Origin of the sequence: Saprospira grandis DSM 2844, from assembly GCF_000275825.1 — a bacterium.
In the GTDB taxonomy this organism is placed as follows: Bacteria; Bacteroidota; Bacteroidia; order Chitinophagales; family Saprospiraceae; genus Saprospira; species Saprospira grandis_A.
In genome coordinates, this window is record NZ_JH719942.1 from 12,578 (window position 1) to 70,248 (window position 57,671).

General features: G+C 43.9%; 38 protein-coding genes (1 of these 38 cut by a window edge). 14 read left to right on the forward strand and 24 right to left on the reverse strand.

The features are described from left to right. Positions 1 to 545: 545 nt before the first annotated feature. From SAPGRDRAFT_RS00345 to SAPGRDRAFT_RS00425, 17 genes are all read right to left on the reverse strand, one after another. A complete protein-coding gene (locus SAPGRDRAFT_RS00345) occupies positions 546 to 941 on the reverse strand; it encodes a hypothetical protein (RefSeq protein ID WP_037349583.1) in 396 nt (131 codons plus the stop codon). Between the two features lie 24 nt (positions 942 to 965). Further along, complete coding sequence (locus SAPGRDRAFT_RS20010; RefSeq protein ID WP_002656251.1) at positions 966 to 8,213, reverse strand: Rhs family protein; 7,248 nt, start codon at positions 8,211 to 8,213, stop codon at positions 966 to 968. A gap of 6 nt (positions 8,214 to 8,219) precedes the next feature. Further along, positions 8,220 to 8,909, reverse strand: a complete 690-nt coding sequence (locus tag SAPGRDRAFT_RS00355; protein ID WP_253271232.1) for a LolA family protein — start codon at positions 8,907 to 8,909, stop codon at positions 8,220 to 8,222. A 331-nt stretch (positions 8,910 to 9,240) separates the two neighbouring features. Then, a complete protein-coding gene (locus tag SAPGRDRAFT_RS00360; protein WP_002656255.1) occupies positions 9,241 to 16,443 on the reverse strand; it encodes a hypothetical protein in 7,203 nt (2,400 codons plus the stop codon). 2 nt (positions 16,444 to 16,445) lie between these two features. After that, on the reverse strand, positions 16,446 to 17,069 hold the full coding sequence (locus tag SAPGRDRAFT_RS00365; RefSeq protein ID WP_002656256.1) for a hypothetical protein: 624 nt from the start codon (positions 17,067 to 17,069) through the stop codon (positions 16,446 to 16,448). Next, on the reverse strand, positions 17,069 to 17,575 hold the full coding sequence (locus SAPGRDRAFT_RS00370; RefSeq protein WP_002656258.1) for an OmpH family outer membrane protein: 507 nt from the start codon (positions 17,573 to 17,575) through the stop codon (positions 17,069 to 17,071). Before SAPGRDRAFT_RS00370 ends, SAPGRDRAFT_RS00365 begins: the two co-directional genes overlap by 1 nt. 2 nt (positions 17,576 to 17,577) lie before the next feature. Further along, a complete protein-coding gene (locus SAPGRDRAFT_RS00375) occupies positions 17,578 to 19,152 on the reverse strand; it encodes a LamG domain-containing protein (protein WP_002656261.1) in 1,575 nt (524 codons plus the stop codon). A gap of 61 nt (positions 19,153 to 19,213) precedes the next feature. Then, entirely contained in the window at positions 19,214 to 19,711 is a 498-nt protein-coding gene (locus SAPGRDRAFT_RS00380) for a hypothetical protein (RefSeq protein WP_253271233.1), read from the reverse strand. Between the two features lie 291 nt (positions 19,712 to 20,002). Beyond that, positions 20,003 to 21,130 (reverse strand): type II secretion system F family protein, encoded by a 1,128-nt coding sequence (locus SAPGRDRAFT_RS00385; RefSeq protein WP_002656265.1) that lies wholly within the window; start codon positions 21,128 to 21,130, stop codon positions 20,003 to 20,005. Then, positions 21,115 to 21,585: a type II secretion system protein gene (locus tag SAPGRDRAFT_RS00390; RefSeq protein ID WP_002656267.1), complete on the reverse strand. Its 471-nt coding sequence runs from the start codon at positions 21,583 to 21,585 to the stop codon at positions 21,115 to 21,117. Before SAPGRDRAFT_RS00390 ends, SAPGRDRAFT_RS00385 begins: the two co-directional genes overlap by 16 nt. 410 nt (positions 21,586 to 21,995) lie before the next feature. After that, positions 21,996 to 22,349 carry a hypothetical protein gene (locus SAPGRDRAFT_RS00395; protein WP_037349589.1) on the reverse strand — a complete coding sequence of 118 codons (354 nt, stop codon included), beginning with the start codon at positions 22,347 to 22,349 and terminating at the stop codon, positions 21,996 to 21,998. Next, on the reverse strand, positions 22,337 to 23,572 hold the full coding sequence (locus SAPGRDRAFT_RS00400) for a hypothetical protein (RefSeq protein ID WP_002656271.1): 1,236 nt from the start codon (positions 23,570 to 23,572) through the stop codon (positions 22,337 to 22,339). The genes SAPGRDRAFT_RS00395 and SAPGRDRAFT_RS00400 overlap by 13 nt, the downstream gene beginning before the upstream one ends. Next, on the reverse strand, positions 23,569 to 24,786 hold the full coding sequence (locus tag SAPGRDRAFT_RS00405) for a hypothetical protein (RefSeq protein WP_002656273.1): 1,218 nt from the start codon (positions 24,784 to 24,786) through the stop codon (positions 23,569 to 23,571). Before SAPGRDRAFT_RS00405 ends, SAPGRDRAFT_RS00400 begins: the two co-directional genes overlap by 4 nt. Before the next feature lie 2 nt (positions 24,787 to 24,788). Beyond that, positions 24,789 to 26,783, reverse strand: a complete 1,995-nt coding sequence (locus tag SAPGRDRAFT_RS00410; protein ID WP_002656275.1) for a type II secretion system protein GspD — start codon at positions 26,781 to 26,783, stop codon at positions 24,789 to 24,791. Between the two features lie 198 nt (positions 26,784 to 26,981). Further along, positions 26,982 to 28,418, reverse strand: a complete 1,437-nt coding sequence (locus SAPGRDRAFT_RS00415; RefSeq protein ID WP_002656276.1) for a GspE/PulE family protein — start codon at positions 28,416 to 28,418, stop codon at positions 26,982 to 26,984. Between the two features lie 227 nt (positions 28,419 to 28,645). Continuing rightward, positions 28,646 to 29,158 (reverse strand): hypothetical protein, encoded by a 513-nt coding sequence (locus SAPGRDRAFT_RS00420; protein ID WP_002656277.1) that lies wholly within the window; start codon positions 29,156 to 29,158, stop codon positions 28,646 to 28,648. A 4-nt stretch (positions 29,159 to 29,162) separates the two neighbouring features. Further along, positions 29,163 to 29,642 (reverse strand): prepilin-type N-terminal cleavage/methylation domain-containing protein, encoded by a 480-nt coding sequence (locus SAPGRDRAFT_RS00425; protein WP_002656278.1) that lies wholly within the window; start codon positions 29,640 to 29,642, stop codon positions 29,163 to 29,165. An 83-nt stretch (positions 29,643 to 29,725) separates the two neighbouring features. Here SAPGRDRAFT_RS00425 and SAPGRDRAFT_RS00430 point away from each other — a divergent pair, with 83 nt between their 5' ends. From SAPGRDRAFT_RS00430 to SAPGRDRAFT_RS00440, 3 genes are read left to right on the forward strand one after another with little or no spacing between them, the layout of a single operon-like run. Continuing rightward, positions 29,726 to 30,256 carry a hypothetical protein gene (locus SAPGRDRAFT_RS00430; protein ID WP_002656280.1) on the forward strand — a complete coding sequence of 177 codons (531 nt, stop codon included), beginning with the start codon at positions 29,726 to 29,728 and terminating at the stop codon, positions 30,254 to 30,256. After that, positions 30,249 to 31,199 (forward strand): hypothetical protein, encoded by a 951-nt coding sequence (locus SAPGRDRAFT_RS00435; protein WP_002656282.1) that lies wholly within the window; start codon positions 30,249 to 30,251, stop codon positions 31,197 to 31,199. Before SAPGRDRAFT_RS00430 ends, SAPGRDRAFT_RS00435 begins: the two co-directional genes overlap by 8 nt. A gap of 5 nt (positions 31,200 to 31,204) precedes the next feature. Continuing rightward, entirely contained in the window at positions 31,205 to 31,729 is a 525-nt protein-coding gene (locus SAPGRDRAFT_RS00440) for a hypothetical protein (RefSeq protein ID WP_002656284.1), read from the forward strand. Here SAPGRDRAFT_RS00440 and SAPGRDRAFT_RS00445 read toward each other — a convergent pair. Next, the gene (locus SAPGRDRAFT_RS00445; RefSeq protein WP_002656286.1) at positions 31,713 to 32,351 is read right to left on the reverse strand and encodes a toxin-antitoxin system YwqK family antitoxin; all 639 of its coding nucleotides are present in this window, start codon (positions 32,349 to 32,351) and stop codon (positions 31,713 to 31,715) included. The two genes, SAPGRDRAFT_RS00440 and SAPGRDRAFT_RS00445, sit on opposite strands and share 17 nt — an antisense overlap. A gap of 42 nt (positions 32,352 to 32,393) precedes the next feature. Here SAPGRDRAFT_RS00445 and SAPGRDRAFT_RS23880 point away from each other — a divergent pair, with 42 nt between their 5' ends. The 4 genes from SAPGRDRAFT_RS23880 (at position 32,394) to SAPGRDRAFT_RS00460 (ending at position 39,049) form a co-directional block, all read left to right on the forward strand. Next, on the forward strand, positions 32,394 to 32,579 hold the full coding sequence (locus SAPGRDRAFT_RS23880; protein ID WP_081491905.1) for a hypothetical protein: 186 nt from the start codon (positions 32,394 to 32,396) through the stop codon (positions 32,577 to 32,579). A 497-nt stretch (positions 32,580 to 33,076) separates the two neighbouring features. Next, positions 33,077 to 34,171 carry a tetratricopeptide repeat protein gene (locus SAPGRDRAFT_RS00450; protein ID WP_002656288.1) on the forward strand — a complete coding sequence of 365 codons (1,095 nt, stop codon included), beginning with the start codon at positions 33,077 to 33,079 and terminating at the stop codon, positions 34,169 to 34,171. A 339-nt stretch (positions 34,172 to 34,510) separates the two neighbouring features. Continuing rightward, a complete protein-coding gene (locus tag SAPGRDRAFT_RS00455) occupies positions 34,511 to 35,632 on the forward strand; it encodes an efflux RND transporter periplasmic adaptor subunit (protein ID WP_002656289.1) in 1,122 nt (373 codons plus the stop codon). Positions 35,633 to 35,821: 189 nt separating this feature from the next. Continuing rightward, positions 35,822 to 39,049: an efflux RND transporter permease subunit gene (locus SAPGRDRAFT_RS00460; protein WP_002656291.1), complete on the forward strand. Its 3,228-nt coding sequence runs from the start codon at positions 35,822 to 35,824 to the stop codon at positions 39,047 to 39,049. A gap of 469 nt (positions 39,050 to 39,518) precedes the next feature. Here the strand turns inward: SAPGRDRAFT_RS00460 and SAPGRDRAFT_RS00465 are convergent, their stop codons facing one another. The 6 genes from SAPGRDRAFT_RS00465 to SAPGRDRAFT_RS00495 all read right to left on the reverse strand — a co-directional run bounded on the left by SAPGRDRAFT_RS00465 (position 39,519) and on the right by SAPGRDRAFT_RS00495 (position 51,142). Beyond that, positions 39,519 to 42,332 (reverse strand): gliding motility-associated C-terminal domain-containing protein, encoded by a 2,814-nt coding sequence (locus tag SAPGRDRAFT_RS00465; protein WP_002656293.1) that lies wholly within the window; start codon positions 42,330 to 42,332, stop codon positions 39,519 to 39,521. 236 nt (positions 42,333 to 42,568) lie between these two features. Continuing rightward, positions 42,569 to 43,540, reverse strand: a complete 972-nt coding sequence (locus SAPGRDRAFT_RS00470) for a DUF3137 domain-containing protein (RefSeq protein ID WP_037349595.1) — start codon at positions 43,538 to 43,540, stop codon at positions 42,569 to 42,571. A 326-nt stretch (positions 43,541 to 43,866) separates the two neighbouring features. Then, positions 43,867 to 46,146, reverse strand: coding sequence for an aconitate hydratase (locus SAPGRDRAFT_RS00480; RefSeq protein ID WP_002656297.1), 2,280 nt, complete (start codon positions 46,144 to 46,146; stop codon positions 43,867 to 43,869). A gap of 971 nt (positions 46,147 to 47,117) precedes the next feature. Next, complete coding sequence (locus SAPGRDRAFT_RS00485) at positions 47,118 to 49,379, reverse strand: patatin-like phospholipase family protein (protein ID WP_002656299.1); 2,262 nt, start codon at positions 49,377 to 49,379, stop codon at positions 47,118 to 47,120. Between the two features lie 100 nt (positions 49,380 to 49,479). Continuing rightward, complete coding sequence (locus SAPGRDRAFT_RS00490) at positions 49,480 to 50,304, reverse strand: YARHG domain-containing protein (protein WP_002656301.1); 825 nt, start codon at positions 50,302 to 50,304, stop codon at positions 49,480 to 49,482. A 19-nt stretch (positions 50,305 to 50,323) separates the two neighbouring features. Further along, entirely contained in the window at positions 50,324 to 51,142 is an 819-nt protein-coding gene (locus SAPGRDRAFT_RS00495) for a YARHG domain-containing protein (RefSeq protein ID WP_002656302.1), read from the reverse strand. Between the two features lie 343 nt (positions 51,143 to 51,485). On the opposite strand from SAPGRDRAFT_RS00495, the gene SAPGRDRAFT_RS00505 reads away from it, so the two are divergent. The 7 genes from SAPGRDRAFT_RS00505 to SAPGRDRAFT_RS00540 form a co-directional block, all read left to right on the forward strand. Continuing rightward, on the forward strand, positions 51,486 to 52,472 hold the full coding sequence (locus tag SAPGRDRAFT_RS00505) for a LemA family protein (RefSeq protein ID WP_002656305.1): 987 nt from the start codon (positions 51,486 to 51,488) through the stop codon (positions 52,470 to 52,472). A gap of 231 nt (positions 52,473 to 52,703) precedes the next feature. Then, on the forward strand, positions 52,704 to 53,456 hold the full coding sequence (yaaA, locus tag SAPGRDRAFT_RS00515; RefSeq protein WP_002656306.1) for a peroxide stress protein YaaA: 753 nt from the start codon (positions 52,704 to 52,706) through the stop codon (positions 53,454 to 53,456). 35 nt (positions 53,457 to 53,491) lie between these two features. Beyond that, complete coding sequence (locus SAPGRDRAFT_RS00520; RefSeq protein ID WP_002656308.1) at positions 53,492 to 54,709, forward strand: glycosyltransferase family 4 protein; 1,218 nt, start codon at positions 53,492 to 53,494, stop codon at positions 54,707 to 54,709. A gap of 81 nt (positions 54,710 to 54,790) precedes the next feature. Beyond that, a complete protein-coding gene (locus tag SAPGRDRAFT_RS00525) occupies positions 54,791 to 55,585 on the forward strand; it encodes a hypothetical protein (protein WP_002656310.1) in 795 nt (264 codons plus the stop codon). A gap of 229 nt (positions 55,586 to 55,814) precedes the next feature. Next, positions 55,815 to 56,951 carry a 5-(carboxyamino)imidazole ribonucleotide synthase gene (locus SAPGRDRAFT_RS00530; RefSeq protein WP_002656312.1) on the forward strand — a complete coding sequence of 379 codons (1,137 nt, stop codon included), beginning with the start codon at positions 55,815 to 55,817 and terminating at the stop codon, positions 56,949 to 56,951. Between the two features lie 12 nt (positions 56,952 to 56,963). Further along, positions 56,964 to 57,488 carry a 5-(carboxyamino)imidazole ribonucleotide mutase gene (gene purE, locus SAPGRDRAFT_RS00535; RefSeq protein WP_002656314.1) on the forward strand — a complete coding sequence of 175 codons (525 nt, stop codon included), beginning with the start codon at positions 56,964 to 56,966 and terminating at the stop codon, positions 57,486 to 57,488. Positions 57,489 to 57,664: 176 nt separating this feature from the next. Further along, positions 57,665 to 57,671 carry the beginning of a nuclear transport factor 2 family protein gene (locus SAPGRDRAFT_RS00540; protein ID WP_156001781.1) on the forward strand. It continues 578 nt past the right edge of the window, so only the first 7 of its 585 coding nucleotides appear in the window; its start codon is at positions 57,665 to 57,667; its stop codon lies off the right edge, out of view.

Consider the following 57,671-nt stretch of genomic DNA (forward strand, 5'->3'; position numbering starts at 1 on the left):
CCTATTCTCTATACTTATAAGGTCTTCTGCTAGTGGATCTAAATTTAATGTTGTCGTCATTTTTAACTGTATTTACGCTAAAAAACTGTATGTAGTCATAAAGATTTGTCTACCGTATATTCTACTACATTTTTTGGGGCCTGCCGCCTGCGGCGGCCGGGCCCTTACAGGGCTCGCAGGTCTGCTCGGCCCTGCGCCAGCAAGCTGGCTGGGTCTGCCGCTGCGCGGCCCCCTTGCAGGCCCCTAGGCCGAATGGAAGTTCTGCGCTTCGGCCATCCTTTGATAAAAATTTCAGGCTAGTCAAGGCATTTTTTAAAGGCATAGCCGTAGCTATGGCTGAGAAAAATAACGCAGAATAGCAAGAAATTTTTATCAAAGGATAGAAGTGGCAGGGCTTTCATTTGGCCTTTGCCTGCGGCGGCTTCGCCGCCTGCTAGCCGTGGCTGCAGGTTGAAACCAGCAGCCAATTTAAGTACAGCAGAGCCCGTTCCTCAGCAACAATTGGCCTGCAGCTTAAAAAGGAGTAATTGCTAGGTAACAGAGGGCTACTTAACATCTAATTTCATATATTCTTTCTTTTCAACCCCATATGGATAAGCAATATCTTCTAATATTGAATTAGGTTTGATAAAAAGGCAATTCTTAATAACTATGTCGTGTGTAAAATACGCATCAAAAAAGTTTAAATCTCCAGTAAAGACAGTGTTTTCAAAAACAATGGGTTCATCATTATGTCCTGCAGATTCAAAAATAACATCTCCCACAACACAGTTGGATACTAAAAGCCCTTTTTTAAAAAAACTTTCATAAAAATTAACCTTACCTATAACCATATTCCTAAAAACAACACGTTCTTTGAATATTAAACAAACGCCTAAAACTGAACTTAATACAGTATTCTCTCTACATATCACATCATTTTCCAGATGATCTAAATTCAACACTTTATTCATTTTTCATTATTACTATTCTAAATAATATGTACCTATAGAAATTTGTCCATCCTCTTTTTCAATAGCTCTATATCCAATTTTATTTCCATTTATTTCTACACTAAGGTTTATAGCTCCATTAAAACCCTTTTCTCCTTTTCGAGGCAAAGAGACACTTCCATTATTAATTTTGGACTCTAAATCCATAAGAATTCCACTTTCAACTTCATCCATTGTTAATCCAGTATCTCTTACATCTCCTGAGCGGTGAGAGCGATTATAACCATGCCCAGACTTAATTTGTACGCTTTTTCCATTATTTAATTTTGTGGTTCTTATCAAGTTTTTCCCTGATCCACTTTTTGTAAATGTAAATGGACAAGGCCCACTATTATGCACTAAAACTTCTAAATCACTAACATAGTAGGTATGAAAGCCTTCAACTGTAAAATTATAGACCTCAAAAGCCCCTTCCTCTACAACTATAGAGTCGATAACTTTTTGGCTATGCCCATAAAGATACAAACTATCCCCTGAATTTAGGTTACCTGCTCGCACCCATACAGAATTACTATAAAACGGGTGATCTGTTGTTGTTTCTATTTGTTCTCCTGCTATGTATATATGAAGCAGGCTATCTCTTTGATAGTTTGCTAGAGCCGTAACTTGTTTTAAGTTTTCTACCCTACTGCTATCATTAAAAGCCCATACATAATCCCCTACGGCTATTTCTGAGATATTTTTATACCCTTTTTCTGTTTTTATCAAGGTTGATCCAGTAAAACAACCACAGGGTATTACTTGTTTTGCCGTAACTACAACCTCATCTATCCAGTTCGCTTTCCGAATCGATTTAGCTGCCCGACCTACTTTGGACAAACCACTTACCCCCAATTTTGAAGCCCCTGCAGTTACACCCTCTATTACTAAATCTTTTCCTACTCGTTGTGCAGATTCCTCAAACCGTTTCCGATCAATTTCATAATTTGTTCCAAAAAACTGATTACTAAAGATCTCAGCTGCAGTTCCATAAATTGTGCCTGCATCCTTAATTGTTTGCATATTGCCATCCCAGACCCTAGATACTGTTCCCAAAGGATCTTTTACAGCCTCTTTAAGACCTTCAGCCGTTTCCTTCGCGAATTTAGTCGCTGCGTTACCTATACTTGCAAAATCTCGTTTTATCTCTGACCACTCTCTCCCCTCCAAATCAATCCCATCAATCACTCGATTCTCCGCAAAAGCATAACAACTATTCCAAGGATACTCCGGCGCAAGTGGGTCCACAGACAAAAACCTACCAACCCTCGCATCATGGATACGATACTTAAACACCACTCCCATATCAGGATCCTCCTCTTGCCCATTAAACCCAAAACGATACCCCTCCCCACTCACAAACTTACGCCCAGGCATTTCCCAACCGAATGGGTAGTATAAGTTTGCCGAAGAAACCTGCGCCAGATAATAATCTGCTTGTCCCGTTTGGCTGCTGTCTTGACCCAAGGATTTATCACTGACCGTAGCCAGTACGTTGCCTAAGTGGTTGGACAGCTCGTAGCGGCGGCGGCCCAGCTCTAGTTGATGGTAGCTGCTCGCCACTGGAGCAGCCGAACTTTTAAACAGAAGCAAATCGCCCAAATCATCACCAGGAAGCTCCAAACTTTTTTGAAACTCCTTTAAGGTCGCTCTTTTTTTCAAGATCCCCAAACAAGCCGATCCATATAAATGCAGCTCCTCCAAGTACAGGCTATCCCCTGCCTCATTCACCACATTAGCCAAGCGATCCCGATGCTCATAAACCGCCAGCACATTCCCCTGAGGGTCACGGACATAATACTGTCCCTCCGATCGAATATCCACAGGACCATCTACATACAATTTCTTTTTGGCCAAGCGGTTGCCCATGGGGTCGTACTCATATTGCAAGACCGAGGGACCCGCCTTACCCGCCTCAAAATGAACCTCCTGTACCTTGCCTTGTACGTTCCAAACAATCTCCTCAATCTGCTCCGAGCTATCTCGAACCAAATTGCCAATTTCGTCATAAACATAATTCTGTGAATACAAAGCTACGGCCCCATCTTGTCCCGGCTGACTAGTCAAATCGCCTACCGTTGCCGCCCCTGCGCCATCCGTTACATACTGCAATTGGTTGTTATACAACTGCCCGATAGCTTGGCTAGAAACCTCTGGCAATTGTGCAGGATCAACATCATAAGTATAATGATAGCTTAAATCATCTATCTGATTCCCTCCGGCATAACGCGATAAACTCAAGATATTGCCATTCGCATCATAACTATATGATGACTGTGCTTCACAATCTCCTATAGCGCATCTTTTTGTCCAATCTGCTCCACCATAAGAATACCCTTCTGAACTCACAATCCGATGCAACTGATCATACTTATACGCACTAGCATAACTACCTGAACCCATCCCTTCTCGGCCTAGTTGTGGCAAGGCCGTCTGCATATAAGCGATATTGCCATTAAACAAGCCAGAAACTCCATCTTTCGATAGAATATCTCCTGACATATTACTCCATGCCGCTCCATCTATCAAAGATGAGCCCCCAATGGGCGTATAAGCCAACTCATTATAGCCCAAGCCATAAGCATACTCATCTCGACTAAACCAGCGATGACGGCCCGTCTCATGACCATCCGATCCAGGATCTGTCCAAACCGCATTCTTCACCAAGCCATTCACCCCAATTATCCAGCCCTGCAAGCTATAGCGATAATCAGAGCCCAAGAGCTCTTCCCCCAACTCCACTCTCGCCAATGGTCCATGCGCATAATAGTAATAACGCGCCTCCTTCTGCCACAAACGACCATCCTCTGAACTATAGGCCAAACGAAGACGATTGTCCGCATCATAACTGTACTTATGATAAAAAGCATCCGCTTCCCCGGCCTGATAGGCCACTTCCCGAACATTCCCCGACACTAAATCATAGGCATATTCTAGGCTAAAGCCTTTATCTAGATTTTTGACATACTGATAATAGTGAGATACATTCCCTAAAATATCATAGCTATAATAGTTCGCTTGGTATTGGTTCTCTACCTTTGATACTCGGCCTCGAAGATGCTCCTGATTGATCGGACTACTTGCCAACTCATCATAGCTCGTACGCACCCACTCATCTAAAGTATAACTACTTGCAGCAGGAAAACTCAAATCATTCAAATCTGCCGCTAAAAGCGAAGGATCTGTTGGCATTTGGTAATTTTCCAATTGTCCAACCTCAACCACTCTACTCAGCTCATCATAACGAGTATAGCTATAATCTACAGCTGCGGCCTGCTTCGCATTTTGAGATAAGCGCAAGCGCTGCTCATCATCATACCAAAAGTTCGTTTCCCCTCCATCAGGACTATCCTGCCATAGAATTTGGCCCATACTATTGTACTTGTACTTTGTATGTAACCCTCTGGCAGAATGCTCTGGCTCATCCCCTAACCATTCCCCATGAGAACCAAAGGAACTAGCCGATAAGGGACGCACCGAAGCGGGCGGTATCGTTTGCACTAAACTCCCCGCCTGATCGTAATAATATAAGGTATAATGATATTCCCCCGTCTCATAGCTCACCGAAAAGGACTCCTTAAAAGGATTGTCCCAACAACTGCCTACCTGTGCCCGATAGGCCGTGATCATCTCTGCGATCAACTCCTGCTGTGCTTCCCAGGCTTCCTCCATCGCATCTTCAAGCAAAGAGGCTATACAAGAATCTTGTAAATCAGAGAGACTTATCGTAAAATTACTTAAAGTCGTATCCTCCTTAGGCACAAACACTAAGGAATCAATTATAGTTATTACATCTCCTGGACCATAAAGCCTATTTTCCACTCTAAGTGTATCGTACAAGGCTCCATGAGCCGTTAAAACCAAATCTTCATAGCTCGCAATAGAACAACTATTTGGATCTACAGGATAAGGGTCTGCCCCTAACAAGCTCAAGACCGTATCTAAACGAATAAATACACTATCCAAATGTGGCGATTGACCCGACTGATAGTCCTCCAACAAAGCATAACCCAAGGGGTTCCCCGTTCCACAAGTCGATAAACAGTTCGCTTCCATATCCAAAGCAATACGATCTAAGATTGCCTGTATCGCTAGATAAGTTGCTCCTGTCGTATCTAAATCACCTAATCCACAAGAAAGCAACTCTGTTTCTATTTCCCAACGGCTATAGGCCGCATTTGTGAAACAACCATCAGCACAATTATTACTTATCGCAGCTATAATACTATCCTCGATTTCTGTAAAACTCGCAGCCGTATCATAAGGCGGAAAGGCCGTTACTGTAGCTAAACTATCACTATAGTAACTACATTGACTACACTTTTGCTCTATCTGAAACTTTGCCCCTTGATAATAGGATAAAAAGCTTGACCAGCGGAGTTCCTCTGTCGATCTTGTCTGTATACCAGTCCAACGCAAACTTGGATCTATTAGGCTATCCACATAGTTAACCATCAACTGTGGATACAAATAGACACTAGAAGTATAATAGTCCACTAACATCCGCTTCATCTCATCCTCCAAGTAGTTTGCATCACAACTACTATGGGCTGGAAACACAATCAAAAATGAATCATTCTGAGCAAACTCACTCATTGCTGCTGCTGCGTGATGTATCTTTACTGTAGCATTACTGTTCTCGCCTGCCTGCCAAGCATACCAGTCCTTATACAGACTCATTCGTGCATCATAACGCTTACTCGCTAACAAACCTACACAACTTTCATAATGACAATACTCCCGATGACGGCTTGTTAATTCTGATAAAATTGTCTCTTGGTACAAACTATCCTTTAGGAGTTGTACCAAAAGAACCACCAAAGAATCTGTATTATCTGCTTGACTAAAGTCGTAGTATACATCTGCTGTACTGCTTTCCAGACTCAAATTCCCACTATAGTTAATCGTTGTCGAATTGACGACCTCTATCGTTAAGGAATTACCCGATAAATCTGCTAAGGTAAAATTAGCTAAGCCTGTAAAATCGACCAAGTCTGCAGCCAACCATGCCGATGCACTCACTGTTGTCAATTGATCCTCTATTTGAGATAAAATCCCATTACAAACCTCTACTTGGGCCGCTAGTATAGGATTCGTATCTGCCGTATCTGCTGGATTTAGCTCTTCGATAAAGTTACACAAACTAGAATCTATCGCTGCTGGACTTACCGTTGGTATCATATTATTATCCTCAAAGAGCGAGGACAAACTATCTAAGGGCATTTCCGCAGATAACAATCGAAGGCGTTTGTTCACTGTATATTCCCCCATTTCTGTTAAACTCAGATCAAATGACACCCCATGACTGTGTACATTCCCTAGGCCACAATTTGTTAAATCTGAAGCCCGGATTGTATCTCGGATTTGATAGCGATTATAGTTCGAGTCTATTACTGTTGTATGTAGCAGCCCTCCTGTCAACGAACTGGGAATGGGACTAACATAATGTCCATCAGGATCTGTCACCTCTATCTCTAAAGCATAGACGCAGCTCTCACATAGGCTATTTTGGAAACCCGCTAACTCAAAATAGCTTGCATCCACCTGATAGTCAAAACTAAAGGTCTGTACCCCCATATCTGTCTTCAACAAAACATGCGTCATTGAGGACTGATTATTGGCCAAGATATTGCTCCCCATCATATCTAGTCGTTGGTCATAGCTCTCCTTATGGCTCAACTCTTCCACATTCGTCGGAGCCTCCCCGGCCAAAGCGGTTGCTACTGTTTGACCCGCCTGATCTACATAGGCTACGGATGCCTGTCCGTTTGCATCTACTGTTACATGCTTTTCATAATGTGTTGCATTCCCCACATTGGACCCAAACAATCGACGAAGCTCTGTCGTACTCGCTGATCCATAAAAATAGCGGGTCTCCCGTCCTAAGCCTAACTGATAAGGCCCGCCTACTCCAGACTGCTCTGCTACACGGCCCGTCCCATCTCGCTTATAGCGCAACTGACTCATCGGATAGCCCTCTGCATCGGCTATATAAGGAACATAAAGCCCATCAGCTGTCGACCCCAAATGAGCCGAAGAATAATAGTAAGAGGCTCCTGAATTCGTTGATAAGGAATCTGCGCCTGTATCTTTGTCGTAATCTGTATAGTTATACGGCTGTCCCTGACTGTTCTGATTAAAATTTGCCTTAAAAAATAGGTTATTTTCTGCTCCTTGAGTTGGAACAGGTAAGATATTAACCACCGCCTGACCTTCCAAGCTGTAGTCTGTTTCTCCAACCAAACTCAAATCCGCATCATTCAAATAGGTCACCACCTGACGGGCCCGCATGCTCTCATCAAAATAGGTAATCACCTTCTTTTGCTTACCCGATTCTGCATAAACAGTACTATACTGCCAGTTCTCTTCTGGCTCAAAGGCCTCTGAGGGACTCACAGTCTCTTGCCCAACAACTGACCATGCCCCTTCTTTTCGCCAACTGTAATTGCTGCCCGTATTTCGAATATAACGACCTATCGGGCGAATCCGATAATAGATCTCGCCAGCAGGATAGCTCAACTCAAAATGATAATGCTGTGCTGAAGTCTCTACTCGAATCGCATCTGCAAAAAATTCTGGATCAGTCGGATCTGCGGCTTTTGATATCTCCGCATCCCAAAATACAAGTTCTACCTCTGCAGACTCCATCCCCGGAAGATAGTCCCAATACAGCTCCAAATAGCTTTCTTTCGCTCCCTGACTCGCATCTGCATTAAAAACATGCTCTCCTCCTACCGTCAAAGCGGTCGTAGGATCCAAATAATAATAATGCTTCCGTTTCAAGCGCAATTGTAGCTCAATATCCTCTGGGCCAATCCCGCTAATATCACTAAGACTGCTCCCATTATAGCTCAGACCCTTTATCTCGATCTCACACTCCCCTAGCTCATGAGGCAACAACACCATAGACTCAAATACGCCTAATTGCTCTGTATTTGATAAACGCAAAGTATCTATATCTGTCCGTCCATGCCAGCTAAAATACAACACCAACTCCCAATCTGCAGCCCCACTAATGTCCAGTAAATCCCGTCGGCCATAAACCAAATGAAGCTCCGCTTCCCAGGATATCCGGTGGTCTGCACTTTCACTCAAATTATAATCTGGCGCACGAAGCCCCAGCTTTTTACCCACATAAATAGAGTCCGCAGGCGCTGACAACCACAAATCACTATCTCCCGCCCAGCTAAATAGGGGCAAGAACAAACACAATAGGAGGTATAGTACTTTATTCGTTTTCATAACAATTTAATGACTTTGCTGATTGATGAGTTTGTAGGTCTTATAGCTACTTACTGGATAGTATTTTCCAGCTCGTTTTTCAATATATTGTTTGCGACTAAAATGGCGCTTGGCCTTGGGGGATGTGCTCAAATTCAAAAAGCGCATATCTACCTTTAACAACTGGTCCATTTCTGCTATATATGATTCATAAATTACCCTTTGAATAAGCATCTTTTCTGCATCTATATAGAGCTCCATATTTTTCATCAAGTAGCCCTTTTTCATACTTACTTTGTAGTGTTTTAGCCCTTCTTTTACCCCCAAATACTCTATTTTATCGTATAGGCGCATTGCTTCCTCTACCTTAGAGAGTATTTCATCTTCTTGAGCGGCTGTTGACTCCTGAAGATTTTGCAGAATAATCACTTTATCTTCCTGATCAACCATAATAGCTTCTTTAGCTGTTTTCAGAAAAATAAATGACCCAAAAGCATAATGCAACAAGTCTTTTTGTTTATATATAAAACCTTTATTCTGCTCTAAGGGCTTCAACTTAGAGGACTGTAAATCATAGACATACACCTCTATATCGGCAGAAAAATTCACTATTTCTGCATAGCGTTTTTCCAAGGCTTCATAATCCTTTTTCAGATCTTGTCCCCATAAGGAGAATTGTAAAACTAGGCCGATAAGGGCAAAAATATATTTCATCATTTTTTCTTTTTTTGGGGCTTGCCCGCCCAAAGGGCGGGCCGGGCTGTGTCGCAGCTCGCAGCTTTGCTCGGCCCTGCGTTTTTTTCGCTACGCTCAAAAAACTAGGTCTGGCCTGCGGCCACTGCTATCCATCCCTAAGCCGACGGCCCTTCGGGCCTTTTTACTCTAGGTTGAAGCCTACAGCCATGGCCGAAGGCCAAACGGCCTAGCGATGGTAGGCAGTGCGGCAAAGCCGCAGACCAAGCAAAAACTTGTTTTTTGCGCAGGGCCGAGCGAGCAGCGAGCTGCCAGACGTAGCGCCGCAGCTTTGCTGCGGAGGCCCAAAAATCACTTATTCTACATCTGTTGTTTTCATATGAGAGCCAGTCTCCTGGATAGTTTTAATTCCTCGTTCCGTTTCCTTTTGCACGGCAATTAGGGTCCCTTCTTGGTTATAGAGGTATCGGCTAAAGAAATTATTGTTATCTAGAGTAGCTCTAACTTTGTAATTAACAGGATCGTAGATATAGGTTTGCAGGCCTCCTTCGGCAGGAAAAATCCGCAAATCGTCAATATAAAGTGCTTTAGTTTCATGCTTATTTTGCAGGCCTAAAAGTCCTTCATAGGTAGCTGAAAGCAGCGCTGCTTCAGGAATGCTAAACTGCCCTTCCATTCGTTGCCAACCATCGATAATAGTTCCTGTAGGACTCATATCGCTTAATAGCTGCAGATTAGAGCTAGTCAATAGGTCGACAAAAGGTTGATAAGTTGGGCGATCAGCATTATCCAATTTTACCCAGCAGCTAAAGACATAAGCTTTATCTGCTTCGAGTTCCATCATACTATTATCGAAATTGAAGGTTCTATTAGCCTGCAGTTTGATCGAAAGATTTCCTGTATGAGCTGTTTCATCAGAGAGGCTAGCCATTGTATTTGAGACCTCTTGGCTAGGCAATTTTCTTTCGATGCTTACTGCGCCAGTGAGGCGGTAGGCCGAAGGAATATCTAGTCCATTGGGATCATAATGAATAATAATTTTCCCATTGGGGCTAGCACTTAAGCTATCGATAATAATTCGGTCTGATTGTGCTTTTCCGGCTTCATCACGAAGGTGTAGTCGCATATTTTGGCCCTGATAATAGTTGCTCCAACTACTTTGGTAGGGTTCATCTAGATAGAGTTGTCCATCAGTCCAATAAAAAGGTTGAGCAACATCTAGGCGGTGATAAATTGCGTAATCGGTATCCGTTTGGTTGCCAAAATTCAGCTGTCCAGTTTCGATATGCGGCAAATTATTGAGATTTGTAGTTGTTGCATATTCTTCAAAGCCTTCAAAAGCGATTTCCTCTTGTTTAGCATTGGCGGCTACGGCAATTGGTAAAGAGCCATTGTAGCCGTATAGGGCCGAAGAGTAAAGTCCGATAATATTGCGATTTTCAGTTTCCGCATTATCGCTATTGTACTTAGTAATTGTATTTGTTTTCTTCCATTTGTCAAAAGCCTCACAATCTTGCATCAAAACGGGGCGGTTCCATTCAAAAAGGACAACAGAATCCATAGCACCATCTTCGCGGAGATTGACTGTGGATGTAGTTTGTCTTCTTTCATCGACATAAGCATAACTATTTAGCATTCTGTAGATTCCTCTTTCGCCTGTGGCGTAGGGGTTATCACTAGCAGAAGCATGCATTTGCAGCCAATCTTCGCTGAGTTCTGCAGCGGAGATGTTTAATACATCGTTAATGGTTCTGTATGCATATAATGGTAGCGACAACTGTTCTTCCGCTGGCCATTGGAATTCGTGGCAGAATATACGATCCGTAGCCAAGATAAAGGTTACAGGATCAGTGGCGGCTCTCATTTTCACTTCAATAGCAATTTCGAGTACATCTATTCCACTAAATCGATTACAGCCGCGAATAGCATAGCTTTCAATTTTTGGATAGGTTGTTCCTTGAATTGCATTATTGCTATAGCTTTGTAAGCTGACATCTACAAAATGCTGTAATTCAGCGCCTATTTTAAGTACATTACCTTGACTTCCTTCTAGGTAGTAATAGATAGGATTCAGCAAGTGTGTGCCCTCTGGTTCCCATTTAATTTTAGCTGGATTGTACTCTACTAACCCCTCAAAGCAATCAGGTGTAGAGTAGGTAGTGTAAGAAGTATCCGTTTCACCATCCTTTTCAAGATAATTAACAGAAACATCATTGGGGTTTGCAGGATCTACTGGCTCAACTGTACAGCCCGAGTAGCTACAGTCTTCAAAGTTAATTAAGCTAGCTAGTTGAGTCCATTTTGAACTCAAGACTGCACTTCCCCCAGTATTTATCCGATTTGCATAAGCTTCTGTTGGAGAATTTCCTAAGTAGCTAGAAGTTGTAGCTGCACTACCTAAGTTATCCACATCCAAGGTTGCATTTAAGAAATCAGCTAGTTCTGCAGCTATTGCTTCAGTTTCTGTATCACAGCTATAAGTAATAGCGTCTAATTCTAGAGGTCCATCACAAGAAACTACAGCTCTATTTTTTGTAGGGTCAGACAAAGCTGTAATACTTCCAACTGATGCAGTCAGCTGATTTCTGGCACCAGAGCGAATTACTTTTAGTTGATAAGTACTTCCTAGAGCTACAGGATCGTCTGAATGCATTTCCAAATAGCAATTACTATTCTCTTCGTATTTAGAGAGTAATGTAAACTTAACGGCAGGGGATGAAGGATTTGTTTGGTTATAAGCCAAGTACTCATCTCCTGTGATTAAACCCTCCATCAGATCATTCCAAGTAGTGGGTAATTGTGGGCTCAAGTTTAATACATAGCGATTATTTGTTCCTGCTAAGTGTTGATTTCCGACAGCAGCAAGAAACTCAGCCCCCCAGTTTTTATATGCGGGACCAACTCCTTTATAGAAAAAATGTGCTGGTAGATTATAGCTATAAATAGCATCGTCATAGTTATTGTTCACTCTTGTTAAGAGTGCTTGTCCAGTGTATTGATCATATAATAGATTTTCTGTTTCCACTCTAGACTGTCCGTTGTAAGCTACAACTTTATCCATAATAGCTGCACGACGAATAACTTTGTTGGTTACTTGAGTCTGCATAGATTCATTTGTTATATGACCATGACCAGCCACTACAGGGACGATAAACAGTGGTAGCGACCAAAGCGTATTTAGACCCGCTCCAATAGATACTGCTCTTGAGCTGTTTTTCTCAGCACCAACAGTCATTTCACGATCAACGCCCATTTCTTGGTACTCAACTTTCACATTTTGCCCATAGTCAGCCCCGCCTGTATCACTTAATAAAACAGGAACAAAACTAGTTAAAACTTTTCGTTCTCGAAGTCTAATCCCCTCTACATAACTTTCGACTCTATGCTTATAATTATATTCTACCCAACTTATTGGACTATCAAGCATTTCTCCATCCTTACTTTGCGCATACTGACTCACTTTTTTAAGTCTACCATGCATATTGTTCAGTTCTACAGAATAAGCTTGACTGCCCCTATAATGTGCATATTTATTGAAACCCAATAATGGTATAGGGATAAGGTTCGCCCGATATTTTCTATCAATTTTTCCAGCCTTAAGAATATATGGGAAATCCTTTGCTGTATAGAATTCATGAATAGATTGTCCAGAACTAGCAAAGCCTTTAAGATTCGGATCTATACCTGCATCTTGATAAGCTTGTGAAAAGGGCTCTCCTTTTCGTTGAGCAAGGCTAGCTTCTGTTGCCAAACTCCTCACTGTTACTTTAGAATAGCCTATAGATGCTCCTGGAAGGAAGTTTTCATTGTAGGGATATTCAAAAAAATACAATTCATTCTGATTTCTCTTTTTTGCTTTCATGTAGTGTTTCGCATAGCGTAAACCACTAGCCTCTCGCCCCACTACAGGTGTTGCTGCAGCAACACCACTACTAATGACTTCGCCATTTTCATCTTGAGTATCATAGTCATAGACCATCCCATAAACAGGCGTATTTTCCTTGGTCCAATGATCTTTGAGTAAAACTCGTTTTACTCTTAAGCCGTCACCAAACATTCTTCTATCTGGAGTATTTAGACGAATAAAAGAGCGCTTTAAGTTTCCTTTCTTTCCTAGTTGTCTTTCTCTGCAGACCGTATAAAAGTTCTTGATGGATAAAATGGCGTTTTTCATCATTCTTTTCCAAGCATGTCCATCTCCTCCAGCAGGTCCTGTTCCTGTTAATGGTGGTTCTCCTAGAAATTGATCCAATAAGTTGAACTTAATGTATTGCCATATATTTATGGCCAAAGGATGATATTTATTGACTTTAGATGAAAAAGCCCCATAATCCTTTAAGATAATTCGTCCATATAAATAATCTCCCCCTGAGGCAGAGGGAACCAACTCATAAGACTTGATATACAAATAAGCGACTACATTTTCATGATAACCATCACTAGCAAGATATTGCCCAAAAACGTTGGCTGCATAACGCAAATAGAGTTGTTTTCCCTTATCATCTTCATAAAGGTCTGTAAAATATCGTTCAAATTTTGCTTCTGCAGCTGCGTCATTAGAGATAGGCTCCTCTAGTTTAAAGTAAATAGATAAGGCTTCTTTTTTCCCAGAGGTATTTAGGTCAGATAATTCTGAGGTATGCAACTTAGCCAATGCAGAAGAGTCTGGACAACTAATATCTGTTGTATTTTCTATTAACTTCTCTTCATCATAAGGATTGAGCGGATCTCCAAAAGCTACAATATTAAACATTTGTCCCGCAACATGATCCTGCTCATAACCATATTCATCTCTTTCTAACTCTAATTCAATAGTAGAGCCTGAGGGTAGTTTTATTTTTTTCAAATGCCAGACAGAGGCTCTGTCTGCCATCTCCTGTTTTGTTAAAGGTGCAACTAATGAATTAGTTTGTTGTGTATAAGAAATATAGCTATCAGTGCAAGCATTTTCTAGCTCCCCTCGATTTGTTCCCCAACGATCTACACCTAAAGCATAATAGTTGGCATAAGAAACTCCTTGGTCAGGATACTCAAATTGATATGGATTTAAGGCCCCTCGATTAGAGTTCTCATAGGTAAAATAAACTTTCTTCAAAGTCAATTTCCCCCCCCCATTCACATTATTTTCTGTACCAGGACACAGCTCATAACTATATTCAAAATGGACAACTTTCATAGGTATCGCAGTACTTCCCTTAGTGGCTAACTCCTGCTTAGAAAAAATCCGGATTGAGTCTAACTTATAAGATGAATCACCATACTTAATATTTGAGTTTTGATCTTGAATATAATCTCCTGCGCCATAGGCATCTTCTCGTTGAGAATAGGCAAATTCAGCTCTATGTGTTTTAGTTTCTATTCTAGCCACATAATACTGCTCTCTTTTTCCTGCAGTAAAGCTACCTTTATCATCTATTTTTGCAGTGGCTTTTCCTTGGCTATAAGTAGCACCTAAAAAGGGACTACGCCATATATAAGCATCTGATGTTTTAGCATACTCAAAACGAACCCAATAACCTTGATCCTCATCATTAGGTTCTCCATCTGTAGGGTCCATATCAATATAGTTCGTTCCCAATATAGAGGTTAGCATATAAGAGTGTGCATAAGATGGAGTCGTTGTTATATCTAGATACTCCTCTGTATGGTTTACCTTATAATGAATACTTTCATCTCTTTGATCAATATCAATAACTTTCTTACAAGGATCTATTTCTGGTGCAACTGAGAAAGCATATTCCTTTTGTTCTACATTTTGCACAGCTAGGCCATAATTCCAACGAAGACCTTCTTCTGATAAGACAGTATAAGCCCCAGTATGATTTTCTTTCATTAGAGGTCTAGATAAACTTCCTTTTACAGAATAACCATCAATAACAGCATCTCCTTGTTTATTATAATACTGTATATTGAACTCTGGAAGTACTCCTGTAGCTAACTCTCTATTTTTATATGGTTGTATAGATTTACTTCTTGCCTTTCTTTTCCCTCGGCCCTTAACATCTGCTAATGTAGCTCCTGTAGTTAGACTTCTTAATCTGCTTTCATTTGTACGAGACTTCAATGGACTGACTAAATCATCCCCCATTAAATAAGCATCACTAATAAGTCGCTCGGTAGACATTTCACCAAAGCCCTTATAGTAATAAGGTTCAAAGAAAGGATCTGAGGCTGTTTTTCTCTGTGCTCCAATATTATTTCCATACTCTGGCTGATGGTTATAAACATGCTCTTTTTGGTGATTATAATCTAAATCAAGTCCTATGCGTAAAGGCGCTCCAAGACCTAGTTCAACTCCGGCACTCCCCCCATAAGTATGTACCTTATTATCACGACTAGTAACAACAGCAATATCATTTCGATATGGCTGATAGGCTCCGCCCACGCCCTGACCTGTAACAGATAAAACATCTGAAGTTATTGAGGGGATTGGAAGATTTGTTGTCCATGACTGAATGGCTGTCTGTCCTTCTGTATTGTGATCTGTCAATGCTTGATTATCATCTCTTGCTTCTCCCAAATATTCTACTCCATATGCTTTTGCCTTAAAGTTTTTTCTAGCAAGCTTTCGAATTGACTGAGAATAATGTAGTCCCCCTTTCCAATATGCAAAACTAGCAGAACCTCCAACATCAAAATTGGCAGAAAAGTTAGACCCCTTAAATTGTCTATCAGCAAGAGGTGTATATGTCGTCTCTGATCCAGGCATCAAACCTATGCTTACTCCAGTAGTAGTCACTAAAGATTCCTTTTGATCTGTAGATCCTTTCCTAAATTTATTATAACCTCCATTTAGGCCTAGAGACATACGGTGCCCAGATAGCCCCCCATAAGCGAGCTGCAAGGAAGCACTTCCCCTAGCTGTTCTTCTAACCTTTTTAACACCTCCTCTATTATAAGATACAGAAAGATTAGCTTGCCCGCTACCACCATCAAAAGAGCCCATACTCATCCCAAAACCAACTCCAAAGCTAAACTTATCTGTTAATTTATAACCTAGACTAACTCCTGGATCAAAGCTAATTCCCTGACCTTTTAAGCTATTTATTGTATAGCTAAAACCTAAATTAAAACCTAGTGAACGACGATTAGAATTATTTTTAGATTCATCAACTCCAGGCATCTCTAGTCCTCCAGAAACTCTATACACTCTATTCACATTATCCTTCTGATCCACTTCACGCTCTATCAAATCACCATTAAAGTCATCTGGCAGCCCTCGCATCTGTCGATTGATTGCACCAATACCAAGATTCCAGCCTAAACCTACCATAGAAGCTTCTGCTTCTGGAGAGGTTACTGAATTATAAAACAAGTTTACGGGGTATCCTCCATTTGGACCGGGGAGGTCAAATAAAGGAATATTGTATGTAAAATCTCCTGAGAATAGGTCTACCATCTCTGTAGTGCCCACAGGCTCAAAAGACTGCAATTCAGGTTGAGTAGGGCCAGAAGTTAATGCTAATGCAACTGCTGGAAAAAACATTTGATTGATCATCAATAAGATGAAAAAGCTAGCTGCTCGCTTGCTAAACTTAGCTCTGCTAATGTAGTTCATGATTATTTTATCTTGGGTGTGTTCTTAATCTGTTCTCCAGAAAAAAATAACTTAATTGGTGCTATCTGAAATTCTTCACTATCTAATACAAAAGTCTTGTCTGCTTTTTTACTATTTTCATTAGTCTTAAAAGCCAATAAAAAGCCTCCATATTTAGACATATTATAACTTCTCTCAAACTGATATAAAGAGGGCTTTAAGCTATCTCCTCCATCTATCAATAGAATATCTTCAGCCATATCAAAAGACAAATACTGTAAGCGCCGTTTAGATGCAGCTTGATCATAGACCTGCCAATTGAGAAGAGTTGTGCCTTCTTTCTCACGATCCCTAACCCTCAGCCTTAAATAGTAGTACTGTAAGTCTTTATAGGCTGATCGCTCCTTATCTAAATCTAGATGCAAAAACTCTTCTTCAGAATTTGTCTTGAGAAGAATTAGTGCGTCTGAAGGCCGATAGGCTAAATCTAACTCTAAACCAGCAACTACTTTTGTTTTGCGTAAGCCATTATCTGGATCATCAATATAATCTAGATAGTCTTTGGCATCTATTTCTTTAGTTGTACAAGAACCAAAAGCAAGAAATAAAATACCTAAACAGCTGTAAAGTATCTGTTTTTTACACATTACTTCCCTGCATATTTTTTATTGATGTAGGCAATAACATCTGCTGTAATATCTTCAGCCTCATCAGCATACATTAAAGAGCCATTAGCAGCAGACCCAAATACATAATCATACTGTTGCTCCTTGCCATACTCAAAAACATATTGGTTAATCTGTGTCCACAACTGTTCTTGATAACGCTGTTGACTATTCGTCGTCTCTTGATTAAACTGCTGCAACAACAAGTTATACCGCTTTTCTAGCGTTTTCATCCGAACTACTGCATCTTCATCTAAATCACTTGCAGCCATAGCAGATATTTCCGCTTTAATTGAATCTAAGGCTTGCTGCCGATGACTGCTTTCAGCTCTATGTTTAGCGTCTAGCTCCAATGTGCCCTGAAACTCTTCAAAAAGCTTAAAATTATTCACATAAGCTAGTTTTGGTCCCTGATTACAAGCCGCTAAGCTCAAGGACAAAATTAGTATTGTAACTACAACTTTAAACTTGTTCTTTATATTCCACATGTCTACTCAATTCTAAACCTTAAGAAATAATCAATTCCCTGATTTCCCTCTACTTCTAATATATAATACTTATTAGGTGCTAAAGAAGCTGCTGTTAAAGGAAGCGTCAACCAGTTAGTTCCTCTCGTTAAATCTATAGTTCCCGTATCTGCTAGCTGGCGATTCCAAGCATAAATTTTATAGCTCAACTGTTCTCCAGCTAACAACTCATAATCTTGATCAAATCGAATTCTTAAACTATCATCTGTAACGGAAACATAACCTCCATCTAGCTCTTCTTTCAACTCGTAATAAGGTAAACCCGCTACAAAATCTGCACAATTATATGTTGTCGCTCCTGTGTTAGGGCTAGGACCTGGATCTTCACAAATTGTACGTACTCTAATGCGATCTATAGCAGTGGCATTTCCAATTAAGCCTGTATAGAAAAACCCTTCATCAGCTGATGTAAGTACTTGAGGCTCCCCTATTTCTAAACCATTCTTATAAAAATATACCTTTTCTTGATTAAGCCCTAACTCAATTCTATCTCCTATTTGCGTTTTATTCTTAGCCGTATATATAATCTCCTGGTTTTTATAAATATGTACAGCTGTTCGACCTAGTTCTAAATAGTAATCTCCATCTTGTTGCTTAAAGCCTAAACCTACATAGCTTTCACTGTCTGTACCAAAACTGTTTAAAGTTACAGACAACCCCAGACGCCCCAGAGCTCCTAAATCTGACCTAGGATCGTAGGGAAGCTCGCATAAAGCTCCAGGAACAATAAGTTTTAAAAAGCTAACCCTTGTTTTCTCTGAAACATTAGAAACCAATACATCTCCAGAATAAGTAGTCGCTCCATCAGTTCCTAAATCTAAATAGCAAGCACCTATTTCTGAACTATTTTCATATACCGCTAAGACCTCATCCGCCCCTAAAGCATAGTTAAATATCTTCAACTCATCTAACTTTCCCTTAAAGTACTTTGTCTGATTAAATCGCGTTCCCAGCACCGCTCGCTCTTGAGTTGTAGCATAATGAGGCGGACAATTGGAAGGTATTGAGGTTGTTGTTATTAAAACGCCATCTACATAAACTTTTCCTTCCGTACTGCTTCTTGTATACAAGACATGATGCCAACTTGTATCCGCAATTGATGAAGAAGCACCATAAGCAACTTGTGGATTAGAACAGTTGGTCCAACCATAACCCGTAAATCCAGTCTGTCCATAATAATTATTAGCTACATGTAGCCCCTGATCACCATTAGCCCCACCAATAGAAATTATTGGCATATAACTCTGATATGAAATTGGCTCTGCTTTAACCCAAACAGAATAAGTATATTCCGCAAATTTCAAAGCCGCTAAATTACTCATTTCTAAATAGTCATCCTGACCATCAAAATAGTATGCACTACTGTCGCGTCCATAACGATCAGTTGTGGGAATAGCCCCGTTTATCGTAGCAGAATGGTTAGCATACTGATCATCTCCTGTTCCATTCATCCTAAAGTATGCAACAGCTCCTGTTTGTGCTGAAACCAGCTGCCCGATTAAAAGCATTGCTACTGAAATCCATAACTTATTTCTCATCTTCTTGCTTTCTGCTATTTCTTTATTTTGGGTCTTGCCTCATTAAATATAAACGCAATAACTAATCTGTTAATTCGTAACTATATACGCTAGAGTATTCTCCAGATGCTGATTTCAAACGCAATCTTATATATAAGGGATGTGGCCTAGATATCCGATCCAACTGAAACTCCCAAACATTAGCTCTTTTCTTGATTAAGCGTGACCGCCCATTAAGCGCTCCTTCTTCCAAAGAGATAGTACGGTTGTATACATTATTTTGGCCCTGACCACGTCCTATCTTTAGCTCTATCTCTTCCACTAGATCACTACTTAATAACTGAATTTGTAGTTTTAAGTCTCCCTTGGCCTGATTACAACTCAATGCCGAATGATGTAAAGAATCTATAGAACATGCTGGCTGCGCCCCAGCGGAACACTGAAAATTACAGGCGGTCAAATACGCTTCTATATTCAGACAGCGCATCTGCTCAAAAGCCTGTACCTGCTGTAAACTATCCCAACGAGCTGAATCAATTGCAGCCTGAGCTAAACTATCTGGATGCTGTGCCTTCAACATTGATGTGGAAAATAATAAAAATAGAAGCACAACTATTTGAGGAGAGCATAAAGTCTGTTTCTTCGTCTTCATTTATTTCTATCTTTTAGGTTTTATCCATTCTATGGTCGCAAAAGTAATTATTATTCAAAAAACTATTTAGACCAAGTCACGGACAAACCATCTTTATATTGAAAACAAACCATACTTAAGGCCAAACACAAGCTAATATAGACTTATCAGGCCTAATATCTTTTTTTAAAAAAAATTAGGCCTGTCACAAATTGAAAAAATACATCTACATTCAACACTTTAAAACCCTATAGATGTACTCAATTGAAATAATGGTAAATACATTGCTACTAAAATAACAGCAACCATAAATCCTAAGGCAACAATCAAAACAGGCTCTAACAGACTGCCAATAATAGCCGTTCGCTGCTCTATTTCTTCATTATACTGCTCTGCCAAACGCCCAAACATAGGCCCCAACTGGCCTGCCTCCTCCCCTACTCGAATAAGCGCCAAAAATTGATTGTTAAATATCGTTCCCTCAGCCAATGCCTCTGCTAAAGTGTTTCCTTGCAATACTTTATCTCTAGCTGATTTCAATATGACCTCTATAGGGTAAAAATCAATCATCTGATCCAATAAATCCATAGCCTGCAACAAAGGCAAACGCGCTCCTAACAATAAAGCCATAGATTGAGCAAAGCGCGCTAAATATATTCGCTTGATAATCGGCCCAAAAATAGGCAAGAACAATAATATATTCGCCCGCCATTTTCGCCACCAAACTGCCTTTTTTTGACTATATAAAAATATAGCCAACCCTAGCAGCAAGAGCAAAACATAGCCCCCATAACGACTGCTGTAATCCGAAGCCTGCACAACCAAACGCGTCAAATAAGGCAATTCACTACCAAAACGCTCATAAATCCCCGAAAACATGGGCACCAAATAACGAAGCAAAAAGAAAAGCGCCAAAAAGGAAAAACTCATAACAAAAATAGGATAGGATAAAGCAGAAATAAGCTGCTGCCGATACTTCAAATTCTTCCTAAAAAAAGCAGCCAACTCCTTTAATACCGCCTGTAACTGACCCGACTCTTCCGCAATCTGAATACTATAACACTCATAAGTCGAAAATACAGACAAACGCTGCATTGCCTCAAAAAAACGAGCCCCCGAAATAATTTCCTCCAATAAACGCCCCAATATCTCTTGCTCCTTTTTCTTCTTTAAGTTCTCTTTCAATAATTCTAAGGCCGTCTGCAGATCTAATCCTGCCCGCAATAACAACCCTAACTCCTCATAAAAAGCTTGTTTTCTCTTAGCCGAAAAAACAGTACCAATGCTAATATCCTTATTCATGAAGGCCCAAAAAGAACTAGAGCTTTCCTCTTTTTTTTTCTCCTTTCGCGCTAATTTGATTCCCATTGCTCCCTGTTTTTTTGGCTCCTAACCCTAAATACAAAATCCAAATCCTCTATTTCCCAATCTAAAGCATCTACCGGCCCATTTTCCTCCCGCAAAGCCTTCTCCCAATACAAACGCAATGCTTTTGTCTCGCAAAATACAGTATCTACTTTGGCCTCTATCTCCAGAATTTGCCGACAAACAAAATCTCGCTCAAAAGAATAAGATAACTGTACACTATCCACCTCCAAAATCAAATTCCCCTCCTCCCAATTGCCCCCCTGACTACGCACAAAATCAGTCTGCAAAATAGCCCGAAAAGCATCTAGCTCCAAAATTGCCTCCGTCTCTCGCTCATATTGACGATACAATTGCCCCATTATCTGATGAGCTAACAACCCCATAGACAATACAAAGGTAGCCAACAACATCACCAAAATAAGCTCTACTAAAGTAAATGCCGCATATTTTTTCATCTCTTCTTTTTTTGGGGCTTGCCCGCCCATAGGGCGGGCCGGGCTGTGTCGCAGCTCGCAGGTTTGCTCGGCCCTGCGTTTTTTTCGCTGCGCTCAAAAAACTAGGTCTGGCCTGCGGCCACTGCTATCCATCCCTAAGCCGACGGCCCTTCGGGCCTTTTTACTGTAGGTTTCAACCTACAGCCATGGCCGAAGGCCAAACCACCACAACAAGTCCTTTAGGGCACCTTCGACGACCAAAGGGAGTAACCGATGGCAAACAGGCGGCACAGCCGCCGCAGGCCTAGCGATGTGCAGGGGTGGCCGAAGGCCAGACCAAGCGGGCGCAGCCTGCGCAGGGCCGAGCGAACAGCGAGCCCCGAAACGTAGCGCCGACGAGCGAAGCGAGGCGGAGGCCCCAAAACAAGCATTTAATCCACAGGCCAATATAACCACTGTTTATCGATTTGCAATTCTTCTTTATGCGCATCCAAAACGGTTAGCTCTAAACGATAGAGATAAGGCGCATTTTCTTTCTGCCATTTCTGTTCAATAATAAAAGGGGGGCGCTCAAACTGCTGATTTTCGGAAGGTCCCTGCTCCAAAGCTGTCGTTCGGATATCTTGCAAGCAAAGTTCAATCAAAGATTGTTGCTGTATGGCATCGGCTTTTAGCAATTGTATATAAAATTTTAGTCCGAAGGCCAAGCTAATAAAAATGAGCAGTAAGGCCACCATGCTCTCCAATAAAGAGGTGGCCGGCACTTTTTGCATTACTCTAAGCATTTGATAATTCCTCTTTTTTTGGGACTCTCTCCCTTAAAAATATCGGGCAATAAAAAATGTTCTGGACGTTTTTCCAATTCAACTTTGACGTTAATCAGGTAATTTTCATAAACCGCTGCAGGCGTTTTCAAACTCAGTTGTCGAAGCATGAGCTGCCCATCAATATCGGCCTGCATATCTAAGTAAACATTGCTATAAACAAATCCTCGGACTTTGCTCCTTGGCGCCAAACGATGCCTAGAGCGGCCCATAGACGGGCTATATTCTTCTTGAGAAATCCAAATCCCCTCTAAGATAGAAGCCGAATCTAATTCCAAAAAACTGGCTTGCTCAGCCAACTGATTGCGATAAATGGCTAAAACAGAGGGATATTTAAGGCGGCAGTTTGCCTGTACGATAATTGTATCGCTAGCAATAGCTTGAACACTGCCCTCAAAACCCGACTCAAAAATAATATTGGGCGCTTGCAAGATGACCTCTTCCAGTTGGGCCTCTTTTCCAACATAAATTGCTTTTTCAGCTCGAATGAGTAAGGCTCCTTTTAAATTCTCATTTTGCAAATATAATTCTTCGGCTAAAATATATTTAGGTGTTTGTGCAAACGAACAGTGAACTTTTGGGGCTAGACTGGTTTGCTGTTCAGGCAAAGTCAGCAGTTGGTCCAAATGCCTCAATTTGTCTAATGCTAAACTCGGTAACAACTTACTGCTTCTTCGCTCCTCGCCATAAAGTAATTGCCCCCCCTCAAACGGTTGACCCGCCGCCCTTCCTCGTTTTAATCCCGCTTTTGGCACATAAGCGGGACCTCGCAACAGGGTTTTACCCGCCAGCATCAACGGTTTTCCTCTATCGGCCAAGTAAAGAGCTGCATTTAATCGGCCTTCAGGCAGTTGCCCAATCAAATACAAATGGCTAAAACTATCTTGTCGATGAAAACTCCGAGCTCCCAAATAGTCATACATCCCCCAACTTCGCTTAAAAAGACAAACGCTATCTTGAGCCCCTCCATACAAAGAAATACAAGATTCCATCTCTGTTTCTTGGGCCAATAAATAGGCAATGCCTGCATCTGCATTGCGAATTAAGCGGCCTTGTAAAAACGACTTTGTCTGCAAAAAACGATGACTAGCAGACAACATCAAAAAAGCCCCTAGAATAATCGCAATGAGCAGACTCACCACAATGGCAAAAAGCAATGCCCGCGCGCTTAGTTTTTGCTTCATTCGCCTTCTTTTTTGCAGATCACCAATAACTCAAAAGTTGCTTGATAATGATCTATATTCTGATAAGAAATATCGTCTATACGCTCTACCCAACTCAAGGCTTGCAATGATTTTTTCCAATCATTATAAAAGACCGACTTCTTAGAAATCCCCTTAATTCTAATAAGTCCTTGTTGATAATTTGGCGCTTTTCCTTCTCGTTCCGCCTTTTTATCTTCTAACAAAGGAGCTATTTCTAGCTCCAATAAATGAATGCTTTTCGGCAGGCTACTGGCCAACTGATCGGCATAAAAAGATTGCTGACTTTTTTCGCCTAGGCTAGCTCCAGCCCCCAAATCTACCTGCTGTTCATAATCTTCACGAAGCCGATCTCTTTCGGCAAGCAGTTGTTGCTTCTGGGCCATTTCCAAACTCAAAGATTCATTTTTTTGCTCTAGCTGCCCCAAGTATAGATAATTGGCCAACAAACTAATGAAAAAGAAAGACAATAGCAGAGCAGTACTCAACTCTAGTAGCTTTTTGTACATCAACCGCTCCTGATTATCCTTCAATAAGGGAATATCCAAAGCCGTCTGTCTAACATCTTCTAAACCAATAAAGGCCAAAGCTGCTGCAGCCAACATCCGGCTATCAAGCTGCTCATCGCCCAAGTTTAATTCTTGGGCGGCTCCTTCTTGCTTGAACAGTTCACTCAAGGCTCCATCTTCTAAAAAAAACTCATAATGATTAGCAGCTACTCGATCCTCTTCCAGATAGGGAAATAAAGCGGTGGCCACAAAAGGCGCATAATTGGCATAAATAATAGACAAGCCGGCCTCCTGAGCCAAATTTAATATATCCGACAATTCTTCTCTTCGCCCCAAAACAACTAGCTGTCCCTCTTTTTTTGGAAAAAACTCCACTAAAATATCTGCTGCTTTAGCAGAGGGGAATATCGTTTTTAGGGCTTGTTCCTTATTATCAAATGCTCGGTCAAAAGATTTAAAGATGAGTTTAGGGCTATTCCAGCCAAAAAATATTGGGCAATCCTTTGGCAAGAAGGCCTTGAGTTCATCCCAGCTCCCCAAATTAGTAGCCTGCAGAACAATGCTTGCCTCTCCCTTTTTTTTGGCCAAAACTACAACTTGCAAACGGTAGCCCTCTTCGGTCCAAAAACATTCTACCCCAGCCAGTTGCTTTGTAGACAATAACCAAGATGCCATTTTCGCTTGCATAATTAGTAGACTATTGTAGGTTTAATAAAAATAAGCAACTCGCTATCTGACTTTGTTTTCTTTCTGCTTCCCAAAAGATTAAGTAAGGGAATCCTAGCCAAAAAAGGCGCCCCTTTTGCACTTTCCTCTTTGCGTTTAGTGCTCAAACCACCCAATACAATCATTTCGCCATTACGCACTCGCAAAGCCGACTCAAATGTACGAGAATACTGAGCTGGCGGTGCCCCAATTTGAGTTTCTCCAGTAAAATCCGACTGACTGACCGTAATATCTACCGTAATTTGCTCATCTCCAGATACCTGAGGCCGAATCCCTATAGTAAAATTGGCCTGTACAGACTTAAAGTTTATATCCTGTTGGGTCACTGTTCCCTGTACCCCCTGTACTGTCGTTCTAGTTTCCTGATAATAACGAGTTTCTCCCACAGTAAACGTCGCTTCATGAGAATTAAGGGTAGAAAGCTGCGGCCTTGATTTCGTTTTGATTAAACCAGCATCTTCTACAGCCCCCATCGAAACATAAAAATTGGGGACAACCCGCCCCAAATTGACAATTCCCCTTCCCGCTAAAGTATTTAACAAACGGTTGATGGTCTCTGCTCCAAAACTAAAAGATACGCCTGGTGTCAAGGTCGCCTGATCACTAGCAGGAGACTCGCCCAACCCCATCTCTAAATTACTTTCATTGATTAAACTCCTTTGTACATCCAAAATAATCAACTCAATATTGACCACAGGCACGAGCTTATCTATAGACTGCAAAAAAGCCTCTATCTCGGCTACTTCGGGAGCTGCCCCACTCAACAAAACGGCATTGAGCTCTAAAAAAGGTTGAATATCTACCCGCTCCTGTAAATCTGAAGGAATCACTTTTTCAATTTCTTGAGCCGATCGATTTTGCAACTGCACCACCTTTGCCGTTCGTAAGCCTTCCTGCTCTCGATCTCCAATTAAATAAATACCCTCGGACAACTTATAGGTAAAACTCGTCCCCGTTAAAATATAATCTAAAAACTCACTATAAGTGGCTTGACTCAATTTCATCGAAATAGCTGGATTAGAAGCCGTTCCATTTTGCTGTCGACTATTATTATTACGGCCCCTTTGTTGCCCTCTGCCCCTATTAGCTCCCCCTTCTTCAAATAAAAAGTAATTTTGGCCCAACTCAATAGAAACAGCCTGAATAAGGTCTAGTAGAGGAATGTCAATGGCTTCTATGTCTAAATACTGCTCCTGACTAAACGAGTCTGTTGTAACAAGCATAGAGAGGTTTTGAATAGCCTGGTAATCAACCCCAGCCCCCATACTTAATCGATTTTTAGCATTCTTATTTTTGGCCAATATCGGATCAACTTCCTCTTCTTTTAAGGCCAAATAAAAAGCCCCTTCATCCGTTTTGCTCAATTGTAATTCATTGGCCCGAGCCAAAAGCCCCAAGGCATCTTCAACCTCAGCCTTTTCTACAAAAACCGAAACCGCCAATTGCTGAGCCTTTTTACTCGCCACTACATTTTGCCCCGTAGATCGCGTAATGGAGCGCAATAACTTATCTAAAGGCTCAGCCTTAGCGTCTAAACTCAATTTGTTACTAAACGCATTATACTTGGCCAACTCTTTTTCCTTAGGTACCGGAAGCTCTTTTTTGTGCGGAAAAACCGTAATGATAGAACCCGAAAATGCCAAATCCAAATCATATTGCCGACAAAGATAGAGCAGTAAATCCTTAATCTTAACCTTAGAAAAATTACTGTCAACCGCTTGCTTCAACTGCGGATCTATCGTAATATTAAGCTTAGTTTGCTGAGCCACCGCCATGATAATCTCACTGACCGTCCCCAAAGCAGAAATATCTATTTTTTTGTTCAAATTTGTCTCTTGCTTAGAAAAACGGTCTAGCTGCTCCTCCAACAACTCAAACCGATCCTCATCCAATTGCGCCTGCACAACTATATGGCCCACAAGCATCAAGAGCAAGAGTAACAGATATTTTGTTTTCATCTTTTTGTTTTTTTCTTTTGGGGCGGCCCCTCGCTTCGCTCGGGTCGGGCTGTCTCGCAGCTCGCTATTCGCTCGGCCCTACACGGCTTTCAGCCGCTGGGTCTGGCCCTTTGGGCCACTGCTGCCCATCCCTCAGCCATAAAAACGCCCTCTGGGCGTTGAAAGGCGGCACAAGGCCGCCGCCAAAAATAAGCTTTTCTAACTACTTGCTGCCAAAATAGGATAAAGTTCTCCTATCGTGCTCTCCCCAGAAACTAAAAGCTTTATAGCCGCTTCCGCCAAGCTTTCTACCCCCCTTTCCTGAAGTATTTTTTTGACGTTAAATGATTTATTTTTAATATGTTGAGCTAAGTCTTCATCTATTCGGATAACCTCATAAATAGCTTTTCGGCCTTTATAGCCCGTATAGTTACAGGCTGCACAACCTTTTGCTATATAGTGCTGACTAATTTTTTGTTTTAAGGTATAGCTATAAGGCAATAACTCTGGCCGAAATGCCTCTGCTTGTTTACAAGCTGGACAAAGTAAACGAACCAAGCGCTGAGCCACTGCCGTATTCAAGGTATCGGCTAGCAAATAAGCAGGTACGCCCATATCTACCAAACGGGCCACAATTCCCCAAGCAGAATTAGTATGAATGGTAGAAAAAACCAAGTGTCCAGTTAAAGATGCTCTAATCGCCATTTCGGCTGTAGGCCTATCTCGAATTTCCCCCACCATAATTACATTGGGGTCTTGGCGCATAAAACTTCGAATACTACTGGCGAAATCGAGCCCAATAGCCTCTTTGAGTTGCACCTGATTGATCCCCTCCAAAGTATATTCGATAGGATCTTCAATAGTAATAATATTTCGGCCCACAGTATTGAGTTGATGCAAACTAGCATAAAGCGTTGTTGTTTTTCCAGATCCTGTTGGTCCACTAATTAGCACCAAACCTTCTGGCATCATCATGCCTTCTTGGTAGCGCCTAAGGCTTTGATGATCAAAGCCTAGCTCCTCTAGCTTCATTTGGCTGTTATTGTTGCGGAGCAATCGCATAACTACTTTTTCGCCATAAAGTGTGGGCAAAACAGAAACTCGAATATCTAGTTTTTGCCCGCCTTCTTCTAGAAAAATTCGGCCATCTTGGGGTAGGCGTTTTTCGGCAATATCGAGTTGGGCCTTAATTTTAATTTTATTGATTAGGCTGGGGTAATCTTTCTTTTCCAAGCTATACCGTTCAATCAATTCGCCATCTATTCTCAGACGGATCCGTGCTTTTTTCTCATAGACTTCAAAGTGAATATCGCTACTTCCAAGCTCTTCGGCTTCGAGGAGTAGGAAAAGCAAGCTATCTTTTGTAGTGCTTAGTTTTTCTTGTTTTCGGCTGCTTTTATCGCGGCGGTAGTGTTGGCCCAAAAAGGGTTGCAAAACAGCCTTGGGTAAGGGATAAAACTGAATCGTTTGGCCCAATAAGAGTTCTAATTCTAGGGCCAAAGAAGTCAAGTCAGATTGATCTTCGGCCACAGCGGCATGCAAGCCCTGTTCATCTTCCTTAAATAGGATCAGCTGATAACGCCAAGCTTCTTCATCGCTGAGGCGTTGCAACAATTTTCTGTCAATTTGTTGGAGGCGATCTTCCCAGTCTATCATAGTCAAGTATTTAGTGAAAAATGGGCCAATAGCCTAGCGATGTGAAGGGGTGGCCGAAGGCCAGACCAAGCGGGCGCAGCCCGCGCAGGGCCTAGCGAGCAGCGAGCCCCGACAACCAGCCTCAAAGAGGCGCCAGTTCGACGACCTAGGGGAGTAAACGTAGCGCCCGCCGAAGGCGGACAACAAGGCTGAAAGCCGCAGTTCGACGACTGTAAGGAGTAACGCCCCTAAAAAAGAGATCCTATCCATTGGAAAAAAAAGGAATCGTTATACATAGAAAAGCTAGTCCATTGCTCTAAGAGTAGATAAAAAATGAGGAAAGCCGACATACTGCCGGCCAAGGGGATACTTTCTTTGGACCAGCCCAGGAGGTTAGAAAACAGCAGATAAGCAATTAGGGAGCCTGCAAGACTGATGATAAAGAAAAAGATAAATTGGAGTGGGGAAAACAAGCAACAAAGGGGAAGAAAAAACAAGAGGTCGCCTAGGCCAATTTCGTGATTAACGATACTGTAAAGGCGGGCATTTTTGAGTAAAAAATACAGCTGCAGCGCAACTAATTGGAGGCTCAGCAAAAGTAAATTGAAGCCTATAAATCCGTATTGGATGTAGCCTAGTTGGTAAAATTGCTTGGCCAGCGCAAAAAAGAGCAGCAAAACTGGCAAAAAGGCGTAAATGGCCCGCTCTTTAAAATCTTGGTATAAGATAGCGCCTAGAAGGCCGATAAGTAGCCAATTCATGGGGTTAATCTAGTGTCACTTCTTGCAATTGACCGTCTTGGTTTATTTCCCAAACATTGAGTTGACCATCTCCATCAAAATCTTCGGTAGCGGTTGCTCTGGCCAAAAAACTTTGTTTAGAAGCGTTAACAATTTCATAATCGTAAACAGCATCTCCGCCATTAGCTTTCACCTTTGGGGCTTCAAAGCGAAGTTGTTTAAAATCATCGGAATAGCGAAAATTCATAGCGTGATAGCCTTCTTGTAGGCTATGTAAGAATTTAAGTTGTTTTTTGGCTTCTAGGCTATATGCTTGGCCAAAAAGTCCTTTCATATTGGGGAGGGCCAATAGAATGAGAATGCCAATAATGACAAGGACCACCATGAGTTCTGTTAGTGTTAAAGCACTTAACTTTTTCTTTAAAATTTTCATAGAAATATTGTACTTGTTCTTTTGCCCCACAAAGGAACACATTTCTTTAATAAGTTCAATAAAAAAAGGCATCTTTGCAGCCTACTCATTCAAAATAGCAGTTGAAGGCAAAACTCTTATTTTAGGAAGAGGTCTGGAAAAGAATCATAGATAGCATGGCCTTATTAGATACAAATGCTTATAAAAAGCGGCTTCTTTTTTTGGGTTTAGGCAGCCTTTTTCTTCTTTTTTTATCTTGGCAGCTGAGTTTTTCAAAAAGTTATGCGGCTTACCAAAATAAGCAAAAGCTAGAGCAAAAAATTGCTCAAGAAGCACAATTAGAACAAGAAATTGCTCATTATCGGCAAGCTTTGGCGCAATCTGAGGCCTTAAAGTCGGAGCGTCCCTTTAGTGCTGCAGAATTATTTGAGGTGGTAAGTAGTTGGTCAGCTGCGCATCAGCTGCAGGTACGGCAATTAGCTCAAGCCCAAAGCTATAAAGAGGGGAAATATGAATTGCAGTTGCATCAAATTTCGCTTCAGGGTAATTATAAGGCCTTACTTTCCTTTATTTATTTGTTAGAACAGGAGTTAAAACTGGGGCAGGTGGTTCATAGTTTCTTTGAATTGAAACGCAACAGAGACAGCCGAGAAACAGAACTTATCTTATCCCTAGATCTCCAAAATATTCAGACATTAGATGAATAAGCCACTTTTAGCTACAGCCCTTTTTCTTTTAGCCCTACTCCCTTTTAGTTGTGGGGTTTTATTAGAAGAGGATCTTTCCAAACTAAAAATAGAACTTTTGGCACCAACTCATGGCTATCGTAGTAGTCAAGAGTTGCAAGAACTAGTTTGGGCTGCCGATGAAGTTGTTGATTCCTTTCGCTTAGAAGTTGTTCAAGATAGTTTTTCGGCAATTTCTGCTTACATCTTAGACAGTATAATCATTGGGACGAGTCATCGTTTGACGCTTTTTCCAGGGCATTATCAATGGCGAGTAAGAGGCATCAATGGAAGTTCTAGCACAGATTATGAAATCTTCAATCTCATAATTGAAGCCGATAGTAGTTTAAGTCATCAATCCCTATATCTCATTCAGCCCGAAGATTTAACTAGTTTTAGTACTGATTCCATTCTTTTTCTTTGGGAGCCACTCAGCTTGGCTCAAAGTTATCGTTTGCAGGTGGCCAGTCATCCCAGCTTCAATTCTCAATTGATGCTTATTGACCAGCAAATCTCGCAAGACTACTATCTGCTTCAGCAACAATTGGGAACAGGAACTTTTTATTGGCGACTAAGAGCTATCCAACAACATCTAGATAGTACGGCATGGAGCACTACATTATCTTTTTCGCTCAATCTTGCCCCAGAGCTTACACAGCCTGCTTCGGCTAGCCAGATCAATAGTTTACCGGCCAACTTTAGTTGGCGAAGTGCTAGTCAGCACCAAAGAGACAGCATTTATTTTTATTATGAAAATGAAAGTAGTCCATTTTTAATTAGAGCTAGTCAAACTGCTAATTTTAACCTGCTAGCCAATGACACGATTGGTAAAGGAACCGGCAACTATTACTGGAAAGTTCGTGCAGTGGGGAGCAATGGACAATTGAGCAGTTACAGTCCGCTTTGGCAAGTGATGATTAACTAGAAAAGATGTCAATTTTAGAACAAAGTTATAGCAAATATATCCTAGGAGCGCTTTTGCTTCTTGTTTGGGGCCTTGTATTTTACCGAATATACCAGGCCTTTACCCCTGAAGAAGAGCTCTCGATGCCCTCCATACAGTTTGCCAATTGGAACAAGGAGCAGGCGGTCAATAAAGTAGGGTATCAACTTGCATTAGACTATGAAGATCCCTTTTTGAAGCAACAAGCTTATCATTTTTCCTCTCCTAAGCCAAGACAACAGATGGATCAAAAACCTAGTTTTGCCCAAAAGGAGCCCAAAAGGAGCAAAAAAAGGGAAAAGAAAGTCGCTCTCCCCAAAATGCCTCAGGTCCGCTACCAGGGCTACGCCATAAGTCAATCCGACAGCATTGCAATTATTAAAATTGATAATCAGTTTTTCCCCAACCTAAAAGTAGGCGATACAGTCAAGGGAATTAGATTAATGGCCATTTTCCCCGATTCTATTTGGTTAAATTGGCGAGCCGAACGCCACACTATTTTGAAGAAGTAGTTGCCGATTTTTTCTTTCGCTTGGCCTTCTTTTTTTCTTTTTGCGCTGGCTTAGGCTTTTTGGCCTTTGCTGGCTGATTTTTTCCTTCTTTTTTGGGGTTATCTGCTCTTTTCTCTCCTTTTTTGTAGCGTTCTACTCGAATACAACGGCCAGTTTCTGGATCAAAAAAATAGTATTTCCCATGCAATTTTCCTTTGCGATACTGTCCTTTTTCAATCAATTGCCCAGCAGCATTATAGCGGAGTAAGACTCCTTTTTTTTGTCCTTTTTTCCAATTCAATTCTTCTTTTAGTCGCCCATTTTCCCACCATTTTTGCCAAAGGCCATTCTTTACCCCTTTATGAAAAAAGCCTTTTTCCAAAAGATTTTGATTCGGATAAAAACGCTCATAAAGCCCTGCTAACAACAAGCCTGAATATGCCGCTTCTGTACCCAATAAGCGACCTTTATGGTACCAGAAGTACATTTTGCCTTTTTGCACCTTCAGCTTTTCAGGGTTTTTCACAAAGATCTTAGCTCGAACAAGGGTATCTCCCTCCAACATACTCAAAGGGCGCAATTCAGACTGAGCAAAAGCTCCAACTGAACCTATAATAAATAATAGTAGGAATATATTTTTCATATTCTTTTGGCCCAAAGCTAGCCATTTATTGGCTGATGTCAAATAAAAGGATGTTTTTGGGGCCTGCCGCCTGCGGCGGCCGGGCCCTTGCAGGGCTCGCAGGTCTGCTCGGCCCTTCAGCCCTTCGGGCTTCGGTCTGGCCTGCGGCCACCCTTTCAGGCCCCTAGGCCAAGTCGCTTCGCTCCTTTGCGGCGGCTTCGCCGCCTGCTAGCTGTGGCTGCAGGTTGAAACCAGCAGCCATACAACAACCCCATTCTACATCTATAGTGCAGAGAGGATTAAAATCCTCTACCGCTTTGAACAAGGGTTATTTTTTTCTTTGGTAGTTTTGGTTTTGTTTTTCCTCCCCCATAAATTTCATAGGAACCCTAGGGCCAAGGCCCTAGGCTATCGAAAAAATCGCCATCCCCTCATTCGAGGGGATTTTCTGTTCCACTAGGCTCCATCAGCAAAGAAGGGCTAAAATGTTTATTTAGGGAGGGTTTCAACCCTCCATTGAACACAAAAATGCATTCGTTAATTGGCTGTAGGTTTCAACCTACAGGCCCATATAGCAGGCCCGTAGGGCCGCAGGCCACAACAAGCCCTTTAGGGCGCAGTTCGACGACCAACGGGAGTAACCGCCCGCCTCATAATATCAGCGGAGGCCCCAAAACACCAAAAAAATGTATCTTAACATCTAGAGGAGTGTTAAAGAAGTATTGAGAACATCAAAAACTAAAAACATGAGAACATTTATTGCGCTCCTCTTCCTTGGATGGAGCCTCCCTATTTTTGCCCAAATTGAATTTTCTTCCGATAAAGCCAAAGCCCTTTATGAAGAGGGTTTAGAGCGACATGATGCAGAAAAATACGACAAAGCCATCCAGCTTTATCTAGAAGGACTAAAGTTTTGCAGCAAAGAAAACAAAGACCTCTTTTACAGCGAACTAGCCTTTAGTTATGGCCTAAAAAATGAGCTCGACCAATCTAATAAATACGCTCTTAAGGTACTAAAGAGTAGCGACCGGCTGTACAACTATGCCTTTAAGCGTATATCCAACAACTATTTGCTGCAGAAAGAGTATAAAAAGCTGCGCAAGCTGACCAAAAAAGCCATTAAAAAGCATGGCGAGCAGGTTGTTTTTTTGCGCAACTACGCTTTTCTTGAGTTAAGAGCAGAGCAATTTGAAGAAAGCAAAAAATGGCTAAAAAAAGTATGCCTAAGCGGAGATGCAGTGGGCCCCGACTTTGTTTTATTGGGCATAGTAGAAAATAAGTTGGGCCATATGGATGCGGCCCTTATGGCCATGACCTTCGGTCTTTTTTTGGAGCCAAAAAACAGCAAGGCCGATGTGGCCATCAGTTTTTTAGAGCAATACCTTTTTGGCAAGAATTGGGAAAAAGACTGCCAAGAACAGCTAAAGGCCAAAGAAGAAAAACGAGCTCCGCAAATGAATATCACACTTCCTCCTCTATCAAAAGAAGAGGATTTTAATCCCAGCTCCTTAGAATTTTTGATGCCGCTTAGTCGAGCAGTCTTATTGAGCGATGATGAAATTAACATCTGTGCAAAAAATCATTTTGAGCAATTGGCGGTATTAACCGAAACCGCCTGGGGTATCCTCTTACCAGAGGGCAGCGCCTTGCAAGAGGAAGAAAAAGAACTATACACAGAGATCTATCAGCCCTTTTTCGAGAAACTTGAAAAAGAAGGGCGGAAGAAACTCTACTCCTACTATATTTTTTCGGGTACCAAAGAGGGGAAAGATAATATGATCAATGATACCGAGCTGCGGGTTATCATTCAGAAAATAGAAGAAGAACGAGGACAGCGTTAAAAGAGAAATGGCCGCTAGATAGAAATCTAGCGGCCATTTTTCGTTCAAGTTCTTCGGATAGGATTAGAGCGCTAAGTTAATTTAAAATTAAAAAAATTGACTCTCCTTTAAGCCTAGCTATAATTTTCATCAAACATCTATAAAATAAAGGGACTCATCTATTTTTTAGTGGCCTAAAACCTTAGTTTAAAGCTATAAATAGCTGTTTATCAGTCTAAAAGGGCAAAAACTTAAGAAATCATAAAGTTTTGTAAATGAATGTATGCACAACAAAAAAAAAGCGAAAACTGTTAGCTTTGTGCTATTGATAACCAAAATGATGTTTGAAACACCCTTTATATGCTTCGCCAAATTATTATTGCTGCAGTAGCAGTGCTTATTTTAGTCCTTTCCTTCATTATGGCAGGAGGGCTATCTGAGCGTGCGGAAACGCCCAAAAAGGCTGAGACAGCCGCTATTTTAAAAAAGGTTCGGGCCATTCCGGTAGAGAACCAAGAGATACAGACCGAGGTCCAACTCTACGGTCGTTTAATTCCTTTTGAGAAGACCGAGCTTTTTTCTGAGGTAGGTGGTCGTTTATTAGCCAGCTCCAAGCCCTTTAGAGTAGGAACTCGCTTTGCCAAGGGCGAACTACTCATTAAGGTAGACAAGAAAGAGGCCGAGCTCAACTTGAGTGCCCAGCGTGCTCAGTTGTTGAGTACGATTACCAGTATGTTGCCCGATATCAAAATTGATTTTTCGGAGAGTTTGGAGCAATGGGAAAGCTACCGCAGCCAACTCAAGCCCCAAAGTCCTGTTGCCGATTTGCCCGAGCCTAAATCGGAGCGAGAGAAAGACTTTTTGGCCCTCAAGAATATCTATAATCAATATTATAGTATTAAGAGTGCCGAAGAGCGATTGAGTAAGTATGAATTGCGGGCGCCTTTTTCTGGGGAGCTCACAGAGGCCCTCATCAATACGGGTTCATTGATTCGGGCAGGCCAAAAGATTGGCAGCTTGATGAATATCAATGCCTATGAGTTGCAGGCTTCTGTTCCTTTGGTCGATCTCAAGTACATTAACTTGGGCGATAAGGTCCAATTGCAATCGGAAGATATTGCTGGGCAATGGAAGGGCAGCATCAGCCGAATTTCTAGTACCATTGATGCGAGTAGCCAAACCGTAAAAATCTTTATCCGAGTGGCGGGTCCCAAACTCAAAGAAAATATGTTTTTGACTGGAGAGGTGGCCGCCAGCCGCCTAGCCAATGTGGTCGAGATTCCCCGTAAGCTTTTGCGTGGAGATACCGCCGTTTTTGTTATTCAAGGCGGTAAAGAGAAAAGCTTAGCCTTGGCTGCTGTTCAGACGGTAAAAATCTCGGAGCAAACGGCCCTTGTTAGAGGTTTAGAAGATGGCCAAGCCCTATTGGCCGAGCCTTTTCCGGCAGCCTATGAAGGCATGAAAGTAGAATTGGCCCAATAAGGCGGCGCAGCCGCCTCAGGCCCCTAGGGCCAACGGCTGAGGGATGGTAATGGGTGGCCGAAGGCCAGACCGAGCTTTTTGAGCAAAGCGAAAAAAGCGAAGGGCCGAGCGAACAGCGAGCCCATGCACAGCCCGACCTGGCCAAAGGCCAGGGCAGCCCCAAAAATATATCCTAACGATAAGTTCATTATGAAATCTATAGTATCATTCTTTATTAAAAACTCGATTGCAGGGAATATCCTGATGGTCGTGATTTTACTCTTTGGCTTTTTTGGCCTAAAGAATATGAAATCGACCTTCTTTCCGCCTGCCCCCGAGAAATATATTAACATACAAGCCGTTTTGCCCGGGGCCTCTCCCGAAGAAATTGAGCAAGGGATTGTATTAAAAATTGAGGAAAACCTCAAAGGCTTGACTGGGATTGAACAGGTCAATTCGGTTTCTTCTGAAAATGCGGCCTCTGTTACCGTCGAAATCAATAGTAGCTTTGATATTGACTTGGTGAAACAGGATGTGGAAAATGCAGTGAATCAGATTAGCTCTTTTCCAGCTGGCATGGAATCTTTGCGGATATATAAGGAAGAGAATAAAAACTTCACTTTTAGCTTTGCCCTGAGTGGCAATGTGCCGCTGAAAACCCTGAAAACGGAAGCTCGGCAGATTGAGGATGAGCTCAGAGCCACCCCAATTATGTCCAAAGTGACCCTTTCTGGCTTTCCAGATGAAGAAATTGAAGTGGCTTTTCGAGAAGAGGACCTCATTCGCTACGGCATTAGCTTTCAGCAGGCAGCCGCAGCAGTACAAGCCAGTAACTTAGAAATTACTGGGGGAAGCATCAAGGGCCAAGAAGAAGAGCTTTTGGTGCGAGCCCGAAACAAAGGCTATTATGCTGAAGAGCTGAAGAATATTCCGGTCCGGAATACAGCCGATGGAGGGATTATTTACCTCTATCAGTTGGCCGATATTGAGGATCAATGGGCCGATGACCCCGAGCGCAGCTTTATGAATGGGGAAACATCGGTGGTGGTGACCATTCAAAATACTGATGAAGAGGACCTTTTGACCATTGCCGAATACCTGCGCAATTATGTCGATGAATACAACCAACAAGCAGGCCCTATTCGGGCCACAACGATCCGAGATGGTTCGGTGACCTTGCAGCAACGGATTGACCTCTTGGTAGAAAATGGGGTGATCGGCTTCATTTTGGTCCTTTTGGCCCTAGGCTTCTTTTTGCACTGGAGCATTGCCTTTTGGGTGGCCGCGGCGATTCCCATTTCCTTTGCCGGTATGTTTATTATTGGTAGCTCTGCCGATTTGACCATCAATGTCGTCTCGCTCTTTGGGATGATTCTCGTAATTGGTATTCTGGTAGATGACGGAATTGTAATTGGCGAAAATATTTATGCCAAATATGAGCAAGGAATGGACCGAAACCAAGCCGCCTTAGAAGGGACCATGGAGGTTTTACCCGCTGTAATTTCAGCCATCTTAACCACCATAGTCGCCTTCTCTATGTTCTTCTTTATTGAGGGCCGAATTGGAGATATCTTTGGCAATATGGCCTTTGTCGTGATCATGACGCTCATCTTCTCTTTGGTGGAAGGCATGCTCATTTTACCTGCCCACTTGGCGCACTCTAGAGCTATGGCCAGAGATGCCAAAAAGACGCTTTTTGAGCAGTTTTTTGACCGCCTAATTGGAGGCATGGATGCCCTGATGGGCTGGATGAGAGACCGTCTTTTCGCCCCTGTTCTTCGGCTTTGCCTAACGGGCCTACAAAGAAGTTTGCCCGTGGCCGTTTTGCTCGGCCTGATGATTCTATCTGTTGCAGCAGTCCGTGGGGGCTTGGTCAAAACCACCTTTTTCCCTTTCATTGAGCGCGATAATGTAGATGTGACGCTGACTATGCCTGCCGGAACGCGAGAACAAAGTACCAATGAACTCCTTACTTATATCGAGAAAAAAGCTTGGGAGGTCAATGAAGATTATAAAGCCCAAAGAGAAGATGGCAAAGATATTATTGAGAAAATTGAGCGCAGTGTGGGTCCCGCTAGCTACAATGGTAAACTCGCCATTACGCTAATGGATGGCGAGCAACGCGCTACCCCCGTTCTCGAAATTCAAGATGCTATCCGCAAAAAAGTAGGGCAGCTCATGGGCCCCGAAAGCCTCTCTTATGGAAGTAGTTCGGTCTTTGGCAAGCCCGTTTCGGTGGCGGTTTTAGGCGATGATCTTAAGGATCTGGACCTAGCCGTAGAGGCCCTCAAAAAAGAGCTCAATGCTATCGAAGGACTTAAGGATGTTTTGGATGACAACCAACCCGGCCTCCGAGAAGTCAATGTTTCACTCAATGATAAAGGCCGCCAATTAGGCCTTAATCTACAAGAGGTGCTGGCCCAAGTTCGTGGCGGTTTCTTTGGTGCCGAAGCCCAACGCCTACAAAGAGGCCGAGATGAGGTCCGCGTTTGGGTGCGCTACAAAACAGAAGACCGCTCTAATATCGGACAGCTAGAAAATATGCGCATCCGCTTTGCCGATGGCCGCGAATTTCCCCTCTCCGAAATTGCCAACTTTAAGGTTGAACGCGGGGTGGTGAGCATTAAACACCTAGACGGAAAAAGAGAGGTGAAGGTAGAAGCCGATATTGCCAATAAAAAGGTCTCCGTTTCTGATATCACTACAGAAATTAAAGAGAAAATAGCCCCCCGCCTAGAGGCGCAGTTCCCTACCGTAGAGTTCACTTTTGAAGGCCAAAATAAGGAGCAAATGAAGAGCGCCAACTCTATCCAACAGGTCTTGCCCATTATCCTTATCCTGATGTTTATCATCGTGGCCCTTACCTTCAACTCTATCGGCCAAGCAGTGATTGTCTTTGCCATGATTCCCTTCGGACTGATTGGTGTCATTTGGGGACACTGGTTTTTGGATGCGCCAATTAGCTTTTTCTCGGTGCTCGGAATTATCGCTCTGATCGGAATTATGGTCAATGATGCCCTGGTCCTCGTTTCGGCCTACAATAACTTTATCAAAGAGGGCCTAGAACCCATGGAGGCCGCCTTTGAAGCAGGCCGCTCTCGCTTCCGGGCTATTGTACTAACCACCCTAACAACCGTCTTGGGACTCGGCCCACTCATGCTAGAAACTAGTTTCCAAGCGCAGTTCCTCATTCCTATGGCTATTTCTGTGGCCTTTGGTTTGTTGGTGGCCACGGTGGTTACCCTGCTGCTCTTGCCCGCCTGTCTGCTCTTGGCCAACCGCTACAAATGGTTGCTAGCCCAGTTCTGGACCGGAGAGCAGTTTTCTCCCATCCAGGTAGAAGCCGCCCACAAAGGCCGAAGAAACCACTTTTTCCTTTGGCTCTTTGGCCTAGTCGTGATCATCGCTTTCTTCCTCCTAATTATGAATTTATTCTAATCCTACTCAACTAATTTTAGAAGCCTCAGCTTTTGCTGGGGCTTTTTTTGTTTTTGGGGCCTCCGCAGCAAAGCTGCGGCGCTACGCTTCAGGGCTCGCTATTCGCTCGGCCCTGCGGCCTAAAGGCCTTGGTCTGCGGCTAGGCCGCCCCCTTTCGCATCGCTAGGCCTGCGGCGGCTTCGCCGCCTGCCATTCATCGCCTAGAGACAAGCCCCTAGGCTAATCTAATGGAGTCAGCCCTAAAGGGCCTCCACTGCTGATATAACTGGCCTTGCTCTCTAAAGGATCGCCCAAAAGTTCAATTCATGAGGGTTTTAACCCTCATTTATAAGTCATTGCGAAGCAATACCACTCTTGCTGTAGGTTTCAACCTACAGTAAAAAGGGCCCGCGGCAGGCCCCAAAAAAAAGACAAAAAAATAGCCCTAACTTTCGCTAGAGCTATTAAAAGATAAGTAAATCCACTTAGGCTATCGGGCATTGCGGATCAGGTGAATTACGCCCTTAAGTGGGGCCACCTTATCGCAATCCATACAATTGATTTGCAATTTGCAAGTATAATAATACACATCTTCGGCTAGGTCTTGGCCCGTCTGCTGGTCCTTTCCATCCCAATTGATGGCGGGATCTTCCGTGCGGAACACCTCTTGGCCCCAACGGTTGAAGACTCTAAAATCTACGGCCTCAATATAACGGCTAGGCAAACAAGGACCAAAGAAGTCGTTGGCATTGTCATTATTGGGCGTAAAGACATTGGGCAGCTCATAGAAAGGACAGTTATCGCTTTGGACCACTGCACTAGGTACACTCTCATTGCCGCCCCCATTGGCCTCTACAGAATCTATAGTGCTTACATAATAGCAGCCCGCTAAATTATAATCGGTAGGTTGGTGGATAAAGAAGGTATCGCTAAGATCTGTAATTTCGGCCACCAATTCATAGGCCGTGCTATCACAATAGGGAGCAAAATAAAGGCGATAAGCAGCAATATCGAGCCCACAACTATCTGTAGGCCGCTGCCAGCTAATGGTATTGGCCATATCGATTTCTTCTCGGATAAAGCCCTCGCAAAGTCCGCGATTTTCCTTGTTAGAATCATCATTAAAAGCCTCGCAGCCCGAAAGCGCCGCCACCGCAATAGGCGGACAAGGAGCCAGGGTATCTAGCGGAGAGCCACAAGCCCGCTGCGATTTATTGAGCAAAGGTGAAAAGACATCGGGAATGCCGTAACTACCTATACTTTCTACATAATAGCAGTAGGTTTCTCCATTTTCTAGCTCCTCATGTACATAAGTTGTTGTACTGACGGTATCCAGAACCGTGTAGCTATTGCTGCCTGTGGGAGTTTCTAAGAAAACGACATACTCCGTATTGGACCAAGGCACATTTTCAGTCCAGACTAGCTCATTGGTTTGGTCCGTGGCGTTTATGGTGAGATAGATAGAAGAGGCCAGACTATTGGCGCCAACCGTATCGCCATTGGCATAAAAAGCGACCCGATAAGAGTAGGCATTTTCCTCGGTATTCAGTCCTGTATCCAAAAAGCTAATCGTATCGGCTAGGGCCGAGTAGCTATTAAAGTTAGTGGAGCTAAAGACGGGGGTAGACAGAAAATTAGCGCCATTTTGGCCTTCTGAGCGGAAGAGCTCGTAGCGATAAGGCGGCACCGTAAAGTTGGTATCTAGTTCAGTAGCTCTAGGTTTGGCCCAGCGGACCAAGATATCGCCATTGGCCAAATTGGTACTTTCTACATCTACATTTGTCATTAGGGGAAGGTCTTGCGCCATTTGCACACAAAGCTCGGCAGAGCTACGGCCAGAGACAGGCCCCAAAAAGTTACTGGTTCCAGGAACGGGGGTCGCAAATTCGGCTAAAACTCGATAGCTATAAATCCCGCCAGACTGCACATTGGGGTCGCTAAACTCAAAGCTCCCTGAAGCTGCGGCTGTAGTGACCAAGGCCCCAAAGTTAATTTGGGTATAGCCCAAGCCGGGCAGGCCAAGCGTACAAGAATCTAGTTCGGTATTATCGCAGCTAGATTTGCGCCAGACCGAAAAGCCTAGGAAGCCTGCAGAACTCTCGCAAAGATAGGGCGCATCCCAGCTGAGGTCCACTTGGCCAGGGCTAACCGTAGCCTGTAAGTTTTGGACCGGAGGGGCCACCACCTTAATGCGCAGCACCTTAAAGGTAGCCAAAGAAGCATCTAGGCCATTATTGGTCATCAAAGAATCTCTAGCCTTGAAGACAACCTGCCAAGCCTGCTGTTGGATGTGGTCGCAGTTGGTCTGCCAGCGGAAGCGGCTAGAAACGGGTGTAAAACCGGTAGTATTGCTAAAGGTAGCGGCCCCATTGGTCAATTCTAGAGGACCACCCGTAGCCGTTAGCGTAATGGGTTGAACGGGGATATCGCTATCTAAGGCGATGGCATCAAAATCGATGAGTTCGCCAGCCTCCACACAAATTTCCTCGGGCACTTGTAGTTCGGGCGGGGTATTTTGGGCATTTCTAATTTCGATTTGGATATCTCGGATGATACCGCCTAAATAAGCGCCATTTCGGTAAGACTTAACGAGGATAGCGATATTATATTCTCCAGCTACCCTTGGGGTATTCCAAGTAAAAAGCCCCGTTTGTTGGTCAAAGGTATAATTATTATTAGCGCCTGGACCAATAGCGTTTACGGGCAAAAAGCCGGGGACCGGATTATTGAGATCGCTCAGGCAGGTCACCAATTCGTAGGCCACACTATCTCCGTCGGGGTCGTAGCCATTGGGCGTATGTTGAAAAATTTGGCCCACCACCCCAAAATCGATTGGAGGCTCCAGTAAGATGGGCGAGTTATTATTGCCATAAATAGAAGTGGGAAAAAGGAACACCTCTGTTTGCACATAGAAGGCCACATTTACCGAGTTTCCATTATTTACATTGAGAATATCGGCATTTCGGTTAGGGTCTTGCATGCCCATTACATAAGGTTGGCCACCGGGGTTGGGGCCGGGGTAGCTATGGGTGATCGTATAGACATTCTTACGAATATCTTGATGTAGCATGACAAAATAATCTCGAGAGACCGTAGAGGAAGTACCATCTCCCCAGCTTAGGTCGAGCTCGGTGCGGTCGGCATGAATAGACTGTCCACTAATCTTTGTATAGGTAACAATAGTGGCCTCAATACTGAGGGGACCAGTTTGGCGGTAAGTAATTTCTCCTGCACGGTTATGTGTTGCCCAGAGCATAGACAAATTGCTGAGGAGAAAAAGCGATGATAAGAGAAGCTGCTTCATAGATAATAGTTAGAGCGTTTAAGGTCAAACTAGGGAAAAAGTTTTCTTTTTTTAGTGACCAGACTGACAAGTTTAGCCATTTATTGGCTATAGCCATATTATATAAAGAAGTGGCTAGTAGAAAACGAACAGCTGATAGCCTTTGGCTAGGGATTCAACAAAAATTGTCCCACATAGGTTTAACGTACCATGTGGGACAATTAGTTAGGCCAAGGCCTTATTTTAAGGGCAAGCCCTTAATTCTTTGTTTTTCGGAGTTGGTCTAGGGGCAGCTTATGAATCAGGTCAAAGCAGCTTTTTAGCTCGGCAAAGATGCGTTGCAGCATTTCATTGTCAGCTGTAAGGCTTTTGTTTAGTTCTGGCTCAAAGAGGCGTTCATGGCTCAAGGGGATTGCAATGTAGAGTTGTTGATCTTGGAAGGCCAGAGAAATTTGGCTTTCAAAGGTTTCTCGGATCCAAAGCACAGAGTTGATGAGTTCTTGGGTAAGGATCATTTTTGCTTCTGAGGTATTGGTAGAATAGATAGCAAATTTATTCTCAAATTCTGGAGCATTGTCAAGGTGGAGCAGATCGCCCTCTCGAAGCACATCCAGTTGGTCCTGAATTTTAACGGCCAATTGGCCCAACCACTGTTCATAGTTGTCGGGAACGATAAAGGTGGCGCCTTTTAGTTGGGTTTCAATATCTAAGACCATAAAGATCCCGTTAAAGAGGGTCACTTCATTTTTGCCCACCAGCTGTTGAGCATTGACCTCTGAAAAGCGCATATTCATGCCAACCACCACCCCAGAAAAGTAGTCTTCTCCGGTATAGCCTTCATTGGCTTTGCCATGAAAAAGATGGCTTTTGTAGAAATCTACCTTGGGTACATAGTTATTGGGCTGATAGTGCATGCTGGGATAGAAGTTGGCCACCATTTCCTTAAAAAACTGTGATTTGAACTCTTCTCTATACAGCTGTTTAGGCTTTTGGAGTTGTTGCACATACATCCAGCCCAAAAGTGCAGAGGCACCCACCATCAGGGCAATGGCCAAATACCAAAACTGGGGAATAATAAGCATACTTGCCGCAGCAGCAACAAATAAGACAACGGGAATAACGAGTAGCTTTTGAATAAGCTTAAAATTAGACAATTGTCGTTTTCGCTCTGTTTCTAAGCGCTCGATGACCTCTTGCATAGAGGATTTTAGCTGTTCAAGGTTTTTCATCAATCAGATCTTGTGATAATACGAATCGCAAATATAACTTTTCCCTTTGTTTTTTCCCTAAAATGATGGCTCTAGCTTTTTTAAAATTCCCTTAATCTTCTTCCCCTGGCCAAAAGCGAAGCCGCCCCCCGGCCCAGCGCTGCGGAGCGGGTGGCCAAAGGCCAGACCCAGGGCGAAACGAAGTGGAGCCCGCAGGGCCGAGCGAACAGCGAGCCCCGAAGCATAGCGGCGGCCAGCTTGCTGGCCGCGGGCCCCAAAAAAATAAAAAGCAACCACCCCTCAAGAGGAGCAGTTGCTTTTTTTATATTCCTAAAACTGCTTAATGCCTAGGCATTGGCAATTTCTTCACGGATTTTATTGAGGGCAGAACCTGCATTCACCCACTCAATCTGCTGTGCATTGTAAGAGTGCTGTACCTCGATGTTATCCACGGTACCATCTGCATGCTTAAGCTCGATATTGAGGGTTTTGCCAGGAGCAAAGGTCTCAAAGTTAGTGATGCTCACCAGGTCATCTTGGCGAACCAAGTCATAGTCGGCAGGATTCACAAAAGTGAGGGCCAACATTCCCTGCTTCTTCAGGTTAGTTTCATGAATACGGGCAAAAGATTTTACCACAACGGCCTTAACGCCCAAGAAACGGGGCTCCATAGCCGCATGCTCACGAGAAGAACCTTCTCCTAGGTTATCTTCACCAAAAACGATGGTGCCGATACCTTTTTTCTGATAAGTTTTGGCTGAATCGGGAACGGCCATGTAGTTGGCTGCTGCACCTTCAGCGTAGTTAGCTACCTTGTTGGTTTCTTCATTGAAGAAGTTTACCGCACCAATGTAGCAGTTGCCAGAGATATTCTCTAGGTGACCGCGGTAAGTTAGCCAAGGACCAGCCATAGAGATATGGTCGGTAGTACATTTCCCTTTGGCTTTGATCAACAAGCGCATGCCAGTTACTTCCTCTTTTTGGATGGGCGTAAAGGGCGTAAGCAATTGTAGACGATCAGATTTGGGGTTTACGGTTATATTGATTCCAGAACCGTCTTCGGCAGGAGTAATATAGCCCGCATCTTCTACCTCAAAACCTTTGGGAGGAAGCTCAACACCTGTGGGAGGATCGAGCATTACTTCTTCGCCGTTCTCATTGGTCAATTTATCTGTGAGGGGGTTGAAGCACATATTGCCAGAGATCGTCATGGCTGTTACCAACTCAGGAGAAGCTACAAAAGCTTGGGTGTTGGGGTTGCCATCGGCACGTTTGGCAAAGTTACGGTTGAAAGAGTGAATGATAGCATTCTTCTCTTTTTTCTCGGCACCAACACGGTCCCACATACCAATACAAGGACCGCAAGCATTGGCCAAAACCATACCTCCGATTTCCTCAAAATTGTCTAGCAAACCATCGCGCTCCGCAGTATAGCGAACCAACTCTGAACCGGGAGTGATGGTAAATTCAGCCTTAGCTTTAAGGTTTTTAGCAGCAGCCTGACGAGCCACAGAGGCCGCACGGCTTAAATCTTCATAAGAAGAGTTGGTACAAGAACCAATTAGACCTACAGACAATACTGAAGGGAAGTCATTTTCTTTTACGGCTTTGGCAAATTCAGAAATAGGCCAAGCACGGTCGGGAGTAAAAGGACCATTAAGGTGGGGTTCCAACTCCGTCAAGTTGATTTCAATCACTTGATCAAAGTATTGGCTAGGATCTGCATAAACAGCAGCATCACCAGTAAGATGTTCTTTTACGCCCTCGGCCAATTCAGCTACATCGGCACGGCCAGTAGCCTCTAGATAACGCTTCATAGAAGCATCATAACCAAAAGTAGAAGTAGTGGCTCCAATTTCAGCGCCCATGTTACAGATGGTTCCTTTACCGGTACAAGACATGCTCTCGGCACCTTCACCAAAGTACTCTACGATATAACCAGTACCGCCTTTGGCACCAATAATACCTGCTACTTTGAGGATAACATCCTTGGGAGAAGTCCAGCCCCCCAATTTACCCGTTAATTTTATCCCAATCAATTTGGGCATTTTAAGCTCCCAAGGGAGGCCAGCCATTACGTCTACGGCATCGGCACCACCAATACCAATAGCCACCATACCCAAACCACCAGCATTTACTGTATGAGAGTCGGTACCGATCATCATCCCGCCGGGGAAGGCATAGTTTTCCAAAACAATTTGGTGAATGATACCCGCTCCTGGCTTCCAGAAACCAATACCATATTTATTAGAGACAGCGCTAAGGAAGTCATATACTTCTTCGTTCTTGTCGTTGGCCACTTCCAAATCTTTGCCTGCACCCACCTTAGCCTGAATCAAGTGATCACAGTGTACAGTAGAAGGTACCGCCACCTTGTCGCGGCCTGCCATCATAAACTGCAAAAGCGCCATTTGGGCAGTAGCATCTTGCATCGCCACTCGATCGGGAGAGAAGAATACATAATCCTTGGCCCGGCCATAATTTTCCAAAGGAGAAGCTTGATCCAAGTGAGTGTAAAGAATTTTTTCGGTTAGCGTGAGCGGACGGCCCAAACGTTCGCGCACAGCCTCAATTTTTTTGGGTAAAGCAGCATAAGCTGCTTTGATCATATCAATGTCGAATGCCATAGGATACGCTAAATTTTTGCAATGAAAAAAAGTGTTTAGCAGCCCAGAACAAATAATGTTTGCCTGAGGTGCTCTATTCTAGTCGTTGCGAAAATACATTTTTTTAGTCATTTTTCAGCGCCAAATCTTTTTTTTCGCTTTCCATAATCTATTTTATTAGATATAGTTTTTGATTTTCTGGGGCCTCCGCTGATATTATCAGGCGGCGGTTACTCCCTTCGGTCGTCGAACTGCGGACTAAAGTCCTTGTTGTCGCAGCTCAATGATGTTTTGGGGCCTCCCGCCTGCGGCGGGCGCTACGTTGCGCAGCTCGCTGTTCGCTCGGCCCTGCGGCCTGACGGCCTGGGTCTGCGGCTGCGCCGCACTGCTACACATCGCTAGGCCGAATAGGAACCCTTCGCTTTGGGCGACAAGAGCCTGTTCTTACTGAAAAAGTGGGTATTGCAACTGACAAGAGCCTGTCCGCAATAAAAAAGCGGTCCCTGCAACTAACAAGAACCTATTTGCAGAAAAAGAGTGGCTGTTGTAGCCTGCAAAAGCGGATTCGCAATAAAAAACTGCTCCCCTGCGGCGGGAAAGGAGCAATCTGAAAGTTTCAAATCCCTTCAGGGTGCATAATTTTGCGGTTTTACAGGGCCGAAGGCCCGCGGCTGAGGGATGGAAAGTGGTGCGGCGCAGCCGCAGACCCAGCGGGCGCAGCCCGCGCAGGGCCGAGCAGACCTGCGAGCCACGGCACAGCCCGACCCGCCCGGCGGGCGGGGCAGCCCCAAAAAAAAAGCAAGCAGCTTCCCCAAGCTACTTGCTACAGAACTCTAGTGAGTTCTAATGTTTAATCCCCATGATTTACCCCAAACTTAATTGGAAGACAAGTTATTTCTATCTTGTCTGGGACAAAGATAGGGCGGGCATACAGTTATTTTCTCTTTAGATTACCTAATGCCTAAAAATGGGTTATTTACCTAAGGGCCTAGCTATTTGACCATTTCATCTAGGCGGTCGAGGGCGGCTTGATTGGCGGGCAGGAGGATTGCCGAGAGGATATCTAGTTTTTCTCTGGCCGTTAGGTGCAAGCTCAAGGAAGCCTTTTGTTCTAGGGTGGTGGGGCGATACACAAAGCGGACGATATCGAGTTGCTCCTCTCCCATTTGGGCCTGCAATTGGCCCAGCATAGCATCTTGCTGATAATCTTGGAGGTTGCCCACATCGAAGACGGCAGAAAGCGGGCTAAAAATGGTGCTACCTAGGCCGGGGCGCTCGGCCTGCTCAATGGGCTCCACCTTTTCGTTTCCTCGGATTGAGATAACGAGCACCCCAGAGGTATTCTTCTTGATCCATTCTTTAAAATTGGCCGAAAAGCGCAGGGCTGTTTCTACCCCATAATTATCTCTAAAGCCGGCATCCATGGCCTCTAAGACGGGGGTAGAGGGCAGTTGAACATTTGGGAAAATCACGGGAAAGGTCGAGCTCATTCGCAGGGCCGAGCAAAAGCGCAGATTATATGGATTTTGTTCTTGAAAAAGGGCCCCAAAATCTACGGCATCCACCTCTGCATAGTCTTTGACAAAGGCGGGCCGCATCATGTAGCTCAGGGGTTGGGGCGAGATATAGAGGTAGCGGCCATCATTGATAATAATGGGGCTAATAATCATCATGGGAATTTGGCCATTAAACTCGGGCTCCATATAATCCCCTAAATTGCGGTTCATTAGGCCCTCTGTATTTTCTATAAACTGTTGCTCCCAGCTATAGCCTCGGTCTTGTTTGTAGGTATAGCCGTTTACCTTTCGTTTGACCCAAGGCACAAAGGCATCATTGACCAAAAAGGTAAACATGGGCGCATTAGAAAGGTCTTTGCCTACATTGAGCAAGTAATTGCTATCGAGTGGGTTAACCTCTCGGCCCAATTGTTTTTGGTAATAGAGCTCTCGGAAATAGGCCGAGCCCCACATGCCTCCAGAAGCGCCCGTCATCAGGACCGTATGCGGCATAAGCTTGCCCTCTAGGCGCTTTTCAATTTCTTGGAGCACATGCATACTCCAGACTGCCGCCCGTTGTCCGCCTCCGCTCACGGCTACACAGATGAGTTTGGGCTTGCGCAAAAAGCGGCCCTTAGGAAACTGCTTGCGCCAATTTTCTAAAATCTGCAACTGATGTTTTTTGTCCGCAATCATTTGCTCGGGCCGGGCAAGGCTATCTAAAACCGCATAATTGTAGCGGGCCTTTTTGCTGTAGTCCATACCATAGGCGGCATTTTCATAGCTCAGCCAACCATCTTTGAGCAAAGAATTGGTTAGCAAGAGCAAAATGACCAACACCGGGCTGCGCCAAGCATTTAGCCAGTAGCTGAGCGCCCCTAAAAAGGTAGTGAGCACCGAAAGCAAAATGAGCACACTAGCTGCCGTGGGAATCCGAAAATGAGGAACATCCACAAAGGCGCTCATGAGAATAAGAGCTGTAATGCTTAGGCTTTGAATAAGCAGGGCATTGGCGTGATTTTGCTTAAAGATTTGCTCCAGTAGCTTAAAATCATAGTGTTTTACCGAGCGGGTGGGGCGAAAACGCAGGCGCTCCGTCAAATAATAATCGGTTCGCAAGGCATTGACGTAAGGATTGGCCTTGGCCTCGGCCAGCATGCGCTCATTTTTGCGCAAAATGAGTGCTTTGAGCGGAGCCGAAAGCTTTAACTGTTGTTTTTGCTGCAAAAAATACAGCTCGCTATTGGTCCAGCGAAAGTATAAAAGACTAAGAAAAATAAGGCTCGAAAAGCCCAAAATAAGGCCCAAGCAATAGTAAATCAGGCTGTACTCATCGGCAAACTCATTGTACCACTGAAAATGAATCAGGCTCCCCAAATAATAAAGGATAAACAGGCCTGGCAAAGCAAAATTATTGAGGCTAAACTTGGCAAAGGGGCGCGACAAAGAGGCCAAAAAGGGAAACTTAGGGCTATATAATATATAAGTCGTGCTGTTCCAGGCCATATAAAACATACCCAGGGTTAGGCCAATAATAAAAAAGCTCCAAAAACTCACCCGCCCCATATATTCTGGGTCTAGCATAAAGTACCGAAAGCCCATACTGCTCCCCAATTGCCCCGCCAATACCCCAAACAAAAAGAGCCAAAGGAGCAAAAAGAGCAGTTGGCTTTTAAAGTGCAGGAGCAGGAGCTGAACAGGAAAGCTGTACATCAAGAGGCTGAGGTACTTGCGAAAAAAGGCTTGCATCTTCGGCATTAGGAGTAGGCGAATTTGAATCTACTGGGATCAATAAAGAAAAGGCTGGCCCGCAAGAAGCAGACCAGCCCAAAAATAAGCATATCTCTGAAATAAGCGTTTATTTTGCCTTAATCGCTTCCACTTTTTTAATCAAAGCAATGTTATCCTTTTCTAAGGGACTCAAAAAAGCGGTTACATCAGAAGAGTGACTTTCAAATCCCTGCGCTTTAAAATGCGCGCCTAGGACCTCATCCTTAAACTTATAGCCATAGGCTGCAAAGACCTCATTGCGCATCAAACGCAGTTCTTCCAAGCTTTTGTTCTTAAGCTCCGAGGGCTGCAAGGGCCTATTAGAGACCTCTAGGTATGTTCGCTTGCTATCCTTTGCACGCAAAAAAGCATGAATATCAGAACTTTTCAGCTCATGCTCATAGACCTCAAAGGGCAGTTCCTCGCCCTGTCCCTCTTTAATATCTATAGGGTCTATAGCGCTGCTGGAGCTCTTCATTTCCATAATGTAATCCGCATAGGTACAGATGGAGCCGCAGGGCGGAATTATTGGTCCATTTGGCTTACCATAATAATGAGCATCTGGCTTAAAGCTAATTTTATTGCCCCGGGCCGTCCAGTTACCAGTCTTGACAGAAGGAATATAATCCGAATTTACGGTATAGATAAAACGGCCATCATCAAAAAAGTAGTAACTCTCAAAGGTAGAGGCATAGGCCATTGCATAATGTTTGCCCACCACCTCATGCGCTACCTTTGGCCCTTGTTCTTTTTTGGGCAGTTCGGGCGCCTTCAAATGGGCATAAGGATCGGCGGCTGTCTCTGTTTGTACAAGGCTTTCGCTGCTTGTTGTTGTCGTTGTTGTTTCGGCCTCGCCAGCACAGGCGGCCAAAAATAGGCCTAAAAAGGCCAGGGGGATCATCTTTTTGTGCATCTTTTATCTAGATTTTAACTTATTTCTTCTTAATGGCTTCCACCTTCTTAATCAAGGCAATATTATCCTTCTCCAAAGGACTCAAAAAGGCATTTACATCAGAAGAGTGGCTATAAAACCCTTGGTTGCGAAAATGTTTTTTTAGGGCCTCATCCTTAAACTTATAGCCATAGGCCGCAAAGACCTCATTGCGCATCAAACGCAGCTCTTCCGCTGTTTTATCCTTCAATTCGGAGGGTTGCAAGGGCCGCTCAGAAACCTCTAGGTATGTTCGCTTGCTATCTGCGGCTCGCAAAAAAGCGTGAATATCAGAGCTTTTTCGCTCATGTGGAGAAACCTCAAAGGGAAATTCATCGCCTAGGCCCATATCAATGTCTATAGGGTCTACGCCTTGGCTGTATTTTTCTACTCGCATGCCATAATCATCATAGGTGCAAACAGAGCCACAGGGCGGAATCATGTTTCCGGTCGGTTTGCCATAATAATGGACCACATTCTTAAAGCTAATTTTTGGCCCTTCGGCGGTCCAATCACCAGTGAGTATAGAGGGGCTATACTCCGAACTGCTCGCATAAACAAAGCGGCCATCATCAAAAAAGTAGTAATTGTCTTCGGTAGAAGCATAGGCCACCGAATAATGCTGGCCCACCGCCTTATGTTGCAGCTTGGGTCTTGGCTCTGTTTTGGGAATTTCTGGCGCCTCCAAATTCGCATAAGGATCAGCGGCCTCCTCTGTTTTCATCGAACTTTCACTAATTGTCGCTGCTGTTTCAGCCTCGCCAGCACAGGCGGCCAAAAATAGGCCCAAAAAGGCCAGGGGGATCATCTTTTTGTACATGGGAACATTGGTTTTAGTTAACTACCTAAAGTTATTATAAAAATCTTAATATTGCAAAGCTTTTTGATTTTTTGGGGCTGCCCCGCCTAAAGGCGGGTCGGGCTGTTTATTCCCGTTGGTCATCGAACTGGCGCCCCTATAGGGGCTGGTTGTCGCAGCTCGCAGGTCTGCTCGGCCCTGCGCCGCCTTTGGCGGCTGGGTCTGCCGCTTCGCGGCCCTGCTGCCCATCCCTCAGCCGGGCGCTGCGCGCCTAGGCGGGCCTTGCCCGCCTTTGGTCCTTTTTGGGCCTAGGGCTCCCCTTGAAAAGCTAAAAAATCCATATCTTGCAAAAAACAATCACGCTATGGCCAAGGAACAACAATCTGTTCTACTCGAAAAATACGTAGAGCAACTGCTTGCCCTGCAAGCCAAAAAACAAGAAGCGCCCCTCAATCTTGCCGAGCTCAAGGAAATTGCCGAGAGCATCGGCCTTTCTGAATCAGACTGGCAGGAGGCCCAAAATACGGTGCGCCAACAAACCAAAGTTGGGCAGCAACATATTGCGGTGGCCAATTTCCCTGCGGCCATTCAGGCCCTACAACTAGCCGTCAATATTAACCCCCTAGCCGAACAGGCCCTTTTTTATTTGGCCCAAGCTCATCAGCTGCAGTTTGCCCAAACAGGCAAAAAAGAAAACCTCTTGGCCGCCCAAGAATACGCCCAAAGGGTACTGCTCAATAATGATCCCCAACTCGATAGCGCTAGCATTGAGCTGATGAAAACGATTAAGGATAGTGAGCAAAAGCAAAAAAGAGGAAAATGGCTGCGCTTGGGCCTTTTTGCGGGCATTTTTCTGCTTTTGGGCCTAGGCCTCAACTTCTATTATTTTAGTAGCCGACAGGCTGTTTTGCAAGAAGAACAAGAAGTACAAAAACAATGGGCCCAGGTAGAAAATGTCTATCAGCGGCGGCTAGATTTGGTCCCTAAATTAGGACAGCTTTTGTCTAGAGAAGAAAATACAAGCCAAGCCAAATTGGCCGAAATCCAAGCCCTAGAAAGCCAGCTCAACCAAAGTGATTTGGCCCAATATGCCCAGCAACAAGCCGAGCTGAGCCAAAAAATTAATGCGCTGCTCCAAGGCCTAGACCAAAAAAGCCAGCTCTACCGAGATATCCAAATCCAAATTGAAGGGGCCGAAAATCGCATTGCCGTAGAAAAACGAAAGTACAACGAAAAGGTCGGCCAATACAATCAGTTTGTTATTCAGTTTCCCTACAACCTCATGGGCTATCCCCCCAAAGCCTACTACCAAACTTCAGCGGCGGGCAAAGATGCCCAGCTCATTCACTAAACAAACTGCGGCAGACAGGGCGCAAAGCGCCCGCAGGCTGAGGGATAGAAAGCAGTGGCCGAAGGCCAGACCCAGTTTTTTTGAGCGTAGCGAAAAAAAACGCAGGGCCGAGCAGACCTGCGAGCTGCGACATAGCCCGACCCGAGCCAAAGGCGAAGGGGCAGCCCCAAAAACATCCCCTTCCAACCTTCAGAAAATTCATATCGTCAGAATAAAAAACAATAGCACAGCATGTACATCTTGCTTTCTCCAGCCAAAACGCTGAACTTTTCGCCTAGCAACATTAGTAATTTTACGGAAGCCGATTTTTTAACCCAATCGGCCAAACTGATTGACATTTTGGCTGATTATGGGCCAGAAGATATTGCTCATTTGATGAAAATTAGCGATAAACTGGCCGAGCTCAATCATCAGCGCTTTGCCGATTGGCAGCTGCCCAAGCAGCTAAACCCTGGCAAACAGGCCCTTTTGGCCTTTCGGGGCGATGTATACAAAGGCTTGCAGGCCGATGATTTTGGGCCAGAAGAATTGGCTTTTGCTCAGAAGCATTTGGGTATTTTGTCGGGCCTCTATGGCTTGCTGCGTCCCTTAGACCTCATTTTGCCTTATCGCTTAGAGATGAAGACCAAATTGCCCAACCCAGAAGGAAAAAACCTTTATGCTTTTTGGGGCGAGCAACTGAGCAAGGCCGTTAATGAGCGGGCTCAGGGCCCTATTGTCAATCTGGCCTCTAAAGAATATTTTTCGGCCCTACAGCCCAAGGCCCTAGAACAGCCCCTTTATCAAATTGATTTTAAGGAGGTTAATGCAGAGGGTAAAGCCCGAATTATTGCCGTGCATGCCAAAAAAGCGAGAGGGCTGATGGCCCGTTATATTATTCAAGAGCAATTAGAAAAAATAGAAGACCTCAAGGGTTTTGCCAAAGAAAATTACGCCTTTGATGAAGAGCGCTCTAGCGATTTCCATTGGGTCTTTAGTCGTTAACACTGCCCCTACCTCCCTATCAAAAAGCATTATCTATGAAGATTTTACAGCTCAGCAAAAAGTTTCCTTATCCGCTAAAAGATGGCGAATCTTTGGCCATCACCTATATGGCCCAGGCGCTTCATGAGTTGGGGGCAGAGGTAGATTTGTTGAGTATGAACACGAGCAAGCACTATTTTGATATCAAAGAACTGCCCGATAACTTTAGGCATTATGGCAAAATGAAGCTGGTGGATATTGATAACCGTTTGCATCCTAAGGCGGCTTTGCTCAACCTTTTTTCCAATAAGTCTTACCATATAGAGCGCTTTGAGTCGGCTCATTATGCGGCGGCCCTAAAAGCGCTTTTGCAGGCCAAAGACTATGATGTGGTACAATTAGAAACCCTCTATTTGGCCCCTTATATTCCCGTAATTCGGCAGTATTCTAAGGCCAAAGTGGTTATGCGCTCGCATAATGTAGAGCATGAAATCTGGGAGCGGATTCGAGACAACTGCCCTTTTGGGCTCAAAAAATGGTATTTGCAGCTGCTGAGCAAGCGCCTAGCGGACTATGAGCTCAAGCAACTCAATAATTACGATCTCTTTTTGGCCATTACGGCCAGAGACCTGCAGCGCTTTGAGGATTTGGGCCTAAAAACAGCTGCTCAGGTGGTGCCTATTGGTTTGGACCTTAGTAAATACCCTGAGCGCCCCCTGCCTGCTGCGCCCAAAAAAATTCGGTTTAGCTTTATTGGCTCTCTAGATTGGATGCCAAATATAGAAGGTCTTCGCTGGCTGCTCGATGAGGTCTGGCCGCAGTTTGTGGCCCAACATCCCGAGGCCGAATTTCATGTTGCGGGCCGAAACAGCCCCGATTGGCTAAATAAGTTACGCCTAAAAGGCCTAAAAGTGCATGGGGAAGTCCCTTCGGCACAGGCCTTTATCCAAGAATATGAAATTATGCTGGTGCCCCTCAAATCGGGCAGCGGAATGCGGGTCAAAATTCTGGAAGCTATGGGCATGGGCCGCCTGGTCCTCAGCACTAGCATTGGCCTAGAGGGCATTCATGCCCAAGATGGTCAAGAGGTCCTCATTGCCAATGATGCTACGGCCTTTTTGCAGCAAATGAAGGCCATTTATCAGCAGCCCTATAAGTTATCGGAATTGGCCGCCAATGGCCGGCAGTTTATTCATCAAAATTATGATAAATTGCGGATCGCCCAAAGCGTTCTCGAGGCCTATGCCCAACTACAACCGCAGCCGGTCGACTAAAAAGAACTGTTTATTTTCAAAAAGCCAAGCTAAAAAAGCTTGGCTTTTTTCATATCTTCATTGCTCAACAAAAAATAGCATATGGCGGTCCCTCCCCAACACAAACTGATTAAGAACTCCCTCAAAGAGCGCTATCATATTGATTTAGAGCGCTACCGCACCGATGTCATTGCCGATAGCGTGATTGGCTACATCGATGCCCCTTTCACGATTATGGTGCATCTTATCCTTTGGCCCATTCTGACCATTGGTATTTTGGGCTATTTGGGCATTGCCTACGTTTGGCCAATCAGCTATATTTTGGGTATTGTTTGGCTGCTCTTGGCCATTTTGCTGGGGGGAGTCAGTAGCCTGATTACCGCCGCTTTTTTTGTCGCTTGGAACCTGATGGACCATACTAAAAACCTCTATGAAGCCACCGCCGACACCCTAGAGGTTATTATTGATGACATGCGCGATCGGCAAGTGCAGTTGCCTCCCCACCAACGGCACTACCCTAGCTTTAAAGAATGGGTGCAGGTGGTTCGGCTGGGGCTCTTTGTCCCCACGATCCGAGAGGTGATTCGGGCCAAATTGGGCTGGCCCATTGGCGACTGGATAGGCAATTTGGCCGTTAAGGTTTTGGGTGGCAGTACCAACCGCAGCTTGTCGGCTATGCCGCCAGAGGTCCGTGATAGCCCCGATTATACGCCCGACCGCCTCGATATTTACTGCGATAAAATGAAGGGCCGCATTCAGCTATTCAAAAGTAAATCGGAGAAAGTATATACTGCTGCCGCCTGGGTTACGCTCATGCCTTTACGCATTCTGATGTTTGTCTTTTTGGCCCTAGATGTTATTTGTTTTTTGGGTCTTTGGTGGTTTTTAGTGGGCTAATAATTTGGGGCCTCCGCCTCGCTACGCTCGTCGGCGTTACGCTTTGGGGCTCGCAGGTCTGCTCGGCCCTTCGTTTTTTCGCTACGCTCAAAAAACTCGGTCTGGCCTGCGGCCCCCCCGCCGCATCACTAGGCCGCTCCACTGCTGTTTTTTTTCTTAATAGTAATTTTACAGCCTCAAATAGCAACTTCTTTATTGGCCCTTTACCTTTGTAAAAAAAGAAAAGGCCATGCAAAAAAAATTAGGCATTTTAGGGGGCGGACAATTGGGGCGCATGCTCATTCAGTCTGCCACAGACTTTAATATTCAGATGGGTATTTTGGATAGTCAGCTTGAGGCGCCAGCTTCTTCTTTGGCCAAGCATTTTGTCCAAGGCGATTTATTGGATGAAGAAACGGTATATGCTTTTGGGCAAGATTACGACTTAATTTCTATAGAAATCGAGAAAGTCAATACAGCGGCCCTCAAGCGATTGGAGGCCGAGGGCAAGGAAGTTTATCCGCAGGCGGCTATTATTGAGCTGATTCAGGACAAAGGCAAACAAAAAGAATTCTATCGGGCGCAGGGCTTTCCTACGGCCGATTTTTTATTGCTAGCCAATAAGGAAGAGCTTTTGGCGCAAACAGACTTTTTGCCTGCGGTCCAAAAGCTCCGCAGAGATGGCTATGATGGCAAGGGCGTACAAGTTTTGCAAAAAACTAGTGATTTGGGAAAGGCCTTTGAGGCCCCTTCGGTCCTAGAAAAACTGGTAGATATTCAGCAAGAGATTGCGGTTATTGTGGCCCGTTCTCCTTCTGGAGAGATCCGGACTTATCCTGCGGTAGAGATGATTTTTCATCCTCAGGCCAATTTGGTAGAATATCTATTTAGTCCGGCCAGGATTGAGGAAGAGATGGCCCAAAAAGCTGATCAGATGGCTAGAGATTTAATCGAAAAGCTGGGTATGGTGGGGTTGTTGGCTGTAGAATTTTTCATTGACCGATCGGGGAATTTATTGGTCAATGAGGTAGCTCCTCGTCCGCATAATAGTGGGCACCAAAGCATAGAGGGAAATATCTGTTCTCAGTTTGAGCAGCATTTGCGGGCTATTTATGATTGGCCCTTGGGCGATAGTCAAATACAGACCCCTTCTATCCTACTCAACTTATTGGGGGAAGCGGGCTTTTATGGTCCGGCCAAACTAGAGGGATTAAAAGAGGTATTGGCCCTTTCGGGGGTACATTTGCATTTGTATGGAAAAGAAGACTGCAAGCCTTTTCGGAAGATGGGTCATATTACGGTAACCGATCAAAATTTGGAGCGCTTAATGGAGAAGGCGCGTTTTGTAAAAAACACATTAAAAATCCGCGGATTACACCGCATCTAAAGCTAGATAAGAATGAAAAAAGTAGCCATTTTGATGGGCAGTGATTCTGATTTGCCTGTTATGCAAGCCGCTGCCCATGTTTTGGACCAATTGGGTTTGCCTTATGAAATTAGTATTATTTCGGCGCATCGTACGCCCCAGCGTTTATTTGAGTTTGCCCCTGAGGCTAGGGAAAAGGGTTATGGGGTAATCATTGCGGGGGCTGGTGGGGCGGCTCATTTGCCTGGGATGCTTGCCTCTTTGAGCAGTTTGCCTGTTATTGGCGTACCGATTAAGTCTAGTAATTCTATTGATGGTTGGGATTCTGTTTTGTCTATTTTGCAAATGCCCAATGGGGTACCTGTGGCCACGGTGGCCTTGAACGGGGCCAAGAATGCTGGTATTTTGGCCGCCCAAATCCTGAGCGTTAATGATGCAAAAATTGCTCAAAAGCTAGATGCATTTAAGGTGGAGATGAGTGAGCAAGTTATGGCCAAGGTCCAGCGTTTGGATGAAGAGCAGGCCGACAGACATGAGGCCCCAAAACTTCGTCCTTAGGGTTTAGGCGAATAGCCAAGGGCGGGCTGGCCTAGCGATGTGGAAGGGGGCGGCGAAGCCGCAGACCAAGGCCGTCAGGCCGCAGGGCCGAGCAGACCTGCGAGCCCTGAAACGTAGCGCCGCAAGGCGAAGCCGCAGCGGAGGCCCCAAAACAAAAAAAAATGATATCTTGCGGAATGAACA

What these genes read in the sequence shown, in the direction of transcription:
- SAPGRDRAFT_RS20010 (WP_002656251.1), bottom strand. Translation starts at nt 8,213, where the DNA reads ATGAAAACGAATAAAGTACTATACCTCCTATTGTGTTTGTTCTTGCCC.
- SAPGRDRAFT_RS00355 (WP_253271232.1), bottom strand. Translation starts at nt 8,909, where the DNA reads ATGATGAAATATATTTTTGCCCTTATCGGCCTAGTTTTACAATTCTCC.
- SAPGRDRAFT_RS00360 (WP_002656255.1), bottom strand. Translation starts at nt 16,443, where the DNA reads ATGAACTACATTAGCAGAGCTAAGTTTAGCAAGCGAGCAGCTAGCTTT.
- SAPGRDRAFT_RS00365 (WP_002656256.1), bottom strand. Translation starts at nt 17,069, where the DNA reads ATGTGTAAAAAACAGATACTTTACAGCTGTTTAGGTATTTTATTTCTT.
- SAPGRDRAFT_RS00370 (WP_002656258.1), bottom strand. Translation starts at nt 17,575, where the DNA reads ATGTGGAATATAAAGAACAAGTTTAAAGTTGTAGTTACAATACTAATT.
- SAPGRDRAFT_RS00375 (WP_002656261.1), bottom strand. Translation starts at nt 19,152, where the DNA reads ATGAGAAATAAGTTATGGATTTCAGTAGCAATGCTTTTAATCGGGCAG.
- SAPGRDRAFT_RS00380 (WP_253271233.1), bottom strand. Translation starts at nt 19,711, where the DNA reads ATGTTGAAGGCACAGCATCCAGATAGTTTAGCTCAGGCTGCAATTGAT.
- SAPGRDRAFT_RS00385 (WP_002656265.1), bottom strand. Translation starts at nt 21,130, where the DNA reads ATGGGAATCAAATTAGCGCGAAAGGAGAAAAAAAAAGAGGAAAGCTCT.
- SAPGRDRAFT_RS00390 (WP_002656267.1), bottom strand. Translation starts at nt 21,585, where the DNA reads ATGAAAAAATATGCGGCATTTACTTTAGTAGAGCTTATTTTGGTGATG.
- SAPGRDRAFT_RS00395 (WP_037349589.1), bottom strand. Translation starts at nt 22,349, where the DNA reads ATGCTTAGAGTAATGCAAAAAGTGCCGGCCACCTCTTTATTGGAGAGC.
- SAPGRDRAFT_RS00400 (WP_002656271.1), bottom strand. Translation starts at nt 23,572, where the DNA reads ATGAAGCAAAAACTAAGCGCGCGGGCATTGCTTTTTGCCATTGTGGTG.
- SAPGRDRAFT_RS00405 (WP_002656273.1), bottom strand. Translation starts at nt 24,786, where the DNA reads ATGCAAGCGAAAATGGCATCTTGGTTATTGTCTACAAAGCAACTGGCT.
- SAPGRDRAFT_RS00410 (WP_002656275.1), bottom strand. Translation starts at nt 26,783, where the DNA reads ATGAAAACAAAATATCTGTTACTCTTGCTCTTGATGCTTGTGGGCCAT.
- SAPGRDRAFT_RS00415 (WP_002656276.1), bottom strand. Translation starts at nt 28,418, where the DNA reads ATGATAGACTGGGAAGATCGCCTCCAACAAATTGACAGAAAATTGTTG.
- SAPGRDRAFT_RS00420 (WP_002656277.1), bottom strand. Translation starts at nt 29,158, where the DNA reads ATGAATTGGCTACTTATCGGCCTTCTAGGCGCTATCTTATACCAAGAT.
- SAPGRDRAFT_RS00425 (WP_002656278.1), bottom strand. Translation starts at nt 29,642, where the DNA reads ATGCCTTTTTTTATTGAACTTATTAAAGAAATGTGTTCCTTTGTGGGG.
- SAPGRDRAFT_RS00430 (WP_002656280.1), top strand. Translation starts at nt 29,726, where the DNA reads ATGGCCTTATTAGATACAAATGCTTATAAAAAGCGGCTTCTTTTTTTG.
- SAPGRDRAFT_RS00435 (WP_002656282.1), top strand. Translation starts at nt 30,249, where the DNA reads ATGAATAAGCCACTTTTAGCTACAGCCCTTTTTCTTTTAGCCCTACTC.
- SAPGRDRAFT_RS00440 (WP_002656284.1), top strand. Translation starts at nt 31,205, where the DNA reads ATGTCAATTTTAGAACAAAGTTATAGCAAATATATCCTAGGAGCGCTT.
- SAPGRDRAFT_RS00445 (WP_002656286.1), bottom strand. Translation starts at nt 32,351, where the DNA reads ATGAAAAATATATTCCTACTATTATTTATTATAGGTTCAGTTGGAGCT.
- SAPGRDRAFT_RS00450 (WP_002656288.1), top strand. Translation starts at nt 33,077, where the DNA reads ATGAGAACATTTATTGCGCTCCTCTTCCTTGGATGGAGCCTCCCTATT.
- SAPGRDRAFT_RS00455 (WP_002656289.1), top strand. Translation starts at nt 34,511, where the DNA reads ATGCTTCGCCAAATTATTATTGCTGCAGTAGCAGTGCTTATTTTAGTC.
- SAPGRDRAFT_RS00460 (WP_002656291.1), top strand. Translation starts at nt 35,822, where the DNA reads ATGAAATCTATAGTATCATTCTTTATTAAAAACTCGATTGCAGGGAAT.
- SAPGRDRAFT_RS00465 (WP_002656293.1), bottom strand. Translation starts at nt 42,332, where the DNA reads ATGAAGCAGCTTCTCTTATCATCGCTTTTTCTCCTCAGCAATTTGTCT.
- SAPGRDRAFT_RS00470 (WP_037349595.1), bottom strand. Translation starts at nt 43,540, where the DNA reads ATGAAAAACCTTGAACAGCTAAAATCCTCTATGCAAGAGGTCATCGAG.
- SAPGRDRAFT_RS00480 (WP_002656297.1), bottom strand. Translation starts at nt 46,146, where the DNA reads ATGGCATTCGACATTGATATGATCAAAGCAGCTTATGCTGCTTTACCC.
- SAPGRDRAFT_RS00485 (WP_002656299.1), bottom strand. Translation starts at nt 49,379, where the DNA reads ATGCCGAAGATGCAAGCCTTTTTTCGCAAGTACCTCAGCCTCTTGATG.
- SAPGRDRAFT_RS00490 (WP_002656301.1), bottom strand. Translation starts at nt 50,304, where the DNA reads ATGCACAAAAAGATGATCCCCCTGGCCTTTTTAGGCCTATTTTTGGCC.
- SAPGRDRAFT_RS00495 (WP_002656302.1), bottom strand. Translation starts at nt 51,142, where the DNA reads ATGTACAAAAAGATGATCCCCCTGGCCTTTTTGGGCCTATTTTTGGCC.
- SAPGRDRAFT_RS00505 (WP_002656305.1), top strand. Translation starts at nt 51,486, where the DNA reads ATGGCCAAGGAACAACAATCTGTTCTACTCGAAAAATACGTAGAGCAA.
- yaaA (WP_002656306.1), top strand. Translation starts at nt 52,704, where the DNA reads ATGTACATCTTGCTTTCTCCAGCCAAAACGCTGAACTTTTCGCCTAGC.
- SAPGRDRAFT_RS00520 (WP_002656308.1), top strand. Translation starts at nt 53,492, where the DNA reads ATGAAGATTTTACAGCTCAGCAAAAAGTTTCCTTATCCGCTAAAAGAT.
- SAPGRDRAFT_RS00525 (WP_002656310.1), top strand. Translation starts at nt 54,791, where the DNA reads ATGGCGGTCCCTCCCCAACACAAACTGATTAAGAACTCCCTCAAAGAG.
- SAPGRDRAFT_RS00530 (WP_002656312.1), top strand. Translation starts at nt 55,815, where the DNA reads ATGCAAAAAAAATTAGGCATTTTAGGGGGCGGACAATTGGGGCGCATG.
- purE (WP_002656314.1), top strand. Translation starts at nt 56,964, where the DNA reads ATGAAAAAAGTAGCCATTTTGATGGGCAGTGATTCTGATTTGCCTGTT.